The organism is Thalassotalea sp. HSM 43 (assembly GCF_004752005.1).
In the GTDB taxonomy this organism is placed as follows: Bacteria; Pseudomonadota; Gammaproteobacteria; order Enterobacterales; family Alteromonadaceae; genus Thalassotalea_A.
This window is the reverse complement of the sequence record NZ_CP038493.1, coordinates 1,268,772-1,326,442: the sequence shown is the minus strand read 5'-3', so window position 1 is coordinate 1,326,442 and position 57,671 is coordinate 1,268,772. Positions and strand designations below refer to the sequence as shown.

At 43.2% G+C, this 57,671-nt stretch carries 55 protein-coding genes (1 of these 55 only partly in view); 37 read left to right on the top strand and 18 right to left on the bottom strand.

Annotation, left to right across the window (positions count from 1 at the left end; all coding sequences use genetic code 11):
• Positions 1-44 precede the first annotated feature (44 nt).
• Positions 45-524 (top strand): YcxB family protein, encoded by a 480-nt coding sequence (locus tag E2K93_RS05545; protein WP_135438140.1) that lies wholly within the window; start codon positions 45-47, stop codon positions 522-524.
• 178 nt (positions 525-702) lie between these two features.
• Here the strand turns inward: E2K93_RS05545 and E2K93_RS05540 are convergent, their stop codons facing one another.
• The 3 genes from E2K93_RS05540 to E2K93_RS05530 all read right to left on the bottom strand — a co-directional run bounded on the left by E2K93_RS05540 (position 703) and on the right by E2K93_RS05530 (position 3,100).
• Positions 703-1,635, bottom strand: coding sequence for an SPFH domain-containing protein (locus E2K93_RS05540; protein ID WP_189637905.1), 933 nt, complete (start codon positions 1,633-1,635; stop codon positions 703-705).
• Positions 1,636-1,646: 11 nt separating this feature from the next.
• Complete coding sequence (locus E2K93_RS05535) at positions 1,647-2,561, bottom strand: SPFH domain-containing protein (protein WP_135438138.1); 915 nt, start codon at positions 2,559-2,561, stop codon at positions 1,647-1,649.
• Between the two features lie 92 nt (positions 2,562-2,653).
• Entirely contained in the window at positions 2,654-3,100 is a 447-nt protein-coding gene (locus E2K93_RS05530; RefSeq protein WP_135438137.1) for an NfeD family protein, read from the bottom strand.
• A 351-nt stretch (positions 3,101-3,451) separates the two neighbouring features.
• Here E2K93_RS05530 and E2K93_RS05525 point away from each other — a divergent pair, with 351 nt between their 5' ends.
• Entirely contained in the window at positions 3,452-4,207 is a 756-nt protein-coding gene (locus E2K93_RS05525) for a CPBP family intramembrane glutamic endopeptidase (RefSeq protein ID WP_135438136.1), read from the top strand.
• Between the two features lie 238 nt (positions 4,208-4,445).
• Here E2K93_RS05525 and E2K93_RS17665 read toward each other — a convergent pair whose 3' ends face one another.
• On the bottom strand, positions 4,446-5,153 hold the full coding sequence (locus E2K93_RS17665; RefSeq protein WP_189637860.1) for a DUF4114 domain-containing protein: 708 nt from the start codon (positions 5,151-5,153) through the stop codon (positions 4,446-4,448).
• Between the two features lie 328 nt (positions 5,154-5,481).
• On the opposite strand from E2K93_RS17665, the gene ttcA reads away from it, so the two are divergent.
• From ttcA to E2K93_RS05485, 7 genes are all read left to right on the top strand, one after another.
• On the top strand, positions 5,482-6,408 hold the full coding sequence (gene ttcA / locus E2K93_RS05515) for a tRNA 2-thiocytidine(32) synthetase TtcA (protein WP_135438135.1): 927 nt from the start codon (positions 5,482-5,484) through the stop codon (positions 6,406-6,408).
• Positions 6,409-6,500: 92 nt separating this feature from the next.
• A complete protein-coding gene (locus E2K93_RS05510) occupies positions 6,501-7,670 on the top strand; it encodes a hypothetical protein (RefSeq protein ID WP_189637859.1) in 1,170 nt (389 codons plus the stop codon).
• 131 nt (positions 7,671-7,801) lie between these two features.
• A complete protein-coding gene (locus tag E2K93_RS05505) occupies positions 7,802-8,770 on the top strand; it encodes a glutathione S-transferase family protein (protein ID WP_135440413.1) in 969 nt (322 codons plus the stop codon).
• 37 nt (positions 8,771-8,807) lie between these two features.
• Complete coding sequence (locus tag E2K93_RS05500) at positions 8,808-9,704, top strand: LysR family transcriptional regulator (RefSeq protein ID WP_228445513.1); 897 nt, start codon at positions 8,808-8,810, stop codon at positions 9,702-9,704.
• A 225-nt stretch (positions 9,705-9,929) separates the two neighbouring features.
• A complete protein-coding gene (hutC, locus tag E2K93_RS05495; RefSeq protein WP_135438133.1) occupies positions 9,930-10,625 on the top strand; it encodes a histidine utilization repressor in 696 nt (231 codons plus the stop codon).
• Between the two features lie 19 nt (positions 10,626-10,644).
• Positions 10,645-12,147, top strand: coding sequence for a histidine ammonia-lyase (gene hutH, locus E2K93_RS05490; protein ID WP_135438132.1), 1,503 nt, complete (start codon positions 10,645-10,647; stop codon positions 12,145-12,147).
• A gap of 17 nt (positions 12,148-12,164) precedes the next feature.
• Positions 12,165-14,168 (top strand): urocanate hydratase, encoded by a 2,004-nt coding sequence (locus tag E2K93_RS05485; protein ID WP_135438131.1) that lies wholly within the window; start codon positions 12,165-12,167, stop codon positions 14,166-14,168.
• 169 nt (positions 14,169-14,337) lie between these two features.
• Here E2K93_RS05485 and E2K93_RS05480 read toward each other — a convergent pair whose 3' ends face one another.
• Positions 14,338-14,574 carry a hypothetical protein gene (locus tag E2K93_RS05480; protein ID WP_135438130.1) on the bottom strand — a complete coding sequence of 79 codons (237 nt, stop codon included), beginning with the start codon at positions 14,572-14,574 and terminating at the stop codon, positions 14,338-14,340.
• A 281-nt stretch (positions 14,575-14,855) separates the two neighbouring features.
• On the opposite strand from E2K93_RS05480, the gene E2K93_RS05475 reads away from it, so the two are divergent.
• Positions 14,856-15,542, top strand: a complete 687-nt coding sequence (locus E2K93_RS05475) for a pirin family protein (RefSeq protein ID WP_135438129.1) — start codon at positions 14,856-14,858, stop codon at positions 15,540-15,542.
• An 8-nt stretch (positions 15,543-15,550) separates the two neighbouring features.
• Here E2K93_RS05475 and E2K93_RS05470 read toward each other — a convergent pair whose 3' ends face one another.
• On the bottom strand, positions 15,551-17,620 hold the full coding sequence (locus E2K93_RS05470) for a TonB-dependent receptor (protein WP_228445511.1): 2,070 nt from the start codon (positions 17,618-17,620) through the stop codon (positions 15,551-15,553).
• A 232-nt stretch (positions 17,621-17,852) separates the two neighbouring features.
• Here E2K93_RS05470 and hutI point away from each other — a divergent pair, with 232 nt between their 5' ends.
• A complete protein-coding gene (gene hutI / locus E2K93_RS05465) occupies positions 17,853-19,088 on the top strand; it encodes an imidazolonepropionase (RefSeq protein ID WP_135438127.1) in 1,236 nt (411 codons plus the stop codon).
• A 100-nt stretch (positions 19,089-19,188) separates the two neighbouring features.
• Here the strand turns inward: hutI and rraA are convergent, their stop codons facing one another.
• From rraA to rpmE, 8 genes are all read right to left on the bottom strand, one after another.
• Entirely contained in the window at positions 19,189-19,674 is a 486-nt protein-coding gene (gene rraA / locus E2K93_RS05460) for a ribonuclease E activity regulator RraA (RefSeq protein WP_135438126.1), read from the bottom strand.
• A gap of 150 nt (positions 19,675-19,824) precedes the next feature.
• A complete protein-coding gene (locus E2K93_RS05455) occupies positions 19,825-20,913 on the bottom strand; it encodes a DUF3541 domain-containing protein (RefSeq protein ID WP_189637858.1) in 1,089 nt (362 codons plus the stop codon).
• A gap of 1 nt (position 20,914) precedes the next feature.
• Positions 20,915-22,012, bottom strand: a complete 1,098-nt coding sequence (locus tag E2K93_RS05450; protein ID WP_135438124.1) for a DUF3541 domain-containing protein — start codon at positions 22,010-22,012, stop codon at positions 20,915-20,917.
• Positions 21,996-23,858, bottom strand: a complete 1,863-nt coding sequence (locus tag E2K93_RS05445; protein WP_135438123.1) for a M3 family metallopeptidase — start codon at positions 23,856-23,858, stop codon at positions 21,996-21,998. The genes E2K93_RS05450 and E2K93_RS05445 overlap by 17 nt, the downstream gene beginning before the upstream one ends.
• Positions 23,833-24,783, bottom strand: coding sequence for an alpha-L-glutamate ligase-like protein (locus E2K93_RS05440; protein WP_135438122.1), 951 nt, complete (start codon positions 24,781-24,783; stop codon positions 23,833-23,835). Before E2K93_RS05440 ends, E2K93_RS05445 begins: the two co-directional genes overlap by 26 nt.
• 17 nt (positions 24,784-24,800) lie before the next feature.
• Entirely contained in the window at positions 24,801-26,297 is a 1,497-nt protein-coding gene (locus E2K93_RS05435; RefSeq protein WP_135438121.1) for an inactive transglutaminase family protein, read from the bottom strand.
• Positions 26,298-26,300: 3 nt separating this feature from the next.
• Positions 26,301-27,014, bottom strand: a complete 714-nt coding sequence (locus E2K93_RS05430; protein ID WP_135438120.1) for an ATP-dependent zinc protease — start codon at positions 27,012-27,014, stop codon at positions 26,301-26,303.
• A gap of 303 nt (positions 27,015-27,317) precedes the next feature.
• Positions 27,318-27,530: a 50S ribosomal protein L31 gene (gene rpmE / locus E2K93_RS05425; protein WP_135438119.1), complete on the bottom strand. Its 213-nt coding sequence runs from the start codon at positions 27,528-27,530 to the stop codon at positions 27,318-27,320.
• 219 nt (positions 27,531-27,749) lie between these two features.
• On the opposite strand from rpmE, the gene priA reads away from it, so the two are divergent.
• From priA to E2K93_RS05390, 7 genes are all read left to right on the top strand, one after another.
• Entirely contained in the window at positions 27,750-29,972 is a 2,223-nt protein-coding gene (gene priA / locus E2K93_RS05420; RefSeq protein ID WP_135438118.1) for a primosomal protein N', read from the top strand.
• A gap of 138 nt (positions 29,973-30,110) precedes the next feature.
• On the top strand, positions 30,111-30,710 hold the full coding sequence (locus tag E2K93_RS05415) for an SPOR domain-containing protein (protein ID WP_135438117.1): 600 nt from the start codon (positions 30,111-30,113) through the stop codon (positions 30,708-30,710).
• 116 nt (positions 30,711-30,826) lie between these two features.
• Complete coding sequence (hslV, locus tag E2K93_RS05410; RefSeq protein WP_135438116.1) at positions 30,827-31,345, top strand: ATP-dependent protease subunit HslV; 519 nt, start codon at positions 30,827-30,829, stop codon at positions 31,343-31,345.
• 51 nt (positions 31,346-31,396) lie between these two features.
• On the top strand, positions 31,397-32,728 hold the full coding sequence (gene hslU, locus E2K93_RS05405; RefSeq protein WP_135438115.1) for an HslU--HslV peptidase ATPase subunit: 1,332 nt from the start codon (positions 31,397-31,399) through the stop codon (positions 32,726-32,728).
• A 101-nt stretch (positions 32,729-32,829) separates the two neighbouring features.
• Positions 32,830-33,192 (top strand): gamma-butyrobetaine hydroxylase-like domain-containing protein, encoded by a 363-nt coding sequence (locus tag E2K93_RS05400; protein WP_135438114.1) that lies wholly within the window; start codon positions 32,830-32,832, stop codon positions 33,190-33,192.
• A 21-nt stretch (positions 33,193-33,213) separates the two neighbouring features.
• A complete protein-coding gene (locus E2K93_RS05395; protein ID WP_135438113.1) occupies positions 33,214-33,687 on the top strand; it encodes a DUF1456 family protein in 474 nt (157 codons plus the stop codon).
• An 18-nt stretch (positions 33,688-33,705) separates the two neighbouring features.
• A complete protein-coding gene (locus E2K93_RS05390; protein ID WP_135438112.1) occupies positions 33,706-34,089 on the top strand; it encodes a YbaN family protein in 384 nt (127 codons plus the stop codon).
• Here the strand turns inward: E2K93_RS05390 and E2K93_RS05385 are convergent.
• The 3 genes from E2K93_RS05385 to E2K93_RS05375 are packed head-to-tail and all read right to left on the bottom strand — an operon-like array spanning position 34,035 to position 36,526.
• Positions 34,035-35,036, bottom strand: coding sequence for a biotin-dependent carboxyltransferase family protein (locus E2K93_RS05385; RefSeq protein WP_189637857.1), 1,002 nt, complete (start codon positions 35,034-35,036; stop codon positions 34,035-34,037). The genes E2K93_RS05390 and E2K93_RS05385 overlap by 55 nt on opposite strands.
• Positions 35,037-35,043: 7 nt before the next feature.
• Positions 35,044-35,778, bottom strand: a complete 735-nt coding sequence (locus E2K93_RS05380; protein ID WP_135438110.1) for a 5-oxoprolinase subunit B family protein — start codon at positions 35,776-35,778, stop codon at positions 35,044-35,046.
• Positions 35,771-36,526, bottom strand: a complete 756-nt coding sequence (locus E2K93_RS05375; RefSeq protein WP_135438109.1) for a 5-oxoprolinase subunit PxpA — start codon at positions 36,524-36,526, stop codon at positions 35,771-35,773. Before E2K93_RS05375 ends, E2K93_RS05380 begins: the two co-directional genes overlap by 8 nt.
• Before the next feature lie 204 nt (positions 36,527-36,730).
• Between E2K93_RS05375 and E2K93_RS05370 the strand changes: the two genes are divergently transcribed.
• The 9 genes from E2K93_RS05370 (at position 36,731) to E2K93_RS05330 (ending at position 47,253) form a co-directional block, all read left to right on the top strand.
• Positions 36,731-37,255, top strand: coding sequence for an RNA polymerase sigma factor (locus tag E2K93_RS05370; protein WP_135440411.1), 525 nt, complete (start codon positions 36,731-36,733; stop codon positions 37,253-37,255).
• Positions 37,255-37,767, top strand: a complete 513-nt coding sequence (locus E2K93_RS05365; RefSeq protein WP_135438108.1) for a hypothetical protein — start codon at positions 37,255-37,257, stop codon at positions 37,765-37,767. The genes E2K93_RS05370 and E2K93_RS05365 overlap by 1 nt, the downstream gene beginning before the upstream one ends.
• A gap of 51 nt (positions 37,768-37,818) precedes the next feature.
• Entirely contained in the window at positions 37,819-38,793 is a 975-nt protein-coding gene (locus E2K93_RS05360) for a DUF4097 family beta strand repeat-containing protein (RefSeq protein WP_135438107.1), read from the top strand.
• Between the two features lie 624 nt (positions 38,794-39,417).
• A complete protein-coding gene (locus tag E2K93_RS05355) occupies positions 39,418-41,352 on the top strand; it encodes a PrkA family serine protein kinase (RefSeq protein ID WP_135438106.1) in 1,935 nt (644 codons plus the stop codon).
• An 80-nt stretch (positions 41,353-41,432) separates the two neighbouring features.
• On the top strand, positions 41,433-42,737 hold the full coding sequence (locus E2K93_RS05350) for a YeaH/YhbH family protein (RefSeq protein ID WP_135438105.1): 1,305 nt from the start codon (positions 41,433-41,435) through the stop codon (positions 42,735-42,737).
• Positions 42,730-44,286 carry a SpoVR family protein gene (locus E2K93_RS05345; protein WP_135438104.1) on the top strand — a complete coding sequence of 519 codons (1,557 nt, stop codon included), beginning with the start codon at positions 42,730-42,732 and terminating at the stop codon, positions 44,284-44,286. Before E2K93_RS05350 ends, E2K93_RS05345 begins: the two co-directional genes overlap by 8 nt.
• Positions 44,287-44,388: 102 nt before the next feature.
• Positions 44,389-45,792: a replicative DNA helicase gene (gene dnaB, locus E2K93_RS05340; protein ID WP_135438103.1), complete on the top strand. Its 1,404-nt coding sequence runs from the start codon at positions 44,389-44,391 to the stop codon at positions 45,790-45,792.
• Between the two features lie 6 nt (positions 45,793-45,798).
• On the top strand, positions 45,799-46,884 hold the full coding sequence (gene alr, locus E2K93_RS05335; protein ID WP_135438102.1) for an alanine racemase: 1,086 nt from the start codon (positions 45,799-45,801) through the stop codon (positions 46,882-46,884).
• A 150-nt stretch (positions 46,885-47,034) separates the two neighbouring features.
• Positions 47,035-47,253 (top strand): DUF2375 family protein, encoded by a 219-nt coding sequence (locus tag E2K93_RS05330; RefSeq protein WP_135438101.1) that lies wholly within the window; start codon positions 47,035-47,037, stop codon positions 47,251-47,253.
• Between the two features lie 12 nt (positions 47,254-47,265).
• On the opposite strand, the gene E2K93_RS05325 is transcribed toward E2K93_RS05330, so the two are convergent.
• Entirely contained in the window at positions 47,266-47,700 is a 435-nt protein-coding gene (locus E2K93_RS05325) for a transcriptional repressor (protein WP_135438100.1), read from the bottom strand.
• A gap of 192 nt (positions 47,701-47,892) precedes the next feature.
• Here E2K93_RS05325 and E2K93_RS05320 point away from each other — a divergent pair, with 192 nt between their 5' ends.
• The 10 genes from E2K93_RS05320 to E2K93_RS05275 form a co-directional block, all read left to right on the top strand.
• Complete coding sequence (locus E2K93_RS05320) at positions 47,893-50,838, top strand: MGH1-like glycoside hydrolase domain-containing protein (protein ID WP_135438099.1); 2,946 nt, start codon at positions 47,893-47,895, stop codon at positions 50,836-50,838.
• 203 nt (positions 50,839-51,041) lie between these two features.
• Positions 51,042-52,025: a tRNA dihydrouridine(20/20a) synthase DusA gene (gene dusA, locus E2K93_RS05315; protein ID WP_135438098.1), complete on the top strand. Its 984-nt coding sequence runs from the start codon at positions 51,042-51,044 to the stop codon at positions 52,023-52,025.
• A 713-nt stretch (positions 52,026-52,738) separates the two neighbouring features.
• A complete protein-coding gene (locus tag E2K93_RS05310; RefSeq protein WP_135438097.1) occupies positions 52,739-53,056 on the top strand; it encodes a hypothetical protein in 318 nt (105 codons plus the stop codon).
• A gap of 12 nt (positions 53,057-53,068) precedes the next feature.
• Positions 53,069-53,731, top strand: coding sequence for a phage shock protein PspA (gene pspA, locus E2K93_RS05305; RefSeq protein ID WP_135438096.1), 663 nt, complete (start codon positions 53,069-53,071; stop codon positions 53,729-53,731).
• Positions 53,732-53,914: 183 nt separating this feature from the next.
• On the top strand, positions 53,915-54,118 hold the full coding sequence (locus E2K93_RS05300; RefSeq protein ID WP_135438095.1) for a PspC domain-containing protein: 204 nt from the start codon (positions 53,915-53,917) through the stop codon (positions 54,116-54,118).
• A gap of 21 nt (positions 54,119-54,139) precedes the next feature.
• Positions 54,140-54,484 carry a hypothetical protein gene (locus E2K93_RS05295; RefSeq protein WP_135438094.1) on the top strand — a complete coding sequence of 115 codons (345 nt, stop codon included), beginning with the start codon at positions 54,140-54,142 and terminating at the stop codon, positions 54,482-54,484.
• Between the two features lie 99 nt (positions 54,485-54,583).
• Complete coding sequence (locus E2K93_RS05290; RefSeq protein ID WP_135438093.1) at positions 54,584-55,018, top strand: copper chaperone PCu(A)C; 435 nt, start codon at positions 54,584-54,586, stop codon at positions 55,016-55,018.
• A 20-nt stretch (positions 55,019-55,038) separates the two neighbouring features.
• Positions 55,039-56,031 (top strand): DUF2333 family protein, encoded by a 993-nt coding sequence (locus E2K93_RS05285; RefSeq protein WP_135438092.1) that lies wholly within the window; start codon positions 55,039-55,041, stop codon positions 56,029-56,031.
• A 7-nt stretch (positions 56,032-56,038) separates the two neighbouring features.
• Entirely contained in the window at positions 56,039-56,758 is a 720-nt protein-coding gene (locus E2K93_RS05280) for a TIGR04219 family outer membrane beta-barrel protein (protein WP_135438091.1), read from the top strand.
• Positions 56,759-57,000: 242 nt separating this feature from the next.
• A protein-coding gene (locus tag E2K93_RS05275) for an assimilatory sulfite reductase (NADPH) flavoprotein subunit (RefSeq protein ID WP_135438090.1) crosses the window boundary here: on the top strand, positions 57,001-57,671 show its start. It continues 1,150 nt past the right edge of the window; the window shows 671 of its 1,821 coding nt (coding positions 1-671); its start codon is at positions 57,001-57,003; its stop codon lies off the right edge, out of view.

The following is a 57,671-nucleotide window of genomic DNA, read 5'->3' as shown; positions in this document are numbered from 1 at the left end:
TTATGTAGGTATGATCAGCACACCATAATTCAACATCATTGACTATGAAATTCGAACACACATTTACCTTAGATAAGGCACATTACCAAGAATGCTTTGAGCAATCCGATCATTTACGTCAGCAAGGTCCGAAACGATACATCAAAGCGGTGTTTTTGTTTGCGCTTGGTTTTTTTATCTCTGCCGCGAATATTGAAAAACTCAGTGGCCATTTAGGTTACTTTTTTTACGTTCTTGGATTGGTTGAAATACTTAGTGTGCGTTTTGCCAAAGGCTGGTGGGTAACCCGTCAAATGTTTTCTAAAGCGGCTGGCAATGAGGTGGCATTGACGATAGATCAAGAAGGCATTCACACCAAGTCGGATTTTGTCGATAACTTGCTAACCTGGTCTGATATTTCGGCATCAGAAGTAACCGATAAAGGTCTGATATTGCTGTTGAAAGTGGGTGGCACCAGCTATTTGTCGCGTTCAGTGTTAAGCGAGCAAAGCTATCAGTTTATTGTCGATAAAACGACACCATAGATTTTCAAAAGAGAAAAAAAAGGCACCCAAACTGGGTGCCAAAAATATAGGAAGGTTGAGACATAACTTGATAAGTTATGGTTACCAGATTAACAAGCTTTTAACCTTAAATGTGTAACCGAAATGTAATTTAAGATAACAAGTTGTAGTCTCGCCTTATTTCGTTTTGATGCGCTTATTATTTAGCCGTGGTATTTAACCCCATTGTGGTCATCCACTGCTGATAATCAAGCAAGTTCGCCGGCAACACCACTTTGCGATTTTCTTTACCTAAACCTTTCATTTGTTTTAGGTATTGCTCGCTTAAGCGCATCTCTAATGCCTTCTTACCACCTTCTTGGTCGATAACTAACGCAACTTTCTTAATCGAGTCTGCGGTTGCATGTGCTAAGGCTAAAATTTCCGAGGCTTTACCTTCTGCGGCATTAATGCGGCGCTGTTTTTCACCTTGCGAGATGTTAATGGTTTCGAGCTTGATACCCTCAGAACGATTGATACGACTTTGTTTCTCACCTTCACTTTTCGCTAATATGGCGCGACGCTCTCGCTCGGCGTTAACTTGCATTTCCATTGCGTTTCGCACCGTTTGTGGTGGCGCAATGTTCTTGATCTCATAACGGTGAACTCGAATGCCCCATGACTCACCAGCGGCGTCCAGCACTTCAACAACTTTGGCACTGATTAAGTCGCGTTCTTCAAAGGTTCGGTCTAATTCGAGCGTACCAATTACTGAACGAGTGGTTGTTTGCGCAAGTTGCATCGCGGCAAATCGGTAATCGGTAATGCCATAGCTGGCTTTAACCGGGTCCATAACCGAAATGTAAATAACACCATCAACTTCAACGTTTACCTCATCTTTAGAGAAACATTCCTGTGGTGGTACATCAATGGTCTCTTCTTTTAGATCTTGAATGTAAGCAACACGATCGATAAAAGGAAATAATGCATGGAAGCCAGCTTCCAGCGTTTTATGATAATTACCCAACCGTTCGACGACGTAAGCCGATTTTGTCGGTACCAGACGAATGGATTGAAACAATTTAACGATGAAGACCAAAAATATCAGTCCCCAAATAACGAACACAGCTAAATCTGTTACTGGTAGCTCCATTGGATTTTCCATTATTTACCTCCTTTAGCGGTTGCCGTAACCTTGTCCATACCTTCGAAGAAACCTTCTAGTTTGGCAATATCACCGGGCAGAATAGACACATCGGCTTTATCCAGAACTTTACCGGTTTGTTCGATAAATTCTTGCATCAAGCGCATTTTAATGGCGTCTTCACCACATGGTTGATTGGCGGCATCTGCTATCATGCTCATACCTTTTGCAGTCGCGTCAGCAATAATTTCAATTTCTTTTGCTTGACCTTCGGCTTCATTAATTTGTTTTTGCTTATCACCTTCAGATAGATTGATCGCTTCTTGGCGTTCACCTTCTGATAAATTGATGATCGAATCACGTTCCGCATTCGCTAGAGTGATTTCAGCACGTTTTCTACGTTCTGCTTCCATTTGTTTCTCTAGGGTGTGGATCACATTGGCTGAAGGCGTGATATTGCGAACTTCATAGCGAAGCACTTTAATGCCCCATGGATCCGATGCTTTATCAATTTCGCGAACAATGATTTCATTTAGCGCATCACGCTCTGAAAAGGTCTGTCCCAAATTTAACTTACCAATTTCACTACGCATCGTGGTTTGTGCAAGATTGACGCTCGCCCGTTTGTAATCTTCGATACCATAGCTGGCTTTAGCCCCATCCATGACCTTGATATAGACCAAGCCATCGACATCGATTTGAATGTTATCTTTAGAAATACAGCTTTGAGCTGGGATGTCTAAGACTTGTTCGCGGGTTTCGTGACGATAGGCGACCTTGTCAAAAAATGGGATTAAAAAGTGCAGGCCAGGCTGCATTACCGCACGAAATTTACCGAGTCTTTCGACCACACAAACTTCACGCATTTCCACTATCAACACCAACTTAAAGATGATGAATAATATGGCCAATAAGACCAGAGTTAATATAAACACATGACTCTCCTTAGTGAGACCTACTTTTGCTAAGCAAAAGTTGAGGCCTGTACAACGTTTATTACTTATGGAAGTGAGGGTAGTGGTGAGGTTTAACGCTCAACCACATATGAGATGTTTTCGCGACAGACAATTTTGGCGGTTTCTCCCGCTTTTATTTCGCTGCCGTCGCCCAAAGCGGACCACTCGGTACCCTGAAATTCGATTCGACCCTTTTTATTGCCCGGGCCTATTGTTGCGATGACACGCACTTGCTTTCCGTATACATCTAATTCTTCATCGGTATTATCGACGCGGCTATCTCCACCAACCATAGATTGACCTAGGTTGCGAAACAGCAATAACAGGACGATTGATAAAATAAACCAAAGGGTAAATGCATGCATCCAATTGTCTATAATGCCAAACTGTAATGTCGCTGCTACGACAAGCGCAGAGGTGCCCAAAAATACCACAATTCCGCCAGGAATCACTAATTCTGCTATGACCAGTAAAACACCTATGCAGGCCCAAGCGGTTACATCATTTGCATACTCCACAACCTACCTCCTTTATTGGAAATTCAACGAGAGAAATTTCCTCTGGTTGTTAACAAAGTGTTAAGTAATATAACAGCTTTTTGCAAAAAATGCGACATATTATGTCAAGATTCGTCGTTTTTCAGATGAGCAAATGAGTCAAGCCCAGAGAAAATAACGGCTGCCGAGATGTTAAACTTATTTGTATATTGTCTAGATGTTGTGGTTAATTACCTGACGGTCATTTGATATGGGTATGTGTAGGTAAAACCTTGAATTTTTTTGTAACAAAGCCATTCAATCGCTGTCAAAAAGGGCAATTATTTACTAGTTTTAAAGAAGATAATAAAAAACATCTAAGAGGTGCAAACAGTGCATGATGACCGAAACAAACTCAATCCACCGAGTGATCATCCTACGCCACCGGTGAACCCTGAGAATAGTGGTTATTATCCGCTAGGATCTGCAGTGTTTTGGATCTTTTCGCTGTATCTACCAACCATCCTTTTGAGCATTGGCTTTGCCGTTTACGCCGATATAAACCCAAATATTATTGACCCGAGAGTGTGGTTCTTCGATGGTGATACCACATCGCTATTCACCATACTTATGGCGTTTGTGACCTTACCTATGTTGTACCTTGGTAGTTTTCGAGAGCCATATCGACAAGCGTTTTTTGCCCTACATAAACCGTTTAATGTCATTGAGTTTCGACCATACTTTTTGGCGACTTGTGTGTACATTATTGCCAGTGTGGTTATTCATACACTGGTCAATACACCAACACCGGCTTTTATGGTTGATATCCTAAATACCACGGATTATATCTGGTTGAGTTTTTTGGCGATTTGCATTGTCGCACCGATATTTGAAGAGCTGGTATTTCGCGGCTTTATTTATGCCAAATTGGCGTCCACTCGATTACGACATTCCGGTTCTATACTGGTAACTGCCGTACTGTTTACCTTTGTTCATAGCCAATACAGTGGCTTAGTATTGGTCGATTTGTTTATCTTAGCTATGTTATTGTCAATCACGCGCTACAAGACAGGGAATGTTTATTATTGTATCGCCATTCATGCGCTCAATAATATGATGTCGATGCTGTTGTTATATACTTCAAGTTAATGGCTTTATAAAAAAAACAGCCCGAGCCAATTGCTCGAGCTATTGCCTTCTCTTTGTCTAGAAAGTCTTTGTCTGAAACACCTTAGTCTTCAATATCGGTGCCTGAATTATCATCACTAAACGATTCGAGCTATTTCGCTACTAGCCAAAGGCAACACTCGAACTGCTTGTGACAATTTCTGACTGGCTAATTTGCGCCAATGCCTTTTACTAGCGTCACTGTCACAATTAGCTATGGTTACTTATGCAATGATTTTCTGCTGTATACAAACAACAGTAAACCAAGGCCCATCAAAAACAACGTTTCTGGTTCAGGCACTTCCGCTGGTGGGTTAATGGGCGGTTGCACAGGCGGCTGCACAGGCGGCTGCACTGGTGGTTGCACAGGCGGCTGCACGGGTGGTTGCACGGGTGGTTGTACAGGCGGTTGCACTGGCGGTTGTACAGGCGGTTGCACTGGCGGTTGTGTCGGTGGGATAACATCGGTATTGGAGAATAAAAATTGCAGATCGTCGTAATCAAAATCAAACCCGCCAAAGCGGTCTTCAAAACCTACATATGTTTTACCACTTTCATGCATGGCATCGACAAATGTGTGCAAAATATTATCAGGGTTTAATGACGGATCATTGCCGCTGTAGTATCGGTAATCATTTTTAATTTCAAGAATGTAAAACAGCAGGATATCGCCTGCGTCGAATTCGCCAATGGTGATTAGGTCACCAACTTCATTTACTTTATTGTTGAATAAGAACAAGTCATCGCCATCTTCAACATAGAGAAACAACAGGTTGGTTAGCGATGCCGTATGGCTTAATACCTCAAGTACGACCTCGCCATCTTCTTCAACAACGATTTCGCCACCTAAAATTAAGGTCGAGTGCGCCTGTTGAGTTATAAACAGGGAACTCAAAATAAAGAGAAAATTGCGTATCCACCTTTTCATGTTTCGTCCTTTATCGGCCTTAAAGTCTTTCTTGAAGCCATGTATAGCTTGGTTTTAAAGACGCAAACTATATGCCATTACTATTGCAAGATTTATACCGCTAAATATCATTATGATTTTTCTACTCTTTTTATTGGCGTGTTTTTGAGGTGTAAAAATTTCTGACAGAAGACCGATAAAATGAGCGATTTCAGTCTGTTTTTTTCGCCTTAAAGCCTTTTAAATCGGGCTTTACGGTGATTGTGTGTACAATTTTTAATACCCTTTATTGTCGAATTTCAGTATAATCCGCGCCGATTTACTTTTATCCCTATCATTTGAGGTCAAGATGCAAGACGCTATCAGCAAAAAACAGGATTTCAATTTTATTAAATTGGAAAAACGTATACGCCGTGAGGTGGGTAAAGCCATAGCTGACTTTAATATGATAGAAGATGGCGACAAGATTATGGTCTGTTTATCCGGTGGTAAAGACAGTTATACCATGCTTGATTTGTTGTTACATATGCAGCGTGTGGCGCCAATTTCGTTTGACATTGTTGCCGTTAATCTTGATCAAAAGCAACCTGGCTTTCCAGAGCATGTATTGCCAAAGTATTTGTCATCAATCAATGTTGAGCACATGATTGTTAACGAAGACACTTACTCCATCGTTAAAGAAAAGATCCCCGAAGGCAAAACCACCTGTTCATTATGCTCGCGTTTACGTCGCGGTATTCTTTATAAAACGGCGAAAAAAATTGGTGCAACAAAAATTGCCTTAGGGCACCATCGTGACGATATATTAGAAACACTATTATTGAATATGTTTTATGGTGGTAAGTTAAAGAGTATGCCACCTAAATTGGTTACAGATAATGGTGAGCATATCGTCATTCGACCTTTGGCCTATTGTCGCGAAAAAGATATTATTCGCTACGCCGATGAAAAAAATTACCCAATCATTCCCTGCAACCTCTGTGGCTCACAAGAAAATTTGCAGCGTAAAATTATCAAAGAAATGCTTAATGGATGGGATAAACAATACCCTGGACGTATTGAAACCATGTTTAAAGCCGTCACCGATGTTGTGCCTTCACATTTAGCCGATACCAAGCTATATGACTTTGCTGGATTGCAAGCGACAGGAACGCCATTTGCTGACGGTGATATTGGTTTTGACAGCCCTGATATTCCCAAGCAGCCACTCATTGTTGATGAAGATGATAAACAGCAGCAGCAAATGAATCAGCTGAACATTGTTAATCTAAGCTAATCATTGCTGACAATTGCAACTCTCTGAAACAGCGCTTTTTAAGCGCTGTTTTTTTTGCTTTAATAAAGTAAATTCTCAACAAGATGATGCCCATGCGCCATTTCAATAAACACCTGATGCTTGCTTGTAGCTTTTGCTTGTCATCATTGAGCTATGCTCAGTCACCGACTTATATCAGTTACGAAGAGGCTAAAATAGCTCAAGCTGTAAAAGAGTTGCCGTTAATCGCGGATAAATACCAGCGTCAAGTAGCCCGATTTAGTGCCGAATTAACCTCGTTGAAAGATGCCAGTAAAGTAACTAGTTTGGTCATCGAGCACGCCAGTAAGCTATGGTATATCGCCCGTAATGATGTGCAACGAGAGCAAAGCTTTGATGGCAGAAGTTTGTACTGGGGGCGATTGCAATTGAGCAAGGCCCTAAAAGTATCGGCATTGTTTCATCAGCTGACCCCAGTCCAACAACAACAACTTTTGTGGCAACTTGAACTCGCGAGCCGTGGTAATGAGGACATCGATTTTCAACAAAATACCGACAAAAAAATTGTCATCACCGGCTTCGACCCGTTTTTCTTACATCGCAACATTGGCCAAGCCAATCCATCAGGGATTGCCGCGTTAAGTCTTGATGGCATGATAATCGAACACCAAGGTCAAACCGCCGAAATTCAAGCATTAATGATCCCGGTGCGTTTTGCTGATTTTGACCAGGGCATGATTGAAAGCATGTTAACGCAACATTTTAAAAATCCAGATGTCGATATGATCGTAACCATCTCTATGGGGCGAGAACACTTTGATTTAGAGCGCTTTCCTGGGTTAAGGCGCAGTGCGGAGGCACCGGGCAATCGAGGATTCTATACCGGCGCTAACAGTAAAGCTCCTTTAAAGCCTTTATTGCATGATGAGCCTTTACAAGGCCCTGAATTTGTTGAATTCAGCTTACCTGTTAAGGCAATGCAGCAGGCGCAAGGAGCTTATCAGGTGATTGATAATGGTAAGGTAGAAACCTTAGAAAAGGGTAAGTTTGCCGCAAAGACCTTGGCTGAGCTAGCGCAACAAACATCGGTCAATGGCTCTGGTGGTGGTTACTTGTCGAACGAAATATCATATCGCAGTATTTTGTTGCGCGACAAATATCGACGCGACTTCCCGGTAGGGCACATTCATACGCCGCGAATTTCCAGCTATGAACAACCGCAAGTTAAAGCCATTGTCGAGCAAATCAAAGCAATGCTGCAGTACAGCATTAGCGAAATTTAATCACTCGCAAGCATTTTATAAACGCCATTCATTCGTTATATTAGAATGAATGGCGCTTATATTTGAAATTTTAATCTTTCCAGTCGAACGCCATACTGTCCTTAATGAACAACATATCGTTAGGAAATATTATGGGCTTATTGGTTGATGGTGTCTGGCACGACACCTGGTATGAAACAAAAGAAAATAAAGGTGAATTTAAGCGTGAAGCGGCACAGTTGCGAAACTGGATAACCGCGGATGGCAAAGCCGGCATCACCGGCGACAGCGGATTTAAAGCTGAAAAAGGGCGCTATCATTTGTACGTTTCTTTAGCTTGTCCATGGGCGCATCGCACTCTTATCTTCCGTCAACTAAAAGGCTTGCAGGATTATATTGACGTCTCGGTAGTTAGCCCCGACATGCTTGATAACGGTTGGTCATTCGATACTCAGACAGGTTCTAGCGGTGATGCGTTATATCAGCTTGATTTTATGCATCAGCTTTATACAAAAAGCAAAACCAATTATTCGGGACGTGTCACCGTTCCGGTGTTGTGGGATAAACACAGCCAGCGTATCGTTTCCAATGAGTCATCGGAAATTATTCGCATGTTTAATAGCGCCTTTAATCATTTAACGGGCAACAAAGACGATTATTACCCTCAGCCGTTACGCGACGAAATCGATGAAATAAACGATTTTGTCTACGATGCGATTAACAATGGTGTGTACCGCGCTGGGTTTGCCACAAGCCAGCAGGCGTATCAACAAGCCTATGATAAATTATTTGCTGCATTAGATGTGATTGAGCAGCGATTAGCTAAGCAACGCTATTTAGTTGGCGACACATTAACCGAAGCCGATTGGCGTTTATTTACCACATTAATTCGTTTTGATAGTGTCTATGTAGGCCATTTTAAATGCAATAAACAAACCATTGAAGAGTATGACAATATCAGTAATTATCTGCGTGAGTTATACCAATTTAGCAGTGTCAGTGAAACCGTCGATTTCTATCATATTAAACGACATTATTACTTCTCTCACACCATGATAAATCCGACGCAAGTGGTGCCAGCAGGCCCAGAAATTGATTGCTTAGCAACGCATAACCGCTAACTAAGTAGCGCTTAATAGAATGACAAATGAGTATAAAATGGATCAATTACTACGAATTACATTAGAGCAATGGCGTATGTTTCGCGCCGTGGTGAAACATGGCGGATTTAATCAAGCAGCAGCACATATACACAAAAGCCAGTCGAGTATTCACAGTGCGGTAAGTAAAATCGAAGATTCATTGAGCCTTAAATTATTTGTTGTTGAAGGTCGTAAAACGGTGTTAACCCCGGCCGGCGAAAAACTGCTGCAACGAGCCGATTATTTGCTGCAAGAAGCGGCAAAATTGGAGGCAGTAGGTATGACTTTAGCGCAAGGTGAAGAAACCACCTTGCGTGTTGCGGTAGAGGAAATCTTCCCTGCGGCGGTATTATATCAAGTGCTAGAGAACGTATCGGCTCAATTTCCACAGCTTAATATTGAAGTGAGGGAGTCGATTCTTGGCGGGGCACGAGAATTACTCGAGAATGACGAGGTCGATTTAGCGATTTCACCTTTTAGCCTTGATGGTGGCTTTAGTGAGCAAATCACTCGCATTGTTTTTCAAATTGTCGCCAATCCTAATCATGCCTTGCATCAAGTCAGCAGACCGTTAACGATTGAGGATCTAAAGGCACACCGACAAATCGTGGTTCGCGATTCAGCGCTTAACACCAACACGGACGCCGGTTGGCTAGGTGCGGAGCAGCGTTGGACCGTTAGCCATATGCGCACCTCAATTGACATCATAAAAAGTGGTTTAGGTTATGCGTGGCTTCCCCATAGTTCCATCGCTAATGAGTTGAAATCTGGCGAATTAAAGCCATTGAATATGAGCTTTGAAAATCATCGTGAAGCACCTTTGTATGTCATATTTAAAGATGGTGATCGCTTAGGGCCGGCAACAAAAACCTTTTTAGGCGAGCTACGATACCTATGCGAGGATGAGCAATAATCCTAATCTGACGCGGTAAAACGCTCGCAAAACCCTGCTTTATAATCCATAACCCTTCATCTAGGTTAACCGCGTCTTTGTCTAAGGCGCTGCTCAATCTGCAGCGCAAATACCGCCCCGTTTTACTGTAAATATTTGCAAGCGCTACTCTTGTATATACAAGGGTTTTGTGACAGACTACGGCCTCTAAGATTGTATATACAAGTAAATGTGATGAATGAATCCATGCCAAAATTTGTTGTCATCAAACAACACATTTTTAATAACATTGAGCTAGGTCTGTGGCCTGAAAATCATAAAGTTCCTTCAGAAAATGAGTTGTCAGAGCAATTTAATGTCAGTCGCATGACGGCACGCCGCGCCTTGCAAGAGCTTACCGATGAGAATGTCTTATTCCGTACTAAAGGCATCGGCACCTTCGTTGCCAGCTTTAAATCGCAATCTTCGTTGTTAGAAATTAAAAATATCGCCGATGAAATTCGTGAACGTGGCCACAGTTACAAGGCGAAAACCATTCAAATAAAACAGACATCTTTGCCACAGGCATTAGCACCATTATTTGGGCTTAAGCAGGGCGCAAAGATTTTTTATAGTGAGATTTTGCATCTTGAAAATGATCAGCCGATTCAACTAGAACAACGTTATATCAATTCGTTAATCGCGCCGGATTATTTAGATCAAGATTTTAGTGAGCTCACGCCACACGAATACTTGTCAAATGTTGCACCGTTAACCGAAGCAACTCACGAAATAGAAGCTATTATTGCTTCAAAGCAAATTAATCAGTTGTTGGCGATTACTAGCCAGCAACCTTGTTTACAGGTAAAACGCCGAACCTGGTCATCTCAGGGTGTAGTAAGTTTTGCCATATTGACCGCTCCAGGTGATAAATATCGCCTCGGTGGGCATTTAACATTTTAAGAATATGTAGGAGATTACTGTGACGTTTAAATATGGTGTTGATCGTTTAGATCTAGATACTGTGAACGGCATAGCCGATGGGCGTATTAAAGCCGAGCTTAGCCAAGAAGCGTTGGATAAAATTAACCAAAGCCGACGAAATGTTGAGGTTATGGCAAGTTCTAACGAAGCTGTTTACGGTATCAATACCGGTTTTGGCCCTTTATGTGATACGCAAATTTCACCTGAAGAAACCCATTTACTGCAAAAGAATTTATTGATCACCCATGCCGTTGGCGTAGGTGAACCAATTGCCAAAGACATTTCAAAGCTTATGTTGATCACCAAAGTCCATGCCTTAAGTCAGGGATTTTCTGGTATCCGTTTAGAGGTTGTTGAGCGCATGCTTACCTTTATTGAGCTTGATCTAATACCGGTTGTACCAGAGCAAGGCTCTGTTGGTGCGTCAGGTGATTTGGCACCATTGTCGCACTTGTTTTTGCCTCTATTAGGCGAAGGTGAGTTTTGGCAAGATGGCAAAGTCGTAGCGGCCTCGCAATTATTGCAAGAGCACGGCTTAGAGCCAATAGAATTACATGCTAAAGAAGGTTTGGCATTGATTAACGGTACGCAATTTATCTTATCCCATGCGATTACCGCGTTAACCAAAATGGGTTACTTGTTAAATCTTGCTGATTTAGCCGGAGCAATGAGTATCGAAGGTATGCAAGGTAGCGAATCGCCATTTAGAGATGAGTTACACCAAACCCGTGCCTTTAAAGGTAACTTAGAAGTTGCAGCGCGTATGCGTGGTTTCTTTAAAGACTCGCAAAATATGGCTGATCATGAAGAATGTGATCGTGTTCAAGATCCTTATTCATTGCGTTGTATCCCACAAGTTCACGGTGCCTCGCGTAACGCTTATTACCACTTAAAAGAGTTATCAGAAATCGAAATGAACTCAGTGACCGATAACCCAATTGTTATCAGCAGTGAGGAAGCCATTTCAGGTGGTAGCTTCCACGGCCAACCATTGGCTATGGTATTAGACTATGCGTCGATTGCGGCGGCTGAATTGGGTAATATTTCTGACCGACGTTGTTACTTATTGTTGGAAGGCCTACACGGTTTGCCTCGTCTATTAACCACCTCTGGTGGTTTAAACTCAGGAATGATGATTCCGCAATACGCAACGGCAGCGTTAGTAACAGAAAACAAATCATTGTGTTTCCCACCATCGGCAGACAGTGTGCCAACGTCTATGGGTCAAGAAGACCACGTTTCTATGGGCAGCATTTCAGGTCGAAAACTCAACCAAATTCTAGGCAATTTGGATAAGATTTTTGCGATAGAGTTAATGTATGCGGCGCAAGCGCTCGAATTTAGACGACCAAATCGTTGTTCTGATTTGATTGAAGAAAACTTTGCTTTGATCCGAAGCAAAGTTGCCAAGCTTGAAGAAGATAGACTATTGAAGCCAGACATCGATGCGATGATTGAGCTGGTTAAATCACGAGCATTTAACGTTAGCGTTGAACACTAAACAAGGGGCTTAGAATAATGACTGATTTTCAACAACAGATTACCCAAGGCATTCCTACTGAGTTGCCTGCAGCTAAGCCTTATCCGGTTGATGCAAACCGTGCACCTAAGCGTAAAGACATTCTTAGCGCCGAAGAAAAGCAACTAGCGGTACGTAATGCTTTGCGTTACTTCCCAAAACAATGGCACCAAGAATTGGCACAAGAATTTGCCCAAGAGTTGAAAGACTTTGGTCGCATTTATATGTACCGTTTTAAGCCAAACTATGAGTTAAAGGCGCGTTCGGTAACGGATTATCCAGCTAAGTGTGAACAAGCCGCGGCGATCATGCTTATGGTTGATAACAACTTAGACCCAGCGGTTGCACAACATCCAGAAGAACTTATTACTTATGGTGGTAACGGAGCTGTATTCCAAAACTGGGCGCAATATCTGTTAGCTATGAAGTACTTGAGTGAAATGGAAAGTGATCAAACATTGCACATATACTCAGGGCACCCGATGGGTTTGTTCCCCTCTTCACCAGATGCTCCGCGTGTGGTTGTTACCAATGGCATGATGATCCCAAACTATTCACAACCTGACGATTGGGAAAAGTTTAACGCATTAGGTGTGACCCAATATGGCCAAATGACGGCTGGCTCGTTTATGTACATTGGTCCGCAAGGCATCGTCCACGGTACCACAATTACGGTAATGAACGCATTTCGTAAAGTATTAGAACAAGGTCAAAGCCCACAAGGTAAAATTTTCCTAACCGCGGGTTTAGGCGGTATGAGTGGTGCGCAACCTAAAGCCGGTAATATTGCCAACTGTATTACCGTATGTGCTGAAGTAAACCCGAAGGCTGCGACGAAACGTCATCAGCAAGGCTGGGTAGACGAGCTTATTGATAATATGGATGACCTTGTTAGCCGCGTGCAACAAGCACAAGCCAATCAAGAAGTTGTCTCTATTGCCTATATCGGTAACATCGTTGATGTTTGGGAAAGCTTTTATGAGCACGACATTTTCGTTCACTTAGGCTCAGATCAAACGTCATTGCATAACCCTTGGTCAGGCGGCTATTACCCAGTAGACATCAGCTATGAAGAATCTAATCGTTTAATTCGTGAAGAGCCAGAGCTATTCAAAGTTAAAGTGCAAGAAACCTTGAAACGTCATGCCGATGCCGTTAACAAGCACACCGCACGTGGTACCTACTTCTTTGATTACGGTAATGCCTTCTTACTAGAAGCGTCACGTGCCGGCGGCGACGTGATGGCTGAAAACGGTATTGATTTTAAATACCCGTCTTATGTACAAGATATTCTTGGCCCGATGTGCTTTGACTATGGTTTTGGTCCATTCCGTTGGGTATGTGCCTCAGGCAAGCCTGAAGACTTAGACAAAACCGATGAGATTGCTGCACAAGTGCTAAGCAAAATCATGGAGCAATCTCCTGAAGAAATTCAGCAGCAAATGCAAGATAACATCACTTGGATCAAAGACGCCAAGCAAAACAAACTGGTGGTTGGCTCTCAGGCTCGCATTCTGTACGCAGATGCACAAGGTCGTATGGAAATAGCTAAAGCCTTTAATGACGCCATTAATCGTGGTGACATTGGTCCGGTTGTTTTAGGCCGTGATCACCATGATGTTAGCGGTACTGATTCACCGTTTCGTGAGACCTCAAATATTTATGATGGCAGTCGCTTTACTGCGGACATGGCGATTCATAATGTTATTGGTGACAGTTTCCGCGGTGCCACGTGGGTATCTATCCATAATGGTGGCGGTGTCGGTTGGGGCGAAGTGACCAACGGTGGTTTTGGTATGTTGCTTGACGGTAGCGCTGACTCTGAGCGTCGATTGAAGTCAATGTTGTTGTTTGATGTAAACAACGGTATTGCTAGACGCAGCTGGGCGCGCAATGAAGAAGCCAATTTTGCCATTAAACGCGAAATGGCGAGAACGCCGAAACTAAAAGTGACTTTAGCGAATCTTGTTGATGACGATATCTTAGACGATTTATCGTTCTAAAACATTAGCTGAGCTGTGCCATGGCTGCGCTGTAATTGGCGTAGATATGGCATAGCTCAAATGTTTAATACCATTGCCTACCGTCTGAGCATTGTCTCGACATTCTCTCACTTCATTACCATATTGCAGCCACATTGCGACCACATCGTTAGCATTCTAAGCTGACACATCATAAAAGTGCCAGCAGCATGGCGATACCAATCAATACACTAATATAGATAAACAATTTACCAAGCTCGCTATTGGCTTTGTGCTTTTGCTCATAATCTAACAGCATTTGCTCAACTTCTCGGTCTGATAAACCATGGCAGTGATGACAATTTTCTTGTTTTTTTGGAAACGACAATCCACAGCGTTGACATCGCTGACTAGGTCGCATTTTTATTGGTACGCGGATTGGGGACATACTTGTCTGGCCTATGTTCGCTAAGAACTCTTAATATCTAACAATAAATCATCGGCTTAGATGTTGATTGTGTCTATTGCATATGAGCGATAAATGCTATCGATAGATTGGTGCATGGTAAGCTCAAAACTATCCAACAATGGCTAACGGGTCAATGAATTGTTGCTCCGTATTGTTTACTTCGTTTGATAAAATCGAACAACAAGCGCCAATATTACTAATTTTATTCGCCTGCATAGCTTATTACACTGTATCTATTCAATCCGATACGGGAGTAAGTTATGAAATATGTTCGCCGCAATAATGAGCGAGGACAGGTCGATATCGGCTGGTTGCAATCCAAGCACAGTTTTTCATTTGGTCACTATTATGATCCTGCGCATATGGGGCTGTCGGTATTGAGAGTGATAAATGATGATGTTGTCGCACCGGGCGCTGGTTTTGGTGCGCATGGTCACCGTGATATGGAAATCATCTCCTATGTACTTTCCGGTAGCCTTGAGCATCAAGATAGCACAGGTAACCGCTACCAAATCGAGGCAGGGGAGGTGCAACGCATGAGTGCAGGCAGTGGCATTATGCATTCTGAATACAATGCCTCTCAAGATGAGCCGGTCAACTTTTTGCAAATCTGGATAAAACCTCAACATAAAGGGTGCACGCCATCATATGAGCAGAAAAAGATTGTCCAAAATGGCGCGCTGACGCCTTTGGTTACCCCTAACGGTAGCGGTGATTCTTTAACCCTAGATCAAGATGTGCAGTTATCTCGATTGCAGCTAGAGCAGGGCGATAGCTTTGAGCTGGGCGACAAACAATATCAGCTGTATTTACACGTGTATGCTGGTGAGATTGATGTCGCAGGACAGCGCTTTGTTGCCGGTGATGGCTTTGCTATTGACCGTGGTGAACTGTATACCTTGCAGGCCCAAAGCGAAGTTCAGGCCTTGCATTTTCTGTTACCCTAAACGCTTATCTAAAATTGGTAGCGCAGGTCCAGGTATACGCGACGTTGTTGTCCGGGGAAATATCGATCCCCGGCAAAGCCACTAAAGTCTGCACGAGCGGCGTATTGTTCATCTAACAAATTAGCAACTCTTAATTGCAGGTTAAATTCTGGGCTAAATTGATATTTACCGGAAAGATCAAACAGCTGATGGCCATCATAACGGTGTTCATTTTCAGCGTCGGTGTAATATTGATCAACAAATCGATACTGAATTTGTGAGCTAAGTTGGTCATTTACTTGCCAAGCTAAACCTGCCGTATGCAATTGCTTTGGTGCCGAGTCCATATCGTTACCGGCAATGTCGGCAAACTGATCGCTGTTACCATGGGTATAGGTGTGGCGACTGTAACTACTGTGTTGAAAGTAGCGTAACCACGAGGTTATTTGCCAGTTTAGATCCAGCTCAAGCCCTTTATGACGTGAACCAGCACCATTGACGTTAAAGGCATCGCTGTCGCGAATAATAATGTCTTCTTTTTCGCTATAGTAGCCCGCTAGCTTTAAGTTGATAGATGGGGTGATCATCGCATAACCCAGCTCTATGCTATCGGTTTGTTCAGAGTCTAAGTCGGCACTTTGTTGATCCCGTTGTAAACGGTACAGTTCGGTCGCTTGTGGGGCTCTAAAGCCATGACCAGCATTAACATAAAGCTGTGATTGGTTATCGATTTGGTATTGAGCACCTAACTGATATGACGGATTGTTAAACGAGTCTTCACGACTTTGCGGCCTGCTATAACGGCAACCGCCAAAACCACATGGCTCGCCATTTTCATCGGTGCGACCGCTTATCATAAGATTATCGTAGTCATAGTGTTGATAATCGATACGAGCGCCAAACTGCCAACTTAGCTTGTCAGTATGTTGCCAAACACCACGAACAAAGGCACCACCATAACTTGCATCCACCTCATAATCGTACTGTTTACCAACCGGGATCGTCTCTTGCAAAAACTCTGAGCCTTGTGTTGGTTGCTCTTGAAATTGCAATAGGCTGGCTTGGGTAAATTCACTATCGATACCGAATAACCATTGCAGCGCAGCTGTTTGGCGCAAATGGTACTGAGATTTAAGACCGACACTTTGCTGACGATTTTTTTCCACCGGCTGCCCAGGCAAAAAGTGCATTAAGAATTCCATATCAGCGTGGCGCAAATAGGGGGTAATACTCAGCTGATCACCATTTTGCATTTGCTGTTCAATATGCATCGATGCGCGCAAAGAGTAAGCGTCTCGATACGCTTCTGGGTTTGGGTTTGATTCGGCGATATCATCATCTTTATAGGCATCTTTACCAACAATATACCCCGCTGTTTGCTGTGCTAAGTGACTGGCACTGATGCTCGTGGTGTAACTGGTGTTTGCCGCATCATGTTGATGCTTGAGTTGAAATTGTTGCTGTTCAAAACCAGAATCATCACGCCAGCCTTTATCATCGGTAAGTGATAATTGGCTTCTGATGTTCGACTTAGCACTATTGCCATCAAAGCTTGCCCGATAAAGCTCGTCACTGCTGATACTGGTGCGAACCTCTAACATATCGTCATCGAGTACCTCTGGGGTGATGACATTGATAACACCGTTTTGCGCGTTAGAGCCGAACACTGAACTCCATGGCCCCTTGAATACCTCAATGTAACTGGCTTGATTGAACGGCGTTTCAAACAACTCATTGATATTACAAAAGCCAGCGGCACGAATTGGCACACTATCAACCAAGGTTAATAAACTGCCACAGGCGCCGGCACCGGTTAGTACAGGTGAGCGCAATGACGGCAGGTATTCGACACCACTACCACGATGAATGTCACTGCCACTGATACGTACCATGACTTGTTCAATATGCTCGGCATTGATGTCATTCAATGTTTGCTTATTTAAGGTGCTTATCAGTGTGTCAGCACCATTTTTGTTGTCGACAACGATACGCTCCATGGCACTGGAGCTCTCTTGTTCTGATACGGCTGCCGCCACTGAAAAAGGCACACTGGTGCTTACAATTAGGCTAATGAGTGAAACAGGTTTGGGTAAAGGCATAGAAATTATTTTGCTTGTTTTTATCGCTGACATACTAACACTTGTTAAATGAAAGTTAACAGTAAAACTAAACAATAAAACGGAATATCTAAGATGCTATCTGTTGCATTGTCGCTCGTACACATTGCTTGGCAAAATGCTGTCTGCTTTTAACGCTTTATATTTGCTCCAAAACAGCTTGCACCGTACAATAGCGGGCAATTACAGATATCAATATTTGAAAGGATTACTCATGCAATCAGTATTGTCTCACTCTTGGCAAACGGTGTTTATCAACGCCAATATTGCGACCATGACCCAAGCGGCTACGTCTTACGGCACCCTTGAGAATGCGGCGTTGGCAATAGCGGATGGTAAGATCGCTTGGTTAGGTCATATGAGTGTGTTACCGACATTAAGTGATGCCGTAGAGGTCGTTGATGTGCACGGCATGTGGTTAACACCTGGGCTAATAGATTGTCATACCCATATTGTATACGGCGGCAATCGTGCCAATGAATTTGAAATGCGTTTACAAGGTGCGAGCTACGAAGAGATCGCCGAAAGTGGCGGCGGTATTGTGTCTACGGTTAAAGCAACTCGCGCGGCCAGTGAAGATGAACTCTATGCCAGTGCATTTAAGCGCTTGAATGCGTTACATAATGAAGGGGTTACTAGCCTAGAAATAAAATCTGGTTACGGTCTTGATTTAGATACTGAATTAAAAATGCTTAGAGTTGCCAAACGATTGGGCCAAGCCTTACCGGTGAGCATTGAGAAAACCTTTTTAGGGGCGCATGCATTACCTACGGAATATCAAGGTGATAGCGATGGTTATATTGACTTAGTATGCAATACCATGATCCCAGAGGTAGCAAAACAAGGGCTCGCTGATGCCGTTGATGTCTTTTGTGAAGGAATTGGCTTTAACATCGAGCAAACCGAAGCAGTATTTACAGCCGCCAGTGAACATGGCATTCGTGTCAAGGTACATGCAGAGCAGTTATCTGATTTAGGCGGCAGCGAATTGGCGGCGCGTTATAACGCATTATCAAGTGATCATTTGGAGTATTTGTCCGAGTCTGGTGCAAAAGCCATGAGCGGTGCGGGTATGGTTGCAGTGTTATTGCCGGGCGCGTTCTATTTTTTACGTGAAACCAAATTACCGCCTTTACAGACCCTGCGTGATAATAACGTGCGTATGGCGATTGCCAGTGATGCAAACCCTGGTTCATCGCCGATTAACTCGATTCAATTAATGCTCAATATGGCATGTACCTTGTTTCGTATGACACCAAACGAGGCGCTAGCTGGGGTGACCTGTAATGCAGCTCGTGCATTGGGCATTGATGATAAAGTTGGTGAGTTAGCCATTGGTATGGATGCGGATATTGCTATGTGGGATATTAAGCAACCGGCGGAGCTTTGTTATCAATATGGTGTTAACCCATTAGCTGCACTGTATAAAGGTGGCCAAAAGGTATCTTAACTCTCTGATTTTACATTGTATATTGCATAAAAAAGGGCTGGCGTTATTTACGCTAGCCCTTTTTTTAATCTATTAATACCCAGCGATGTTAATTATGCTGTTATTCAATATCAAGTGGGTCTTGGGATAATATGATACCGGTGTTATCTGCGTAGATATGATCGTCCGGTAAAATCGTAACGCTGGCGAAATTGACCGCGACGTCGACCTCACCAACATTGGTGTCATCGGCACCGACAGGAATCGAAATCATGGCTTGAATACCCATGTCGATATCTTCTAACTGGTCGACTTCGCGCACGCTGCCGTAACAAACAATGCCTTCCCAACCGTTTTTCTCAGCCGTTTCTGCTATGTATGAGTCAATCAACGCACGGCGAGTGGAACCGCCACCATCAATAACCAGTACTTTACCGCTGCCATCTTGTTCAACCATGTCACTGATCAAGCCATTTGACTCAAAGCATTTAATGGTCACCACAACACCGCCAAAAGAACTACGTCCACCGTAGTTACTTAGCATAGGTTCGAGTACGTCAATTGAGTCACCATAAAGGTTGCATAACTCAGATGTATTGTATTGCATTTTGGGCTCCAAAATTCCTTTATTAAGGTTTTTCTTGGGAATCTGACTACTAGTATAACGGTTGTTCGATAACGAACAAGTGAAAGTTTTTTAACTGCAATGCTGCTTTGATGAGGCGATGTTAAAAGCGGCCGTTTGGCCGCTTTTTATTTACTGTTGATAGACCAAAGGTAAACTGGCTTTCATCTTTTTGTCTTCGAGTAAGAATGGCCCTTGATGTAATTTCTTTGGCCAGTTCAACAAGGCATATGCTAATACATTACGATGCTCACCATAGCTAAGGCTATCGCTGCCACTGATGGATAGCACCATATTTTTTTCCGGATCAACGGCGTCATTAATCTCACGCTGCATTGCCGCCAACGTTGGGTGGTCGTTTAAGCCTGCCAATAGATAGCACAAGCCAATCTCGGCTTGAATGTCTTCTTTTGATTTCTCTTCTATGCGCTGTTGGCGCTTTTCAAAATAGTCGAGAATCCACGCATGCTTTTCTTTGGATACCATTTGCTGGTAATAATTACTGTCTGCTAGGACGATATGGGTAAGGCCGTAGAGCTTGTTGTTGAATTGATTCTTACTTAATTGGTCATCTTTATCGTCTGGATAGGCGTTCTCAAAAGCCGAACGTAAATCTCCTGTCCAATCGACCACGCCGATGTATTTTAACCAATAAACGTAATTAGCGACTTGCGCCGCATAGGCATGAATAAAATCCGCAGACATCATAAAGTCATGCAAATCTGCGTGCTTTAGATAATTGACAAACTGTTCATGCGCTGGGTGTTTTAAACCATATTCATTGAGCTTTGCCATTTGATAAATTAAATACAAGGCAAAGCGTTTATCACCGGTTCCTTGCAGTGTCTTTTTACGCAACTTGCTGCGACGAGTATTAGATAAGCGATCAATCATTTTTTGCGCTTGCTGCTCACGCCACTTGCTGTTGCTAAGATTATCGGCGTACATATTTAGGCGATCGGTAATTTGATATACCTCAGCACCTGATTGTTGCGCATAATACGCCTCGCCGGTTAGGCGGTACATTCTTACTGCGTAATGATTTTGAGCATACGTCGCTAGGCGCACATAATTGCTGTCGTAGTTGTTGCGAATACGCTCTGCGGTGAGTTTGTATTGTTCTGCAAGATCTTGTTCAGCACGATCCTCAGAACGTGACGGACTCGCCACAGCAAAAAATAATGTCGCGGCTAATACAGAACAGGTGAAAAAACGTTTCATCTTAATGTTCTCCGTCATGTTCGTCTTCGATTTCAAAATTGTGCGCCGGTATGTATCTCTGCACACCATGAATTTGGTGGAAGAAAGGTCCCTCAGTTAATTCTTCTGGCCAGGTGTATAGCATATAAGCAAGCACATTACGGTGTTCGCCACTGGCAAGGTCTATTTTTCCAGAGACACTTGGTATCATGCCCGCTTGTTCATTAAATGCCTCAACTAAAGAGTCTTTTGCTTTACCGACCATAGGGTGTGACTTTTCTTTCATCAGCAAGTAACTGATACCAACTTCCGCCATAATATCGTCGGTCGAGTCTTTCATAATACGTTGTTCATTTTTGCTAAAATAGTTAAGGATCCAGCCAAATTCATCTTTACTGACGTACTGTTGATAATAGCTTGATGCGGCGAAGATAAAGTGAGTTAAGCCATACAGTTTATTGCGAAAATGCCAACGCGATAATTCGTGGTCTTCGGCATCTGGGTAGGCGGCAATAAAGGCCTCTTTGTATTGTTTGCTGTAGTCTGCAATACCTAGCTGTTTTAACCAATAGACGTAATTTGCCAATTGCGCAGCCCAAGCTCTAATCATGGTTTTATCCGTAAGGCCCGGCAGAAAGTCGTAGTTTTTTAGGGTGCTAGTGACTTGCTCTGGCAAAGCCACGCCAAATTCGTCCAACCTTGCCGCATAACGCAGTAGCTCGTCGGCATAGAAAATAAATTCAGGGTAATTTTCTAGCGCTTTGCGGCGGGCTTTACCACGGGTTCCTTTGCTCATCGCATCGGTTAATCTCTTCGCACTTTGTTCAATATAACCTGGGTTATCAAGGTACGGCAGGATGGCGTGCATGCGGTCGTTAACGACATAGTAATCGTATAACGCCGATGCGAGGTATTTATTGTCGCCCGTCATTCGATAAAGACGAATTCCATAGTGTCCTTGAGTACGCGGCGGTAACTGAAATAGGTTGCTTTCAAAGGTATATTTTATTTTACTGGCAACATCGTCATAACTTAGTTTGTCGGTCTGTTCGGCGCAGGCGACTAGACTGACAAGACTTAGTGATAATCCGCACAATAGTGAGTTAAAGATCTTTTTCATTTGCCACCCATAAAATGATGTCTTGCAGTGTTACCGGCTTTTTATACAGTTTAGAAATCATTTCTGTCATTTTGATACTGCTACCTTGTTCAAACAAAAAATGCAGGTAATCTTCGCCAGTGTATCGTTTAGCCATATAGTCTTCGAGTAAGCGTCGAGCAATGGCTTCTGACCAAATATAGCTGTAATATCGCGGCCCATAAGTCCCTAAATGAGAAAAACTATATTGGTTTGATGCGCCCTTAGGATAAGGGTGGCCGAGATAAATTTGTGAGAGTTTAGCGTTTATCTGTTCAATGTTGGCTGCGGTCACAGGTTGTGAGTAAAAGGCCAAACCTTGTGCTGCTTTAAATAATCTCAGTCTAAATTTGGTGCCGGTATCAGGCTTCTCGGTTGTGGCAACTACTTTACCAAACATGCGTTTTTGCATTGCCGGATCAAAACTTAACCATTCAAACCACTTGGCAGGCATCTCAACAAGATCTCGCTCAATACTGATACCGGCAACAACATGGTATGGCTGAATTGAGACTAAGTTGTGCAACAGATGACCAAATTCGTGAAAAAACGATTTCAGGTGGGTTTGTTGCCATTCATCTTCTGGAAGGTTGAGGATTAATGCGCTGACGGGCATTTGCACATCAGTGATACCGCGGCGCATCGCCCGATGTCGATTGTTGGGGTATTTTTTCTTGCGTGGATACAAATCAAGATAAAACTTACCGATGTCTTTACCTTGCTCACCCGCCTGTTTTAGCATGTAAACTGAGACGCTTTTATGCCAAGCCGGTTCGTCCAGTTTTCTTACCTGCAGGCCAAACTCGGTTTCGAGTAAGGTAAATAAACCTTGATGAGCTTGTTCTGGGGTTAAACTTTCGTTGACGTCGTTAGTTTTTTCGAGTTCTTCTTGTTGCTCTTGGAGATAGTAAAAGTTCCAAGGCGCTGGCGCTTCAGGCTCTTTTTTTACAATACCTTTTAAAAACGCCTCTACATCTTTGGGCGACTCGATCATGGTTGATTGCAACTGCAATTGTGCGTAATTATCAAAACCGAGGGCTTTGCCACTTTGATCGCGCAAACTTAACATGTCGAATAAATGCTCTTGATTGGTCTTGCTATGTCGTCCCTGATATTGGGCGTAGGCCATTTTACGGCACTGTTCATCAGGTAATCGTCTGATAAATGTGGCATAGGTTGAACCTTCAATTTGGGCATCAATTCGGTCATTTTTGACGTATCGTTTTTTGTACTTATCTTCCAAACCATTGGCACAATTTGGTGGCAGCTTAAATTTTTCTTTTACTTTATCTTTTGTGCCTTTACGAAAAAGCACGGACGCTTCTTTGCCTTGCGCTTTTAAACTCGCAAAATCTTCATTACCAAGCAATTTATTGCGATATCGATATTTTTTTAACACCCGTATTTGCAAAGGCGTTTTTGCGTATGGTTCAGCATTATCAAGCACTGAGGTAACGGTTTGACTGCCGAGAAAGGCATCAATATTGACCGCTGCGGACAGCTGACATTGTTCTGCGGCTTTAATTAACTTGCTATCTGATAACACGTTAGCGTACAAAAAACTTTCGAATAATAGGTTGTATGCGGGGGTCAATATTTGTTCGAGTTGTTGGATGTTGCCGTCAAAACTGTCTTTTGCGGTAATGGCTACCGGTTGGTTTAACTTATCGTGCAGTTCAACACAACGCATTGCAATATCTTCACCAAATGTTACTGGCTGTTGTTTTTTTGATGCAGCAAAAGTCGTTGCACTAAACGCAGATGTAAAGATCAATAAAGTCGTAACCAAATGAATGGTTAGGTTAGTCACTAAAGTGGGTTTTGGCATATTCGACTCGCTCTTCAACGCTTTTGGGGCGACGATGGTCAAGAGCCTCAAGTTGTCTCAAACGAGGCAGCATACCCATGCCGTTTGCTATTTGAATGGCCAGACCAGGGCGAGCGTTGAGCTCGAGCACCATAGGCCCTTTTTCTTTATCTAAAACGATATCTGCACCTAGGTAGCGCAACCCCGACATTTCAAAACAGCCAGCAGAAAGCTCTAATAAGCGATCCCAGTTATGTATTTCAATATCGGCGAAAATTTTACCGGTATCAGGGTGAGCTTTTATCGGCCTGTCGTATTGCACCGCACGTTTGGCTTTACCTGTGGCTATATTGATGCCAACGCCAACCGCACCTTGGTGTAAATTTGCTTTGCCGTCACTGGCGTGTGTCGCCAAACGTAACATTGACATCATCGGGTAGCCTTGAAAGACGATTACCCTAAGATCAGGCACACCTTCATGGCTTAATCCGGCAAAAATAGGGTCGAACTGAATCAAGGCTTCTACTACGGCTACATCCGCTGCACCACCTAAACTGAATAGGCCGGCGAGAATATTACTGCAATGTCTGATTACTTCGTCTTTGGGAACGTATTCACCGCTGGCTTTCATATAGCCTTTTTCATCGGTCTTGAGAATAACCAATATGCCCTTGCCACCACTGCCTTTGGCCGGTTTTATGCAAAAGCCACTGTGTTGGTCCAGTAATTTAAATACCTGATTGACTTCATATTGGAAGCGCACAACACCAATTAGATCCGGTACCGCAATGTCATGCTCTAGCGCCAAATGCTTGGTTTTGAGCTTGTCATCGACATTTGGATACAAAGCGCGATCGTTGTAGCGGCCAATGTAGGAAAAGTTACGTTGGTTCATGCCCATAATGCCGCGGTCGCGCAATTTAAATGGGTTGGCAAAATCAAACATAATCTGCTCCCTTTGCCTTAATCTTCAGCCATAGGCTTAAAACGACGCAATTCTAACAGTCGGTAACCAGTGTATTGGCCCATCATTAAAATCAATGCCATGACGATGGCGTGAGCACCTAAAAAGTTAAATGCCCAGTGACGTATCATATGGTTGTCCATTAAGAGGTAGGCCACTATAGCGACGATCATCGAACCGGAACCTTGAATCAGCACTTCTTTGCCGCCTTCTTCTTCCCACAGGATACTCATCCGCTCAATGGTCCAAGCCATTATAATCATTGGGAAAAAGGTGATGGTCAGGGCTTCTGTAAGGCCCATGCGAAAGGCAAATACAGTAAACACGGTAATGATACCAATAACGACGATGACCACGGCTGATATCCTCGACACCAGCAGCAAATTCAAATGCGACAGATACGATCGAATGACTAAGCCGGCCGATACGATTAATAAGAAACCAACGACGCCGTTAAGCAATTCGGTTTGTATAAACGAGGTGGCGATTAATATCGGCATAAAGGTACCGCTACATTTTAGGCCGATTATGACCCGTAAAAACACCACAACTAGCGCACCTACTGGAAGCAACAATATTCCTTTAAACAGGTTTTGCTCTTCGAGTGGTAATTGATATAAACCAAAATCAAAAAAGTCGCCTTGTTTGGCCGAGTTGTTAGCCTCTATAACCGCGCTGGTGGTGGTTTTACTGATTGAGAATCTTACTTTAGAATTGCGACCGCCTTCTAAGTCTAACAGTGATGGTACGCCTTGCTGCCACACTAAGACAGGCAACTCGTCGTCGATTGATTTTGATTCAATGTCGAGTAATTGCCAATTATCATTAATGTATAGTTGCACCAATGGAATCAGACTTTGGTTGCGGCGACCATCTTCAAGGGTTAAACCGCGTACCCGCTGAGAAGGGATATCCGCCATTAACATTAACTGGGTAAATATTTTGGTTTTTGAATATTGTGATTTTAAAATGGCAACGTCTTGATCATCGGAGTTTAGCGCTTTACGAGCTTGTATAACCAGCGATGATTGACTGCCTGATTTACCGTAAATACTGTCAAATAAGGTATCTAATGAGCTTTGCATCGGCTCATCAAACGGAACTGGTTCTGGGGTTGTCATTGGTGCAGGCATAGGATCAGGTGCAACCGCAAGTTTGACCGACGCTTGATAATACAGCAGTTGCTTGCCTTCGGCCTCGCGCTTACTCCATGTGACTGAAGGGTTGTCTTCGTCACGATCTATGTTCATGCCGTAACCTGGTGATGCGGTAAACTCATCGACCAGTTCAAAGTTATTATCTTTTGGCAGTGTCAGTGTCGCCGTTACCGGATCGCCAGAACCGGTAAATTGAATACTCGCTTCAATTTGCCATATATCAACTTGTTCACCCGGGGTTAATGGTACCCCCATTTTTGCATGGCGATGATAAATGCTCGAAAGGCCCGCAATAAATAAAAACGCGATAAAAATTAAAAACGGTTTACTTGATGTCACTGATTATTCTCCACCTTGTAAGAATTTGGCACTAACATCGACCATGGCAATATCTTGTAAAAATTCTCGGCCAAGCAACACCTGGTATTCGAGGTGATCTCGATCAGCGAGTGAAAAATCGGCGCTGAAATCTTTGTCTCCGAGTTTGAAACGCATTTTAATCACTGGACGGCGATTAACGTCACTACTGGTTTGTTGAATAATGCGGATGATGCGATCTATTGGGTATTCATAGGTGTGAGCATTTTCATCTTTGTTTAGGCTAAATCGCACCCATTTTTTGCCGTCACGTTCAAATCGTTTTTCGTTATAAACACCCAGCGACGATGTTACTGCACCTGTGTCTATACGAGCCGAATATTTCAGTTTTTCTTTGGTAAAAAACACGCTTTCAATACCACCAATGATCATTTTGTCAGAGGCAACCACGGCGTCGTCCTTGCTTTCTTCACTGCAATTTTCAACATAAACTATTTCTTTTTCTGGGGATTTTTGATCAACCTTTTGTGCCTCCAAAGCCACCACAAGTTCATCAACCAGTGCTTGATTATCTTGTTGGCATTGGGCGTCAATTTGCGTGGTCAGGTTTTTTTCCATGCTATCGAGTTTGTTGTTTACTTGCTGTAAATGTTGAGCCGAATCTTCGCTCTGATCTGATGTTGCGACACATCCGCTGATAGCCAGTACTGCAAATATCGAAGTTAAGTGCTTGAACATATTGATTTTCTAGTAGTTGTTTTACGAAAGTGTACTATAAATTTTAAGACAAATTTCAGATTTTGTTACTTTTTAATAGTTTTAATATATTGCAGCTTAGATAAAGTGGACATCACGCGAATAAAAATGAAAAGATTTACTCGGCGCAAATAATAGAACGTGCTTTAGAAAGAGTTGTTGAGATTTTGCGGGCAATAGTTTGCACAGTGCTGTGCAGATAACGGAGATTAAAAAGTTATCGCTTTAGATAGCAAAAAAGGCGCCTGAGCGCCTTTTTTTAAAACCTTTCGGTCGAAGTAATAATTACTTCTTACCAAGCATTGCGAAACGCTTGTTGAATTTGTCAACACGACCACCAGTCTCAGCAGCTTTTTGCTTACCAGTGTAGAACGGGTGACACTCTGAACATACGTCTAGGTACAAATCTTTACCTACCGTTGAACGAGTTTCGATAACGTTGCCACAAGAACAAGTTGCCTTGATAGCTACGTAATTAGGGTGAATACCTTCTTTCATGGGATAACCTCTGTTTAGGCCGTATCGCCATCTGATCCTGTGCCAGACACCATACGAGTTACAATTTAAGGGTGCGCATGATACGTGATACAAGGCTAATGTTCAACTAAATTCTACGCAAATAAGTTATTTTTTGTACTTTTATTTTCGCTTGGCAAATGTCAGCATACTGGTCACAATATTAGACAGCTAATTTTACCAACAAAAAACGATACTGCTTTGCCTAATAAGGATATTTTCATCGATGTCGCTCTGCCCGTGCCGATGCGACAATCATTTACCTATCAATATGATTCAGCGCTGTCTGAACAAGCTCTTCTGCCTGGTAGTCGCGTCTTGGTGCCATTTGCTAATCGTAACCTGATTGGCGTGGTTTTGGCCGTCGATACCGATTGTCAATACGATGCCGATAAAATTAAATCGATCAGCGGTATATTGCCAAGTCAGGGCAACTTAAACGAAGAGCAAGTGGCGTTTTTAAGCTTAATCAGTCGTTATTATCATCATCCAGTTGGTGAAGTGTTTGCCACCGCATTGCCTGTGTTATTAAGGCAAGTGGCGCCACAAGATCTCGAACCTACACCATGCTGGCGGAGAAATCCGTTGTTGAGTGAGCAACAATTTGCTGATCAAAAAGCCAAAATTAAGGCCAGCGCCCATCAACAATTGGCGCTATTAGCATTTTTTACCGGCGATAAGGAATTAACCTGGCCAGAAATTCGTATGGCTGGTTTTAGCAAAGCACAATTGAATGCTCTGTTGAAAAAAGAGTTATTAGAAGAAGATGTGATAACCAATGAGGTTTATACCTTCCATCAACAGCAGTTGAGGGAAAGTAATAAGCCGCGTTTATCGGTAGAGCAATCCTTGGTTATCAGCGCCATTGCCAATGAACTAGAGTCTTATTCGTGTCATCTGGTTGATGGCATCACCGGTAGTGGTAAAACTGAAGTCTATTTGCAATTGATTGAAAAGGTACTGCAACAAAACAAACAAGTGTTGGTATTGGTGCCAGAAATCGGTTTAACGCCACAAACCTTAAGCCGTTTTGAAAAGCGCTTCGCCGTGCCTGTCGCCTTGCATCATTCCGCGTTAAGTGACAAAGAGCGGTTACAAACATGGCTGCACAGCAAATCCGGTAGTGCGGCGATTATCATTGCCACTCGTTCGGGTGTGTTTACGCCGATGCTTAATCCTGGACTTATCGTTATTGATGAAGAACATGATGGCTCCTTTAAGCAGCAAGATGGCTTTCGCTATCACGCCAGAGATATTGCCATTCTCAGAGCGCGACAATTAAACATTCCTATTGTATTGGGCAGTGCAACACCGGCGCTAGAGACCTTACATAATGCCAAGTCAGGCAAATACCACTACCACCAATTAACAGAGCGTGCCGGTAACAGTCAGCTGGCGGATATTGAATTGATTGATATGGCCAGAGAGCTCTCTGAATTCGGCATGTCAGGGACGCTTAAGTTGGCGATTGAACAAACCTTAGCGAAAGATGAGCAAGTGTTGTTATTTCTCAATCGACGCGGTTTTGCACCGGCGATGACCTGCCAAGAATGTAACTGGATTTGTGATTGTCAGCGCTGTAACAAGCCTTATACATTGCATCAAAATCAAGGCCTATTGGTGTGTCATCATTGTGGTAGTCAAAAACGTGTCATCAAGCAATGCCAACAATGCGGTAGCATTCGTTTAAAGACCATGGGCCAAGGCACTGAGCAACTTGAGCAGCGCCTTAATGAATTATTTCCCGAGTATTCATCGGTACGTATTGACCGCGACAGCACTCGTAAAAAGGGCCAATTAGCAAAATTGCTGCAACAGATTAATGACAATGAGCATCAGATATTGGTGGGCACACAAATGCTCGCTAAAGGGCATCACTTTGCCAATGTGACCTTGGTCGCGGTGCTCGATGTCGATGGTGCACTATACAGTTATGATTTTCGTGCGCCGGAACATATGGCACAACTGTTGGTGCAAGTGTCTGGCCGTGCAGGACGTGAAAGTAAAAAAGGTAAGGTGTACGTGCAAACGCAATTTCCTGAACATCCTTTATTACAAGATTTGGTCAATAATGGCTATGGTCATTTCGCGCAATTTGCCCTAACCGAACGACAACAAGCGTTTATGCCGCCCTATAGTTTTCAGGCATTATTTCGCGCTGAAGCCAATGCGTCGCACTTACCACAGCAATTTTTAAGGGATATTAGTGCCATAGAGTTGGGGGATTGTATGCTCAGTGGTCCGGTTCCGCCACCGATGGAAAAAAAGGCCGGTAAGTTTCGTTTTCATTTGTTAGTGCAATCGGCAAATCGAGCTGCGCTGCACAATGCCGTGAAACAACTCACCGATAATATTCAGCAACACCCATTGAAAAACAAGGTTCGTTGGTCAATCGACATCGACCCACAAGAACTCACTTGGTAAATCCTCCCTGTAATATGGCACTGTAACGAATAAATACCGTGCCTCGAGCGCAATAAAAGGGCTGTATTTTGTGCACGACTGAGTTAAACTTATTTTGTAACGACAATAATAATCTTCTCAATTAAAAGTGAACGCGCTATGGCTCATAAAGACTATGTGACTCGGAATCCGAGAGCCAAGAAAAAACAACGTAATCCCTATAAAGGCAAAAAAAATAGCAAGCAGGCTAAAACACAAGGTAATGCTAAGGTATACCTTGGCTTAATTGTTGTGGTCATTGTTGGCTTTGGCTATGGCTTGAAGTTATTAAAAGATAACGCCCCTGAAGTTGATACCGCGCAAACCACCTCAACAGCAAACGATGTTGCTCAATCCTCGTCAGCGCCTGTTGAAGACGTGGCAGATCAAATTGCCCCGGTGCCACAAGAACGCTTTGAATATCCTGAAGAACTTACCAACAAAAACGTTGAAGTAGACGAGTCCATTTACGATGTAAAACAAAAAGGCCCGTATCAAATGCAATGTGGTTCGTTTCGCAGCAAATCACAAGCTGACCAGCTAAAAGCGACCATTGCCTTTGCTGGATATGCTAGTGAAGTTCGCCGCACACAAGGTAAGAATGGCGTTTGGTACAAAGTGGTACTAGGACCGTTTGAACGCAAACGTATGGCTGAAAAGGCCAAACATACCTTGAAAAGCAATAAGGTTAATTACTGCCAAATTTGGCTTTGGACTTGAAAACACCGCCAGTCATTCCCACATTAATCTACAAGTAGATATTTCCTACCGACGTTCTATCCACAAGACCCTCTGTGTTTGGATATAACTTCGGTTTTTATTTGTAGAGGTTCGATGTGACAACCATAGTTTCTGTACGCCGCAATGGCAAAGTATGTATCGGCGGTGATGGTCAGGTAAGTCTGGGCAATACCGTGATGAAAGGTAATGCTCGTAAAGTTCGCCGTCTCCATAATGATAAAGTATTAGCTGGCTTTGCCGGTGGTACTGCCGATGCTTTCACGCTATTTGAGCGTATGGAAAGCAAGCTTGATATGCATCAGGGGCACTTAACGAAAGCAGCGGTAGAATTAGCCAAAGACTGGCGTAGTGACCGAGCCTTGCGTCGCCTAGAGGCGATGTTGGTTGTCGCGGATGAAACCGCCTCGTTAATCATTACCGGTAACGGCGACGTGGTGCAACCAGAAAACGATCTGATTGCCATAGGCTCTGGCGGTAACTACGCCCAAGCTGCTGCTACTGCACTGTTGGAAAATACCGAGTTGTCTGCTCGCGACATCGTTGAAAAGTCGCTTACCATCGCTGGTAACATCTGTGTCTTCACCAACCTGACTCAAACCATTGACGAAATTTAATATCTAAGCCTGGTTTGTCGCTGTAACCGGGTGTTTAAATAGGAAAAAAATATGTCGAATATGACTCCTCGTGAAATTGTTCATGAACTGGATAGCCACATTATTGGCCAAAACGATGCTAAAAAAGCCGTCGCCATAGCCTTGCGTAATCGCTGGCGCAGAATGCAATTAAGTGACGAATTACGTGCTGAAGTAACGCCTAAAAATATTTTGATGATAGGCCCTACCGGTGTTGGTAAAACCGAGATTGCTCGCCGTTTAGCCAAGCTTGCTAATGCACCATTTATCAAAGTCGAAGCAACTAAATTTACCGAAGTCGGTTATGTGGGTAAGGAAGTTGAAACCATCATTCGTGATTTAACGGATATGGGCGTAAAACTAACCAAAGAAGTTGAAATGGAACGCGTTAAGTTTAAAGCGGAAGAAGCCGCTGAAGAGCGTATTCTCGATATTTTATTGCCTAACCCAAGAAATACGTTTGGTGAGACCGAACAGGCCGACAATGCGTCAACTCGTCAAGTATTCCGTAAAAAATTACGCGAAGGCAAGTTGGACGATAAAGAAGTTGAAATCGATGTTGCGCAACCGCAGGTTGGCATGGAAATCATGGCGCCTCCTGGCATGGAAGAGATGACCAACCAGCTGCAAAGCATGTTCCAAAACATGTCATCGGATAAAACCAAAAAACGCAAAATGAAAATCAAGGAAGCGTTAAAAGCGGTACAGGAAGAAGAAGCCAGTAAGCTGGTTAACAGCGAAGACTTGAAAGAAAAAGCACTCGAAGCGGTTGAGCAAAATGGCATTGTCTTCATTGATGAGATTGACAAGATTTGTAAGCGCAGTGACGCCGCCGGTGGTCCTGATGTATCTCGTGAGGGTGTGCAACGTGATCTATTGCCATTGGTTGAAGGGTCTACCGTCACCACCAAACACGGTATGGTGAAAACCGATCACATCTTGTTTATTGCCTCTGGTGCATTCCAAATGGCTAAACCAAGTGATTTGATCCCTGAATTGCAAGGTCGACTGCCTATTCGTGTTGAATTAAGAGCATTGACCGTTGAGGACTTTATTCGTATTTTAACCGAACCAAATGCCTCACTAACAGAGCAATATATCGCCTTGTTAGCAACCGAAGGAGTGCATGTTGAATTCACTCAAGATGGTATTGAAGCGGTTGCCAAAGCGGCTTGGCAAGTAAACGAAACCACCGAAAATATTGGTGCTCGTCGCTTGCACACTGTAATGGAACGCTTAATTGAAGAACTATCATTTCAAGCGGATGCTAAGTCTGGACAAACCATTAGCATCGACAAAGACTACGTTGAATCAAAACTGACCGTTTTGGTTAAAGACGAAGATTTAAGTCGCTTTATCCTGTAGCGTGCGAGTCAAATAACTGAAATAAAGAGCAATATCTCTCGGGTATTGCTCTTTTTTTTGTATAATAGCGACATAGAGTTGTGTTTATTAAGTAGGTGAATGTGATAACGCAGATGCAATTGAATCACCAAGACCATGAGTTAGTCTTGCATTTCGACGATAATTTTCAGCAAAGCTTGAGCTATGAGTTCTTGCGCGTTTATTCGCCTAGTGAACAAACCTCGGCGCAAGGTAAGGCGAAGTCACCTGTCAGCCATAAAAAAATGGTTAAACTAATGGCCATTGAGCCGGTCGGTAAGCATGGCTTTCGACTTGCGTTTGATGATCAACACAGCGCCATTTATCCACACCTATTGTTAAAAGAATATGCCCACAATCGCAACCGATTATGGCATGAATATGTGCAAGCATTAGAGATTACGGGTCATAGCCGAGAGGCAATGATCGACATTAAGCAAGTTTAACCTGAGTTAGTACCCACTATTATGACCAATAACGATATTCTGCGCCGTCTACGCTACATCTTCAGTTACAGTGACGCCGAAATGCTGGCTATTTTTGCTGAAGCTGATGCTAAAATCGAATTACCAAGTTTGCATCATTGGCTGCGTAAGGATGATGATCCGAAACTGGTAAACCTTACCGATACCATGCTGGCAATATTCCTTAATGGCTTAATCAATAAAAATCGTGGTAAACGTGAAGGCGAACAACCTAAACCAGAAAAGAAACTGAGCAATAATATTACCTTGCGCAAGTTGAAGATTGCTTTAAATCTCAATGATGCTGACATGATAGAGTTATTGTCATTGGCGGGCATTCGCGTTGGTAAGTCTGAAATCAGCGCGTTTTTTAGAAAGGTGGATCATAAACACTATCGCCAGTGTAAAGATCAGTTCTTACGTAACTTCCTCAAAGGCATGCAAATCAAATATCACGACAACAATCCTTGGCGTTAATGTGCGAGACCGTTGTCGATGAAACGCTTTTTATATCTGTCTGTCGGTTTTGGTTTTGTCGGTTTAGCCTTGCTCGGGGTGTTTTTGCCGGTATTACCAACAACGCCTTTTTTGTTGGTGGCCGCCGCATGTTTTGCTAAGTCGTCACGCCGTTGGCACAACTGGTTACTGAACAATAAACTGTTTGGACCTATTATTCACAACTGGCAAACCAATCGTTGTATCCCAAAAAAAGCCAAACGCCTGGCCGTGATATCTATTCTGTTATTTGGTGGTTTTTCGGTGTTTTTTGCGGTGCCTAATCTCTACGGTAAACTTGCCACCGCGGCGCTGCTATCTATCGGTCTTTATGTGGTGCTGTCGATTCGTACCTGCCCTGACGCCTCAGCAAAGAAAAATTGATACATTAATTTCGTTTGCACACTGGCATGCTCCAGTGATACCGGCTGAAACCGCACTTTTTGTCCTGGCCGCATCTGTGCTAATTGCCAAGCGCTTTGACGGCTAAGGCTGCCGATCACTGGGTAACCCCCAATGGTTTGCGCATCTTTCATCAGCACTATAGGTTGGCCGTCTGCTGGTAATTGAATGGCACCAAAACAGGTTGGCCGTGAAATGACGTTATTCGATTCTATCTGTACCGGCTTACCTTTAAGACGATAGCCCATGCGATTGGACGCTGGATCGATGTCATAGTGTTGCTGGTGAAAACTGTCGCTAATATTTTGTGCTTGTTTTTGCAGCAGCAAACTGGGTAAGTATTGCAGTGTCGCCATTGCTGGGTAGTCTGATTGATAGGCTTTGGGCACGTTAAAACATCGCGATGGCTGCTCGAACGCATTGACTGATAACTGACTGCCTGGCTGCAATGGTTTGCCATCTAAGCCACCTATGCTCTCACCAGGGTTTGTCGCATAGGCATTATGGCAAGGCTTAAGTTGCATTTCACCGGCAAATGCCAAGTAGCTCCTCAAGCCTTGTTGCGGTAATTGTAAGGTGAGTATTTCATCTTTGTTGATCAGTGTTGACGTCCAGTTTGCAACCCTTTGCTTTGGCGTAGACAAATGCCCTGACATGTGCGGGCTATCGAGCTGTTTAAAGGCATTACAATCGGCGCCGGTAAGAGCAATAACACACTCTTCGGAAAACTTTATCTGTACTTGGCCAAGGGTTATTTCCAACATTGGCGTATTGATTGGGTTATTGAGTAACTTATTTGCCCATAAGAACGCGTGTTCATCGATGGCACCACTGCCACTAAAACCTAAATGCTGCACCTGAGCGCGGCCTAAATCCTGAATTAAGGTGTAGGCGCCGGCTTTGACGATGTCTAGATTGATGCGATTCATATTGTGCTTACCATGCATCGTTGTTTGTCATAACAGAGCCGCCTTGCTGCACAAACTGTTGCTCACTGATGGCGTTAAACTTCACTTGATCACCGGCTTGCAATACCGGCGTAGGTGACAGCTCATCTGCTGTTATTAGCGACATCGCAGTTTGACCAAGAATAAGCCATCCGCCAGGTGATGCTTTGGGGTATATAGCGGTTTGCTGCTCTGCTATCGCTACCGCACCTTTTGGAATGCTGGTGCGTGGCGTGCTGTGCCGAGGTAATATGAGCTGTTGGTCAATAATGCCCATATACGCAAAGCCTGGCATAAAGCCATTGGCAAAGACTTGATACGTCGGCGCAGTATGACGTGCAATAATGTCTTGCAAGGTAAGCTGACATTGCTGCTCCATATAGGCAAGATCCCAACCCGCATCGTATCCATAATAGACATCAATGTGATGCAGTTTACTCTGGACTTTGTTGGCTTCTGATGGCAATTCAATGCTTTTTTTGATGTGCCTGACCATGTCTTCAAGCAGCGCTGTATTGGCTGTGGTTGGCGGCTGTAAGTGCACTATCATGCTGCTATAAGAACAGACGATATCGACTATGATGTCAGTAAACTTGTTAGCGATTGCCTGTTTGCAACGATGAATGCATTGATTTAACTGTGGGTCGATAATCTCTGCCCAGCAAAATAAGATTGCCGTTTCACTTAATGCTTGAAAGCTTTTCAACGGGTAATGGTTAGCCATCCTCGTTTAATTCCTCAAGCACGGTACGAATCGTGGTTACGATATCAGCAGCATTTGGGTTATCGCCATGCAAACATAAGGTGTCTGCTTTAATGGTAATGATCTCGCTGTTGACGGTGGTCATTTCCTGATGAGCAATCAGTTGATGCACACGTTTTTTCACTTTGATGCGATCGGTAATTAAGGCGTTGTCGTACTGCCGAGATTGCAATCGTCCATCACTGAGTAAGCCTCTGTCTGCAAATGCTTCATAAATCAGTTCAATATTATATTGTTTGGCAATATCCCGCTGCTCGCTATTATCCACCAAAGCTTGAATCATCAGCTTTTGCTGAGGCGTTCGTTGGCGATTGGTTTTTGCCACTGCCGCACACACCGAACTAAATATATCAGAGTCTTTCATCATATCGTTGTATAACGCACCATGGGGCTTTACATAGCTAACTTTAGCGTCTTGCTTTGTTGCCGCACTGTGCAATGCGTCGATTTGCTCAACCAGGCTATTGACTAACGCGTCTTTAGGTAGCGTTAATGACACTCGGCCAAAATTAGCACGGTCAGGGTAACTTGGGTGAGCACCAATAATAACCTGTTCATTCTTCGCCATGGCAATAGTATCTGCCATCGTTTGCGCATCACCGGCATGACCACCGCACGCTATGTTTGCCATATCGATATAGGGCATAATGTGCGCGTCAGGGTTTTCTTCATTATTGGCGTGTTCGCCAAGATCACAATTTACTTTCATACCGTTCGCCTAAAACTTTGCTATCAAACTTTTATTTTTAGCTAAGTGATTGATATATTAAACATCCATGTTTAATTCTAGAATATTTTTATATTCTCTTTAAACCTTTTTAAAAAGTTGTACGTCATAGTTAATAACAACAGCCAAGGATAAAGGAAAATTTAACAAGTGTCCGCGGATAACACGGTTATAGATGCTCAGCAAATGTTTGCGCAAAAGCAGGAAGGCGAATGGATCGCAGCTGCCACCTTGGGTGATCGACAAGCGTTTGCCAAATTATATGAATTGCATATAGGTAAAGTGTATGCATTGTGTCTGAGAATGCTGACAAATCGTGAGCAAGCCGAAGATGTTGCCCAAGAAGTGTTTGTACAAGTCTGGCAAAAAATCGGCAGTTTTAAAGGCGATGCAAAGTTTTCCACTTGGTTGCATTCAGTGGCAACCAATACGGTTTTGACACATATGCGCAAACAAAAATCCTGGGTGCAAAAAGTATTCAGTATTGAAGAACAAGTAAACACCGAGCCAGCAGGAAACGAAATACAAGACCTGTCGGATATTGATAAAGCGATATTGCGCTTACCCGAAAAAGCTCGACTAGTGTTTGTTTTGTTTGCGGTAGAAGGTTATCGGCATGAAGAAATAGCCACCATGTTGAACATGGCGGTGGGGTCCAGCAAATCTCATTTTCATCGTGCCAGAAATTTATTGAAGGAGTGGTTATCCTGATGAGAAAAACTATGACAGATCAAGAGCTTCAACAGCAGATCGAGACGCTAGATAAAGACATTCAGCCACAAAGAGACTTATGGGCTGGTATCGAACACGCGATTGAACACAGATCACAGCAAGAGCAGCCAAAAAGCCGTGCGACATTCACGCCATATGCATGGGCCGCCTCAGTTGTATTCGCCGTTTTGTTGACTTGGCAACTATTACCGACTCAACAAGTGCAAGCACCGGTTGAAGTAGCAGCTGTCGACCCTGTGAGCTTGCTTCAAGAGCAATATCAAGAGCAACGAAACAGTATGCTGGTGAGTTTTGGTGAGCCGGATTTAACCCAGCTACCAGACAATATTAAACAACAATTTGATGAGCTTGATTCGGCACAAGAGTCATTATTGAAGGCGTTACAGGAAGATCCTAATAATAAGGATTTGCTTAACCTGTTGAAGTGGACACAGCAACAAGAACTGAGCTTGCTTGACCAATTGTATAGCCCTAAATGGCAATCTATTTAATTGATGAAGCGTGTAAGCCGATCAATTAAAACGAAAAGAAGAGAAAGAATTATGAAATATGCTCGCAATATAAAACATTACCTAGCGGCACTGATTGGTTGCTTTGCGCTGATAACATCGGCTCACGCTGAAAACCAAAGCGTTGATGAACGAAAAGCTGTTGCTGCGGATGCTCGCGTTAAAATTGATAACCTGCGTGGTAAAGTAACCATTATTGGTACCGATGATGATGAAGTATGGGTTAAAGGTCGACTGGATGAAAAGGCTACCGATTTTGTCTTTACTGTTGACGGCAAGCGCGTCACCATCGTTGTTAAAATGCCAAAACAAATGAACAGCAGTTTTTGGGATAACCAAGCCAAAGAAACCGATTTGGTGATCAATCTACCTAAGACCGCTGATGTTAGCTTTAAAGGGGTTTCCAGTGATGTTGTGGTATCAAATATTCATAATGACACTAGCATCAAAACCGTTAGCGGCTCTATCGATGCGAAAAACCTTAGTAAAGACATCGAACTGGAAAGTGTCAGCGGTAACGTAGATACCAATAACCTTGATGGCCATATTCGCTTATCGACGGTAAGTGGTGACATCAACGACAAAAATTCCAAAGGTATACTTAATTATCATGCCGTCAGTGGTGATATTGATGCACAAAGTGTGTCTTCTGAAGTTACCGCCAGTGTGGTATCTGGCGAGCTTGATATTGAATTAGAACAAGTCAAAGATGCCAACTTGTCCAGTGTTAGTGGTAATGTTGATGCCAAAGTTGAGCTTTCTGATAACGGCTTACTGCGCCTGTCGACTGTCAGCGGTAAGGTGGAGTTAGCCATGCAAAAAGGTGTTAATGCCGATATTACCGTCAACTCAAATGCCGGTGGTCGTATTATCAATAAAGTCAGTGACGATGAAGTGGATAAAGCCAAATATGGCCCAAGTTCTAAGTTGGAAACCCGACTGGGCAACGGCAGTGCGTTAGTTAAAGCGTCAACGGTGAGTGGTAATGTTGTTGTCGCCTATCAATAAGGCTTTTTAGCAACGATTTTAGGTAGCAGAAAAACAGCGTGTCACTGGTGTGATGCGCTGTTTTTTTATGTCTAATTTGTGGCCAAATACAAAAGCCAAATACAAAAGCCAAGACAAAAGCCAAGACAAAAGCCAAGACAAAAGCCAAGACAAAAGCCAAGACAAAAGCTAAGCAGCAGCTAAGTTAATCGACTGTGGTTAAAGCGAGCTGCTAATTGAATGCTGGATTATCGTTGAAAATGATGAGGGTTCGTCGCAAATAGATACTCGTATCGAGTTTTTAAACGCTTTTTCGGGCATATCACTCTTTTTGGGCCGCCTGTTTTGACGAAATGGTAGTCTGTTTTTTAATCGTTTTTGAGCAATCCAATTGCCGCGATTTTTCGTATATCTCTTCAGTATAGACAAACTTGCCAAGTGCTGCATTTGTGCCATGGTTAAATTAGCAGGTGAATGAAATGTTTAGGCTTTTTTGACACAAAGTGACTGTTTATTCACCCCGTTTGGAACCGCGATAAGAAGAATTTGGTTACAAATAAAAGCAGTGATTTTGGCAATTATTTGCAAACTTACTTGGATTTCCCGGTCTAATTATTATAAGAGACTATCGCAGTTGGAGGCGTTATGAGCATTTTTGAACATTACCAAAGCCGTTATGAACAGGCTCGCCAAGAAGAGATGAGTCTGCAACAGTTTTTAGACGTTTGCCGTGACGACAAAATGGCCTATGCCAATGCTGCGGAACGTTTACTGGCAGCCATAGGTGACCCGCAAATGATAGACACGGCTGCGGACCCTGTTATGAGTCGTATTTTCTCAAACCGAGTTATCGCTCGGTATCCAGCATTTTCCGAATTCTTTGGTATGGAAGAGGCTATTGAACAGATCGTCTCATATTTGCGCCATGCCAGCCAAGGCTTGGAAGAGAAGAAACAAGTCTTGTATCTTTTGGGACCTGTCGGGGGCGGTAAATCGTCTTTGGCGGAAAAGCTCAAAGGTCTGATGCAACAAGAGCCAATTTACGTACTTTCTGCTAACGGTGAATTGTCACCGGTGAATGACCATCCATTTTGTTTATTTGACGCTGATTCCGATGGCAAAATCTTAACCGAAGAATACAAAGTCCCGGCGCGTTACCTTAATACCATCATGTCGCCTTGGGCGGCGAAACGATTACAAGAATTTGGTGGCGATATTTCCAAATTTAAAGTGGTTAAGTTACACCCCTCAATTCTGGCGCAAATTGCGGTTGCCAAAACCGAACCTGGTGATGACAACAACCAAGATATCTCATCATTGGTCGGTAAGGTTGATATCCGCCGACTTGAACATTTTGCGCAAAACGATCCCGATGCTTATGGCTACTCTGGTGCTCTGTGTAGAGCCAACCAAGGCATTATGGAATTTGTTGAAATGTTTAAAGCGCCAATCAAGGTATTGCATCCGTTACTAACGGCAACTCAAGAAGGGAATTACAACCCAACGGAAGGCTTATCAGCACTGCCGTTTGACGGCATCATTCTAGCCCATTCCAATGAATCTGAATGGCAGAGTTTCCGCAACAATAAAAACAATGAGGCATTTCTCGATAGAGTTTACATCGTCAAAGTGCCGTACTGTTTACGTGTTAGCGAAGAAGTGAAAATTTACCAGAAATTGTTGTCCAATAGCGAATTAAACCACGCCAAATGCGCACCAAACACTTTAGATATTTTGTCACAGTTCAGCGTCTTGTCGCGCTTAATTGAACCTGATAACTCAAGCATTTATTCGAAAATGCGGGTCTATAACGGTGAAAGCCTTAAAGACACCGATCCTAAGGCCAAATCATTTCAGGAATACCGCGATTTTGCTGGCGTTGATGAGGGCATGAACGGTCTATCGACGCGATTTGCCTTTAAGATTTTGTCTCGTGTTTTTAATTTTGAACACGGTGAGGTTGCGGCTAATCCGGTGCACTTATTTTATGTGCTTGAACAACAAATTGAGCGCGAACAATTACCAAAAGAAAGTAACGACAAGTACTTGGAATTCATCAAAGGGTATTTGATTCCGCAATACATTGAATTTATCGGTAAAGAAATTCAAACGGCGTATCTCGAGTCGTACTCAGAATACGGTCAGAATATCTTTGATCGATACGTTGTGTATGCGGATTTTTGGATTCAAGACCAAGAGTATCGCGATTCTGATACCGGGCAAATCCTCGATCGCAGTGCCTTAAATGACGAGTTGGAAAAAATTGAAAAACCAGCGGGTATTTCCAACCCCAAAGACTTCCGTAATGAGATCGTTAATTTTGTGCTGCGGGCGAAAGCCAATAACAACGGCCAAAATCCGCTTTGGACCAGTTATGAAAAACTGCGTACCGTGATTGAGAAAAAGATGTTCTCAAATACCGAAGACTTGTTACCGGTGATTTCATTTAACACCAAAACCTCATCAGACGACCAGAAGAAGCATGATCAGTTTGTTGAGCGCATGGTCGAGAAAGGCTATACCCACAAACAGGTTCGCCTATTGTGCGAATGGTACCTTCGGGTGAGAAAAGCTTCATAGAGCCACACTTCAAATAAGGAAGTGAGCCCTGCCCAAATGGAGCAGGGCGAGTCAAGGTAAACAATTTGCAGGGAGGTACTATGGCAAATTTTATCGACAGACGTTTGAACGGAAAAAACAAATCTATGGTCAATCGCCAGAGATTTGTACGCCGCTATAAACGTCAAATTAAGGACTCTTTGGCCAAATCAATTACCGATCGTCAGGTCACCGACCACAAGTCAGAGCAAAATGTCACCATTCCCGATAAAGACTTAAAAGAGCCGTTGTTTCAGCGCGGTAAAGGTGGGCGCCGAGACATGGTATTACCGGGCAATGATCAATTTAATAGCGGTGATAAAGTGCCTAAACCACCACGTGGCAGTGGCCAAGGTCAAGGGCAGGGTAATGCCTCAAACAGTGGCAATGGTGAAGATGAATTTAGCTTTTCTATCTCCGCAGATGAATACATCGACTTACTGTTTGAAGATTTGGAATTACCGAATCTGGTCAAGAACGAGCAAAACCAATTAGAGGAAACCAAAACCGTTCGCAGCGGCTATTGTAGTGATGGCGTGCCTGCCAATTTAGACATCGTACGCTCGCTGGAAAAATCGATGGCGCGCAAGATTGCCATGACCTCATCTACCCGCAGCGAACTTAGAGGCTGTGAACAAGCGCATGAAGAATTAGTCGCGTTGCAAGCCTTACAGTTTGATAATCAACGACAACAACAAATTGAACAACTCGAGCAACAGATTGTTGATCTCAAAGCGAAAATCAGCAGAGTGCCTTTTATCGATACCTTTGATTTACGCTTTCGCAATTACCAGCAGCAATCCGTGCCTAGCTCGAAAGCGGTGATGTTTTGTTTGATGGATGTTTCTGGCTCGATGACCCAGCAAACGAAAGATATGGCAAAGCGTTTCTATATTATGCTGTATCTATTTTTGTCACGTAACTATGAAAAGATTGATGTGGTGTACATTACCCATCACACCACCGCCAAAGAAGTCAGTGAGCAGGAGTTTTTTTACTCCAGAGAGACTGGCGGCACCATCGTCTCGTCGGCATTATCATTGATGGATGAAATCATCAAAGACCGTTACCCACCGGGGCAATGGAACATTTACGGTGCCCAGGCCAGTGATGGTGATAACTGGCAAGACGATACCCCGAAATGCATGCAGTTATTGGAAAATAATTTGTTGCCAGTATGCCGCTACTTTACCTACATAGAAATCAATAAACTGGTCCCCAAAGCGATGTGGCAACACTATCAAAAGCTTGCCTTAGAAAATCGCCACTTTACCATGCGACAAATTAAGCAAGTAACCGATATCTACCCAGTATTTCGAGAGCTGTTTAAAAAACAAGACAACAAAACCGAGGTGGCTTATGGCTAATAAAGCAAGCAGTAATGAGCACGGTAAAGACTGGTTAGATGATGGTCCCGACTGGAGTTTTGATAACTTAAAAACTTACCAGAACCATATAGAACGCGTTGCTGATTCATACGGCCTTGATTATTATCCGAATCAAATTGAAATGATCACCTCTGAACAAATGATGGACGCCTATGCCAGCATCGGTATGCCCATTGGTTATCATCACTGGAGTTACGGTAAGAAATTTATTCAGACCCAGCAAAACTACAGTCGCGGTCATATGGGCTTGGCCTATGAAATCGTCATCAATTCTAATCCATGTATCGCCTATTTGATGGAAGAAAACACCATGATCATGCAGGCGTTGGTGATGGCGCACGCGTGCTATGGTCACAATTCGTTCTTTAAAGGCAATTATCTGTTTCGTACCTGGACCGATGCCGATTCTATTATTGATTACTTGTTGTTTGCGAAACATTACATTCAAGACTGCGAGCAAAAATACGGTATTGAAGCGGTCGAAGATACCCTAGATGCCTGTCATGCGTTAATGAATCTTGGCGTTGATCGTTTTAAGCGCCCACAAAAGCTGTCGGTTGCGCAAGAAAGAGAACAGCAAATTGCCCGTGAAAAGTTTGTCCAATCACACCTCGATGATTTATGGCAACGCGTTGATAAACAAGTTAAATCTGACAAGGTACCAAAATCTCACAATTTCCCTGAACACCCACAGGAAAACATCCTTTATTTTATCGAAAAGAACGCGCCTAAATTGCACACTTGGCAACGAGAAATCGTCCGTATTGTGCGCAAAATAGCGCAGTACTTTTACCCGCAGCGACAAACTCAGGTTATGAATGAAGGCTGGGCTTGTTTTTGGCATTACACCTTAATTAATCACCTTTATGATGAAGGCCTGTTGAGCGATAACTTTATGATGGAATTTATTCACCATCATTCTAATGTGATTACCCAACTGCCATATAATCATCCGGCATTTTCTGGCATCAACCCTTATGCTTTGGGCTTCAAGATGTTTATGGATATTCGCCGTATCTGTGAGCAGCCAACAGAGGAAGACAAACATTGGTTCCCTGATATTGCCGGTAAAGACTGGTTGGAAACCATCAAATTTGCGATGCAGAATTTTAAAGATGAAAGTTTTATCAGCCAGTTTTTATCACCACGTTTGATGCGCGAAATGAAGTTATTTCAATTGCACGATGACGAGCGCAACAATTACATGGATGTTGTCGCGATTCATAATGAGCAAGGTTATAAAAAAGTGAGAAGCGCTCTGTCGAAACAATATGATTTGAGCCAGTTAGAAGCCAATGTGCAAATTATCAATGCAGATATCAATGGCGATCGTTCACTGACACTCGAATATATCCCGGTAGATGATGCGCCTTTGCATCAAAATCACCACGAAGTGCTTAAACACCTGCACCACCTATGGCAATTTGATGTCAAATTAGTGCAAAAAGAAAAGCTGGGTGAAGACTACCTCACTTTAGCGCAGTGCCCACCAACAAAGGACAAGGAATCTGACGCTAGCGGCATTTAATCACACTAAATATATTATTTTTAACTTCAAATTTGGCCTCAGATCGCTTAAATTGGACAGCTACCTTTGTAAAAACTTCAGCTGTACAGGATTTGAACACCCATGGCGCAAAAACAGGCATTCAAACAGCCCAAAGATAAGCAAGTCGAGCTTTTAAAAGTTGCCCCTCATTCTATGGAGGCTGAGCAATCCGTTTTGGGCGGACTGCTGCTTGATAATAACGCCTGGGATAATGTTTCTGAGCGGGTTGTTGCCGAAGATTTTTATTCTCGTGGCCATCGTATTATTTATCAAAGTATCGGTGACTTAATCGAGAAGGGTAATCCAGTCGATTTGATTACCTTGTCAGAAGATCTCGAGAATCAGAAAAAGATCGATGACGTAGGCGGTTTTGTTTATCTCGCAGAGATGATGAAGAACACCCCTAGTGCAGCCAATATTCTTGCCTATGCAGACATCGTTCGTGAGCGTGCCGTTACTCGTGAATTAATTAGTGTTGCCAATGAAATCGCCGATGCCAGTTATGACACCAGTGGCAGAAGCAGTGCCGAGTTATTGGATTTTGCCGAGGGTAAAGTATTTGCTATTGCCGAGCAACGCGCCAATAAATCCGAAGGCCCTGAAAGCGTGCACACCATTATGGAAAAAACGGTCGATAAGATTGAAAAGCTTTATGGCCAACCGCACGATGGTGTTACTGGGGTATCAACAGGCTTTACCGATCTTGATAAAATGACCGCGGGTATGCAGCCATCGGATTTGATTATCGTCGCAGCACGTCCATCAATGGGTAAAACCACATTTGCCATGAACTTGGTTGAAAGCGCGGCAATGATGCAAGACAAACCTGCATTGGTATTTTCACTGGAAATGCCGTCAGATCAAATCATGATGCGTATGTTGGCATCACTGGGACGCATCGACCAAACCAAAATTCGTACCGGCCAGCTTAATGATGAAGATTGGGCTCGATTGTCATCAACCATGGGCTTGTTGGTTGAAAAAGGTAAACTCTTCGTTGATGATGCCGCGGGTTTGACACCAACAGAAGTGCGCTCTCGTGCGCGTCGTGTTGCTCGTGATAATGGTGGTTTATCCATGATCATGATTGATTACTTGCAACTGATGCGAGTACCACAATTTAGCGATAACCGTACCTTGGAAATCGCCGAAATTTCCCGTTCATTAAAAGCCTTAGCGAAAGAGCTAAATATTCCTGTTGTCGCGCTATCACAGCTTAACCGTTCACTAGAGCAACGTTCGGATAAACGCCCAGTTAACTCCGATTTGCGTGAATCCGGTTCAATCGAGCAGGATGCCGATTTGATCATGTTTATTTATCGTGATGAGGTATATAACGATGATTCGGCAGACAAGGGCACCGCGGAAATCATCATAGGTAAGCAACGTAATGGCCCAATCGGTCGTGTGCGGGTAACCTTCCAAGGTCAATTTTCTCGATTTGATAATTTCGCCGGCCCTGGCGGCATTATGGATGAAGATTAATCATTGATGTTCAAGCTTCAACAAACAGCCACTGCCAGTATTGATCGTGATGCCTTGTTGCACAACTATCAGGTTATTCAAGAAATCGCACCACAAAGCCGTGTATTAGCGGTTTTAAAAGCCAATGCCTACGGCCATGGCCTAGTGCGTATTGCCAAGGCGTTACCCCATGCTGATGCCTTTGGCGTTGCCAGAATCGATGAAGCATTAGAATTACGACAAGGTGGTGTGGTCAAACCCATCGTCTTACTCGAAGGCTTTTTTGCTAGCGAGCACCTACCGATTATTGCCGCCAACAATTTGCAAACCATTGTCCACAATCGTCAACAACTTGAAGCGTTGCAGCAAGCGCAATTGCAGGAGCCGATTCAGGTTTGGTTAAAAGTTGATACGGGCATGCACCGACTTGGTATCGAACCGCAAGAATTTGCCGAGATATACCAAGCCTTGCAGCAATGTCCAAATGTGCAAAAAAATATTCGTCTAATGAGCCACCTTGCCTGTGCCGATGATTTAAACAATCAACAAACCTTGCAGCAACAGCGCTTATTTGAACAACTCACCGGTCATATCAATTGTGAGAAAACCTTAGCCAACTCAGCGGCAATTTGTGCTTGGCCAGAATGTCATTATCAATGGGTTCGCCCTGGTTTGATGTTATATGGTATCGACCCACGTATTAGTGAGCAGGCACATCAAATTGACTTGCAACCGGTAATGACTTTGCATTCAAGCCTGATTGCCATTCGTCATGTTAAAGCTGGAGAAAGCATAGGTTATGGCGCTGCTTGGCAAGTAGAAAAAGACACGTGTATTGGTGTGGTGGCAATCGGTTACGGTGATGGTTATCCGCGTCACGCTGCAAATGGCACGCCGGTATTGGTTAATGGCCGAGAAGTGCCATTAGTAGGTCGCGTATCGATGGATATGATCACCGTTGATTTAGGCTGCAATGCCGAAGACCAAATTGGTGATTATGTTGAGTTATGGGGCAAAAATCTGAATGTTAATCGTGTCGCTCATCATGCAACAACCATCGCTTACGAGTTATTGTGTAATATTTCCCGTCGCGTCAAAATTGACGTTCTTTAATACGACTCCTGCATCGTCATCCAGTCTGACCCTTTAATTTTGAGCAATCAGCGGTTTTTGACTATAGTTACTTAATCCATTACCTCAAAAGGACTTGTTGTCCTTTTTGCTTTCCCGGTAATTGCTAATAATTATCAAAAGGATACACTTATGGAAAGTGGTACTAATGCAGTAACTGTTTTGTATTATGAACAAGATGACATGGTGTCTTTATGTTCCGATGTTTTAACCAATGTGCGCATCGAAGCTGACAAACGGGTCATTTTTCCAGAATCATTTCGTGACAACAAAATCATTATCGCCGTGCTCGATGGCAATTGCCATGTGCGAAATTCTTTAGGCGATCGACCTATTTACGCCAGTTCCTGATAGACAGCTAGCTTATTGACAGTGTTTGCACGTGCCATGAGCTTCAACCACCTGTTTACTGATGGTAAAGCCACTGGCGTCAGCCATTGCTCTGAGTGCTAAATCTAGATTATTGGATTGGATTTCTTCGACCCGACTGCAGTTGTCGCAAATTAACAATTGCACTGGGTGGTTGCATTCGCTGAAATGATCACACATCAAAAACGCATTGATTGATTCTATTTTGTGGACAAAACCTTGGCTGGCTAAAAAGTCCAAAGCTCGATAAACCGTTGCAGGTTTGGCACCGGGATCAATTTGCTGTAATTGTTCCAATAAATCATATGCGCCAATTGCGCCATCATTTTTTGCCAGTAAGACAAATACCTGCTCACGAGTCGGGGTTAGGCGAGCTCCATTCTTTTTGCAATATTCTCTTGCCTGTTCAAGTAGTTGTGTAGAATCCATATACATCTTTAGACTGGGTTAACTGTTCCTAGTGTAACATACCTTGGTCTTGATGCCAGTACCGCCAATAGGGGATTAACCGCTAAGATACATATGTATAAAATTGTTACCCTAAGGTCATTCTTTGTCGCTTTTCATTTGCCTTGAACTATAATTTCCGCCAATTGTTCTCGCTGTAAAAATGAGTAGTAAATGCGTAGATTATCAATCACTTTAGTGATTTTGGCCGCCGCCCTTGGCATGGCCGCTTGTCAGGGACCTATCAACAAAGGCACGATACAGACTATCGATGTCGAACAGAGCCGTGTTTTGCCAGCCTATTATATCCGTGGTGGCTTCAATAATTGGAGTACAGACGCTAAGTTTGAGCAGACAAAGAATGGTCTATATCAGGTTGAGGTTGCCGTTGGATTAGGTATTCATGAATACAAAATTGCCAGCGCCGATTGGCAAACCCAATTGATGATCGCTAATCGACGACATGCGGTCGTCGACTTAAATCGCGAAGATAATTTACAGCGCCATTATCCATTAGCGATAAACCAAACTGAATCAGCGGATTTGTTGTTGGTCGAGAAAGCCGGCGTGTATCGTTTTACCTTGGATACCCGTCAATCTTATCGCCCAATCGTTACCATTAATCGCGTGAAAGACCTTGTGCTGGAAAGTGATCTGCAACATTTTAGCGATAAGCAATCACTGACGTTTCAAAGCTATGATAAACAATCTCGCCATGTGGTGATTTCAGCACAACAAAGTCAAAGCGGATTGCGCTCCTATGTTCACTCTACCGACCAATCGCTGCGTGACCCGGTACCACAAATTAATGGCTTTAAAGAAGACGCCAAGCAGCCTTATATTCGCACCGGCTCTATCGCGTTTGACGGTTTATTTGCTTTGGCGATTGACGAGATGAAAAAACTGTCGGTGAGCGACATTAATGATGGCAGCTATAACTTTGGTCAATCGATTAAATGCGATTGTTTTAAGACCGGGCAAAAATGGGACTATGTTTGGACGCGTGACCTGTCTTATGCGGCGCATTTGTCATTGGCGTTGCTTGACCCTGAACGGGTAAAAAATTCATTGGAATATAAGTTGTCACCGTATCGCCAAGGCGTACAAAAACCTGAATTCGCCAAAGGCGATAGCTCTGGTTTACAAATTATCCAAGATACTGGCAGTGGTGGTAGTTGGCCAATCAGTACCGACCGAGTAACGTGGGCATTTGGTGCACAAGCGGCATTGCAAAGTTTAGACGAGGATAGTCAAAGCGCTTTTGCAAAAACTGCGTTAAACGCACTAATTAACACCTTAGAAAATGATCGTATTGTTGCCTTTGACGCGCAAACGGGGCTGTATATGGGAGAGCAATCTTTCCTTGATTGGCGTGAGCAAAGCTACGCTGACTGGGTCAAGGATGACTTAAGCTATATGGCCACGTCGATCTCTGTGTCAACCAATGCGGCGCATTACCAAGCGCTTGTTTTGGCCAGTCAGTTGGCCGAAAAAGACGGACAGAACGATTTAGCCAAGCGTTATCGTTCTTGGGCTGAGCAATTGAAACAGGCGATAAACGATAAGCTATGGCTTGAAGAATACGGTATGTATTCAAGCTTGACCGCCGGTCACTTTGATAAAACAGCAATGCCAAAATTTGATTGGTTAGGTCAATCGCTGGCGATTATTACCGGTATCGCCAGTGGACAACAGAGCCAGCAAATTCTTGCCAACTATCCACATGGGCCTATGGGCGCACCCGTTATATTTCCACAGCAACCGGATATTCGTATTTATCACAACCGCGCAATCTGGCCGTTTGTTACCGCATATGGCGTTAACGCCGCGATAAAAGGCGATAATGCGGCAGTCGTGGACGCTGGCTACAATACCTTAATTCGTGGCGCGGCACTGAATCTATCGAATATGGAAAACCTTGAGTGGCTCACCGGACAGGCGATTTATTTGCAACGCGAAGATGTCAGTAAATCTGGACCTGTGATCAATTCAAAGTATCAACTATGGTCTGTTGCCGGTTATTTATCTATGGTGATTCACAATGTATTTGGCGTGCAGCAGGAGCAACAGCAGCTGCAATTTAAGCCTTACCTTACCGCACAACTGGTTGAGCAATATTTTGCTGACAGCCAACAATTAACCTTGTTTAATCTGCAATGGCAACAACGTACGCTCAATGTCACCATGGAATTACCGCAGCAACGCGCTAACGATGGAGTCTATCAATTAGAGTCTATCGAGTTAAATGGCAAGCCCGTGGCGAACAATATCAGCACACAGCAGTTGCTAGATAGCGACAATGAAGTGCGCATTCGATTAGCGACTGCTAAGAAAAATACTGCATCTGCGACGTATGTAGAAGCGCTACCTACCTTGCTTGATAACAAGGTGTTTGCGCCTAAAGAGCCGGTCATTGGCCTGCGCACCTATGTCGATAATGTCAGCCTATTTTTAGATGACAGACAGCAAGATGGTATTGCTTTTAATATCATCAAAAATGGTGTTGTTGTTGCCAAAGGCTTGCGGGAATCGAGCTGGCAAGACCCACAACCAATGCGCTGGCAATCGTGTTACAGCGCACAGGCGGTATTCGTCGACTCCGGGCTTGTTTCCCATAATGCCAAGGTACAATGTGTACAACCTGGTATAACCATCGATGTCGATGATAGCCGAGTGCAATCGAGCATAGCCTATAGCCGTAAAGACTATACTGCGTTCATTAAAGACTTTGGCGATGTCGATGACCAATTGTTGTTTGGCGACATTGCCGTCGAACAGGCAGGTCACTATGCGCTGCAACTAAGCTATCGCAATGAAAATAATAAAACCAATACGGGTATTACTGCTGGAGTAAAATGGCTGCAAATAGAAGACGAGCAGGGCAATGTCATTCAATCGGGTGTCATCCAAATGCCGCACATCAGCGCGTCGAGCAAGCCGGTATACTCCACTCCGGTTTCGGTTGAATTAGGCAAAGGCAATTACCAAGTGAGGATCTCTGATTTTTACAATATGAGTTATTTGCAAAATAACCAAACCTATACCCAGGCGGGTGGTATAGATGGAAGCCGCAATCAGGTCGATGTTTATCATTTGCGTTTACTGCCTGTGCCGAAGTAATTGCGGCCTATATATGCATGTCTGACGTTATCAGGCATGCATTATGGTTGATTGCCGCTACTTAGTGATGCGTAATTACCGAGTATTGCTCGTGTGTTGCTGTGCTAACGGTTTATAATAATGCCGTTAGCGCGGACAAGGGTTTTGTTTCTCTATCGCTATACTTTATAATCCGCGGCAGAATTTTTTAATGGCTCATATGAATGTCTGAATTTACCGAACAATTATCCGTTGCACCTATGCTCGACTGGACGGATCGTCACTGTCGTTACTTTTTACGTCAGTTATCCAAACATACGGTGTTATATACCGAGATGGTGACGACAGGAGCCATTTTATTTGGTAAAGGCGATTATTTAAGCTACAACCAGCAAGAGCACCCTGTTGTGTTGCAACTTGGTGGTAGTGATCCCAAAGCGATGACAGAATGCGCCAAGGTGGCTGAGCAATATGGCTATGATGCCATTAATATCAATGTAGGTTGTCCTTCCGATAGGGTTCAAAACGGTCGATTTGGTGCGTGTTTAATGGCCGAGCCTGAATTGGTGGCCGAATGCGTTAGCTCGATGCAAAATGCGGTGAAGGTGCCAGTTACGGTAAAGTCGCGTATTGGCATCGATGATATGGACAGTTATGAGTTTTTACATCGCTTTATTGATTTGGTCAGTAAAGCCGGCTGTGAGCATTTTATTGTGCATGCTCGTAAGGCTTGGTTAAGTGGGCTTAGTCCGAAACAAAACCGTGATATACCGCCGTTAGACTATTCTCGTGTCTATGATATTAAGCAGGATTTTCAACACTTGGCCATTTCAATTAATGGTGGCATCAAAACATTAGCAGAAAGTAACCAACATTTGCAGCATATAGATGGTGTGATGATTGGCCGCGAAGTGTATCAAAACCCGTATATGCTGAGTCTTGCGGATCAACAGGTGTTTGCTAAAGACTATGCGCAAATATCACGTGAGCAAGTGATTGAGCAAATGTGTGCCTATATTGATGAAGCGATAAAGCATGGCCCAAGAGTGTGGCATATCGTGCGCCATATGCTTGGCTTATGTAATGGTTTACCTGGCGCACGTAAATATCGTCGTTTCCTCAGTGAAAATGCAGGTAAAGAAGGCGCAGATTCTAGTGTGTTAAGGCAAGCCTTTGCGTTAACCGGTGTAGCGCAAGACGTTACCTAGCCAAACCTGGTCTAGAAAAAACAGTCTGGAGAAGCCATGCCGAGCTTTTTCGTTAGATAACATACCGATTTATCATTATAAAATCCTGATTTGCGGTTTATTTGCCGAAATCAGGATTTTTTTAACATTTTTTTAAACCTTTTTCTTATTTGTCGCGACTAATAACCATATTCAATAACTTTATATACGAGAAAAAGGTGTAAAAATGGTTGGCATGACACACTTGTTTTTTATTTTATTATTACCTGGGGCATTAACCGTACTGTGCTCACTAGCATTAGCTGTGACAGAAAAACTTTAAGCCCAAGACACACTTGTAAATATATACTTTTCAATACGTTACATATCATTTTTAGTACATTCGTACTTTTTAAATCAACTTTATTCCAGCGTTAAATCGACCTTAAACCGGCAATGGCATGCAGCTATGTGCATGGCTTTCTTTAGCCTATTTATATTTGTTTTTATTTTTTGGTCAAAATTACTAACCGGTTAGTCAAAAACACTAACTGTAGCATTGTTAATCAATTGTTAATTTGTCGTGTTAAAAATTTAAAATATATAAAAACCCCTTAAAAACAGGTACTTATAAAATTTTTAAAAACTTGGCACAAGCTTTGTATTAGTTATTACAAACGCGGCCAATAACGATAATAAAACGCACTTAACACACTTAATAATTATCAGTACCCGCAAGGGTGTAGGAGAAGACGATGAAAAACTTAACAAGTAAAGCAGCAGTATTTGCAAGCGTTTTAGGATTGGCCGCGATGGCACCAGGTGCAGCAAATGCAGAGCAAGTATCACTAGAAACCTATTTACAGTATGTAGTGGCACAACAATCAGAATCAGTATTCAATGCCGTAGCGCAAGAAGTAGCATACAACATCGAAGAAACCGTTGCTAACTTCAATATCGATTCAGTATTCAGTACCGAAAAAGGTACACCGTCAGTGACTATTTCAGAAACGACGGCTCGTGTTGAGTCATCATCAAGTCAGCTTTCTGATGAAGCAGCAGAAAATAAATAACAGGAGTACATCATGGGCATGTTTTCAAGAATAACAGACATTATCAACGCCAACATTAACGCCCTTTTGGATAAGGCGGAGAATCCAGAAAAAATGATTCGCCTTATTATCCAAGAAATGGAAGAAACATTGGTTGAGGTGAGATCAGAAGCTGCAAAGCACATTGCCGAGAAAAAGCATTTATCACGCAACTTGCGAAATGTGCAAAACAAGGAAAGTGAATGGCAGCAAAAAGCGGAAATCGCTGTTGCAAAAGGACGTGAAGACTTGGCTCGAGGTGCACTGATTGAAAAGCAAAAAGTTGCTACCGATCTAGAGAATCTGCAACAGCAAGTACAACACATTGATGAGGTACTAGAGAAGATTCAAGACGACAGTAATCGCTTGCAAGAAAAGTTGACTGAAGCGAAGCAACGTCAACAAGCGTTTAACCAACGTCAGCAAAGTGCAGAAGTACGTCTTCAGGCTAAAAAAGTCCTGGATAGCAGCAATATTGATAGCGCCATCGCTAAATTTGAGAGTTATCAGCAAAAAGTAGATGAGCTAGAAGCACAGGTTGAATCGTATGACTTTGTAGCAAGTAAGAGCCTATCGCAGCAAATCGCTGAGTTAGAGCAAGACGACGAAGTTGAACAACAACTTGAAATGATGAAAAAGAAGGTGGCTAACGGGTAACACCGTGCCCCTTTCACGAAACGCTAAGGAGCAGAACAATGTTTGGTTTATCACTGGTGATGACACTGTGGATGGTACCAGTAATTAGTTTCTTTGTTGGTGCTGGAGTATTTGGTTTAGCCAAGTCCTGGCACTAACCACAGATTGTCCGCAATCTATATTATTTGAATTTTGGAGAAAGTCATGAGTAGTTACAGCAAATACAATACGTTACGGAAAGATATGGTTAATAAGAAAGTCTGCGGTGTATGCGCAGGTGTCGCTCGCTATTTTGACCTACCGGTATTTGGTGTGCGTGCAGCGACCGTTGTTTTAGGCCTTATGATGCCAACAACGAGCGTCATTGCTTATTTGGTTGCCGCATTGGTTATGCCAAGTCGTTATTAAACGAGTTAGCAAGGCAAGAACATGAGTTTCTTAAAAGCGTTATTATTGGCCATTGTTGCCACCCTAGTAATCACTTGGGCATTAGGTGTTTCACTAATTGAATTGTTTAATGTCAGTTTGTATGTAGAACAACAGCAAATAGAATCCTGGACCGCGGTCAGTGTTGCGGCTCTAATAGCGGTTATTGTTGCCATTGTGACAGCCGCGATTCTGGTCAGCGTTTTCGGTTTTGTTATTTTTGTGCTGTTGTCTTTATTTGTCGCACTTGCGGCGCTCGGCATAGGCCTGTTTTGGCCTGTACTTCTGGTCGCCTTAGCGATTCATTTGTTAACCCGCGAGCGCAATGTGGCAGGACAGCAAACGTAACCGGTGTAGATAAATATGTGGTGTAAGGTATTTGCCCATTGTCGACCCGATAAAAATGAGCGATGATTAACCTAAGTTATTGCAATATATTGATATAGAATGAAAAAAATACTTAGCTTAGCATTCGCTCTTTTCACTTTTGACATCGCTGCACACCATCTGATTATTGAGCAACCTTACGCCAAGGAAACCATTCCTGGCAGCAAAGTTAACTCAGCATATATGGTCATCAATAATCACTCTGACAAATCGCTAAAACTGTTATCTGTCACCTCACCGATAAGTGATCGCATTGAATTACATGAACACACCTTTGTCGATCAAATGATGAAAATGCAGCAAGTCGATGCCATTACCATCGAAGCAGGGGATTATGTTGCCTTACAGCCTCACGGCTATCATTTGATGATCTTTAAACCAAAACAAGCACTTAAAGCCGGAAAAGAAATCGAACTGAGCTTATACTTTGATGATGGATCAACTGCTACTATTAAAGTACCCGTAGTTGGTTTATCTAAAAAATCTAACCCGTAAATGAACAATAAGGATTCGTTATGGCGCTAAATATTTCCGCCAAGTCGGCCTCGATCACTGCATCTGTCGTGGTTTTTCTATTTTATTTGTTGGGAGTATTCTGGAGTTTTGAGCCAGAGACTTTTGATATACGTGAAGCCGCGATTGCAGATGCAAAAGTTGACAATGTAAAGCCTGTGGTCGGTTATACCACGACAACGGCGATCATAAAAATTGCTGAGACCATTTTGAACAAACCAGGTGGTTATCTTGCGAATGACATTACGCCACCATCTGTGATGTTGGATAACATCCCAGCCTGGGAATTTGGCGCTTTGGAAATGGTACGTGATATATCACTGATTATGCGCCAATCGTTTTCTCGCTCGCAATCACAATCGTTAGAAAACAAGTTTCTAAAACGTGCGCAACCAAAATTCAATATCGATCATACCAATTGGGCTATTCCATCAGCGGAAGGCGAGTATGAGTCTGCCATTCAAGATTTATATTCTTACCGTAAAGACCTAGCGGATCCTTTGGTTCAGGACGCACAGTTTTATGCGCGTGCTGATAATTTACGCGATTATATTCGCGAAGTTGAAAAGCGATTAGGTAGCTACTCGCAACGATTAAGTGCCAGTGTTGGACGTAACCAATTAAATACGGATTTAGCCGGTGATAAAGTTGCGCAGCAGTCCACATTTACCGCGTCTGCTGTTATAGTAAAGACCAGTTGGTGGAAAATCGATGATGTCTTTTATGAATCACGGGGTGCTTGTTGGGCGCTATTGCATATGCTCCAAGCCATTGAAGTTGATTTTGCCGACGTGTTAGAAAATAAAAATGCTGCCGTAAGTGTAAGCCAAATAATAAGAGAGCTTGAAGCAACTCAACAAACCGTCTGGAGTCCAATGATTCTCAATGGTAGTGGTTTTGGTTTCGTTGCCAACCATTCGTTGGTAATGGCGAACTATATTTCCCGCGCCAATGCGGCATTGATTGACTTGCGAGAGCTGTTAAGTCAAGGATAAAAACAAAATGAAAAAAAGCGCTGCGTTAATTAGTTCGCTAATGATGTTAACCAGCCCAAACGCCAATGCCGATGCCATTGGCGTTTACATTGGTGCTCAAGTTTGGGATATGGCTGCTGAAGGCAGCTACGATGATAGTAAAGTTCAGCAAGAATTTAATTTCGACGATGATACGCAAAATCGTTTTTATATTGAATTTGAACATCCACTACCATTTATTCCAAATATCAAAATCGCTCATTCTGAGCTGATGACCACCGGTGTTGAAATAAACCCTGCCGCTGATTCATTGCAAGGCAGCAGTGAATTAGACTTATCTTATACCGACTATACCTTGTATTATGAACTGTTTGACAACGGCCTGTTTTCGTTCGATTTTGGTTTGACTGGTAAAGACTTTGAAGGTGAATTTATCACCCTTGATCGTTCTGGCCTAGACGTTGATAACGTTGATGAAATCATTCCTATGTTGTACTTGTCTGCAGAAGTCGAATTGCCACTAACTGGTTTAGGTGTATTCGCTGAAGGTAATATTTTAGCGCTTGACGATCACACTGCAGCGGACTATCAAGCCGGTATTTCTTACGCGCTTATCGACAACATGATTGTCGATGTCGATATTCAACTTGGTTATCGTTGGGCTCAAGTTGAGTTAGAAGATTTAGAAGGAATATATTCTGATCTGGACTTTGACGGTGCATTTGCAGGTGTCGAAGTACACTTCTAAATAGCGTTAATGATTAATAACGATTACTAAAAACCTGAATTAGACATTGATAATTCAGGTTTTTTTATGTTTTTCAGCGATGAAAATAGATTGTATGTAATAGGGTATAAGATAAACCCTTTCGATCTATCAGTGTAGTATTCGATTTTGGAATAAAAAATCGTTATCCATTCTTTTATGTTTTAACCAAAGCTGATTATTCTTTGCTCATGTTAATTAACTGTAATTTGTGAGCAAACACCATGTTGGTTAAAGCCAATAACGCCGCTAATGAAAGCGGCGCCAGCCTTAGCAGTGCCCAATTGGAGCAGCTGCAACAGGTGATCGGTCAATATACACCACTGCAACTCGCTTGGGCGAGTGGCTATCTTGCGGCCAAAAGCGAAACCTCGCCGCAAGCAGCACCCTCTGCGCAATTAAATCCTGCACCTGTACTGACCATTTTATATGGTTCTCAAACCGGCAATGCCAAAGGCGTCGCCGAACAAGTGAAAGCCGCGGCTGAACAATCGGGTCTAGCGGTCAACTTATACAACATGGCTGACTATAAGGTTAAAAACCTTAAGACAGAACGTCACGTCATTATTGTTGCCAGTACCAATGGTGAAGGCGAGCCACCAGATGATGCGATGGCCCTGCACGAGTTCTTAGCCTCTAAACGTGCTCCGAAATTAAACGACCTGCAATACGCTGTGTTGGCTTTAGGTGACTCAAGTTACGAGTACTTTTGTCAAACAGGTAAAGATTTTGACCAACGACTCGCGGCATTAGGTGGTAAGCCATTATTCGAACGTGTCGATTGCGATGTCGATTATCAGCCTGACGCTGACACTTGGCGCGACAAGGTGGTCGATAAGCTGGCAGAGCAGTTTAAGGCTGAACAGCAAAACTCAAACACAGGTGCAGACGTGGT

What these genes read in the sequence shown, in the direction of transcription:
- E2K93_RS05540 (WP_189637905.1), bottom strand. Translation starts at nt 1,635, where the DNA reads ATGGAGCTACCAGTAACAGATTTAGCTGTGTTCGTTATTTGGGGACTG.
- E2K93_RS05350 (WP_135438105.1), top strand. Translation starts at nt 41,433, where the DNA reads ATGGCAAATTTTATCGACAGACGTTTGAACGGAAAAAACAAATCTATG.
- ttcA (WP_135438135.1), top strand. Translation starts at nt 5,482, where the DNA reads ATGCAAGACGCTATCAGCAAAAAACAGGATTTCAATTTTATTAAATTG.
- E2K93_RS05290 (WP_135438093.1), top strand. Translation starts at nt 54,584, where the DNA reads ATGAAAAAAATACTTAGCTTAGCATTCGCTCTTTTCACTTTTGACATC.
- E2K93_RS05365 (WP_135438108.1), top strand. Translation starts at nt 37,255, where the DNA reads ATGAGAAAAACTATGACAGATCAAGAGCTTCAACAGCAGATCGAGACG.
- alr (WP_135438102.1), top strand. Translation starts at nt 45,799, where the DNA reads ATGTTCAAGCTTCAACAAACAGCCACTGCCAGTATTGATCGTGATGCC.
- rpmE (WP_135438119.1), bottom strand. Translation starts at nt 27,530, where the DNA reads ATGAAAGAAGGTATTCACCCTAATTACGTAGCTATCAAGGCAACTTGT.
- E2K93_RS05455 (WP_189637858.1), bottom strand. Translation starts at nt 20,913, where the DNA reads ATGAAACGTTTTTTCACCTGTTCTGTATTAGCCGCGACATTATTTTTT.
- E2K93_RS05395 (WP_135438113.1), top strand. Translation starts at nt 33,214, where the DNA reads ATGACCAATAACGATATTCTGCGCCGTCTACGCTACATCTTCAGTTAC.
- E2K93_RS05430 (WP_135438120.1), bottom strand. Translation starts at nt 27,014, where the DNA reads ATGTTCAAGCACTTAACTTCGATATTTGCAGTACTGGCTATCAGCGGA.
- E2K93_RS05450 (WP_135438124.1), bottom strand. Translation starts at nt 22,012, where the DNA reads ATGAAAAAGATCTTTAACTCACTATTGTGCGGATTATCACTAAGTCTT.
- E2K93_RS05500 (WP_228445513.1), top strand. Translation starts at nt 8,808, where the DNA reads ATGGATCAATTACTACGAATTACATTAGAGCAATGGCGTATGTTTCGC.
- E2K93_RS05310 (WP_135438097.1), top strand. Translation starts at nt 52,739, where the DNA reads ATGAAAAACTTAACAAGTAAAGCAGCAGTATTTGCAAGCGTTTTAGGA.
- hslU (WP_135438115.1), top strand. Translation starts at nt 31,397, where the DNA reads ATGTCGAATATGACTCCTCGTGAAATTGTTCATGAACTGGATAGCCAC.
- E2K93_RS05360 (WP_135438107.1), top strand. Translation starts at nt 37,819, where the DNA reads ATGAAATATGCTCGCAATATAAAACATTACCTAGCGGCACTGATTGGT.
- E2K93_RS05285 (WP_135438092.1), top strand. Translation starts at nt 55,039, where the DNA reads ATGGCGCTAAATATTTCCGCCAAGTCGGCCTCGATCACTGCATCTGTC.
- dnaB (WP_135438103.1), top strand. Translation starts at nt 44,389, where the DNA reads ATGGCGCAAAAACAGGCATTCAAACAGCCCAAAGATAAGCAAGTCGAG.
- E2K93_RS05355 (WP_135438106.1), top strand. Translation starts at nt 39,418, where the DNA reads ATGAGCATTTTTGAACATTACCAAAGCCGTTATGAACAGGCTCGCCAA.
- E2K93_RS05415 (WP_135438117.1), top strand. Translation starts at nt 30,111, where the DNA reads ATGGCTCATAAAGACTATGTGACTCGGAATCCGAGAGCCAAGAAAAAA.
- E2K93_RS05345 (WP_135438104.1), top strand. Translation starts at nt 42,730, where the DNA reads ATGGCTAATAAAGCAAGCAGTAATGAGCACGGTAAAGACTGGTTAGAT.
- E2K93_RS05510 (WP_189637859.1), top strand. Translation starts at nt 6,501, where the DNA reads ATGCGCCATTTCAATAAACACCTGATGCTTGCTTGTAGCTTTTGCTTG.
- E2K93_RS05475 (WP_135438129.1), top strand. Translation starts at nt 14,856, where the DNA reads ATGAAATATGTTCGCCGCAATAATGAGCGAGGACAGGTCGATATCGGC.
- E2K93_RS05390 (WP_135438112.1), top strand. Translation starts at nt 33,706, where the DNA reads ATGAAACGCTTTTTATATCTGTCTGTCGGTTTTGGTTTTGTCGGTTTA.
- E2K93_RS05330 (WP_135438101.1), top strand. Translation starts at nt 47,035, where the DNA reads ATGGAAAGTGGTACTAATGCAGTAACTGTTTTGTATTATGAACAAGAT.
- dusA (WP_135438098.1), top strand. Translation starts at nt 51,042, where the DNA reads ATGTCTGAATTTACCGAACAATTATCCGTTGCACCTATGCTCGACTGG.
- E2K93_RS05470 (WP_228445511.1), bottom strand. Translation starts at nt 17,620, where the DNA reads ATGCCTTTACCCAAACCTGTTTCACTCATTAGCCTAATTGTAAGCACC.
- E2K93_RS05370 (WP_135440411.1), top strand. Translation starts at nt 36,731, where the DNA reads ATGTTTGCGCAAAAGCAGGAAGGCGAATGGATCGCAGCTGCCACCTTG.
- E2K93_RS05505 (WP_135440413.1), top strand. Translation starts at nt 7,802, where the DNA reads ATGGGCTTATTGGTTGATGGTGTCTGGCACGACACCTGGTATGAAACA.
- E2K93_RS05325 (WP_135438100.1), bottom strand. Translation starts at nt 47,700, where the DNA reads ATGGATTCTACACAACTACTTGAACAGGCAAGAGAATATTGCAAAAAG.
- E2K93_RS05440 (WP_135438122.1), bottom strand. Translation starts at nt 24,783, where the DNA reads ATGTTTGATTTTGCCAACCCATTTAAATTGCGCGACCGCGGCATTATG.
- E2K93_RS05385 (WP_189637857.1), bottom strand. Translation starts at nt 35,036, where the DNA reads ATGAATCGCATCAATCTAGACATCGTCAAAGCCGGCGCCTACACCTTA.
- E2K93_RS05295 (WP_135438094.1), top strand. Translation starts at nt 54,140, where the DNA reads ATGAGTTTCTTAAAAGCGTTATTATTGGCCATTGTTGCCACCCTAGTA.
- E2K93_RS05300 (WP_135438095.1), top strand. Translation starts at nt 53,915, where the DNA reads ATGAGTAGTTACAGCAAATACAATACGTTACGGAAAGATATGGTTAAT.
- E2K93_RS05485 (WP_135438131.1), top strand. Translation starts at nt 12,165, where the DNA reads ATGACTGATTTTCAACAACAGATTACCCAAGGCATTCCTACTGAGTTG.
- E2K93_RS05480 (WP_135438130.1), bottom strand. Translation starts at nt 14,574, where the DNA reads ATGTCCCCAATCCGCGTACCAATAAAAATGCGACCTAGTCAGCGATGT.
- E2K93_RS05280 (WP_135438091.1), top strand. Translation starts at nt 56,039, where the DNA reads ATGAAAAAAAGCGCTGCGTTAATTAGTTCGCTAATGATGTTAACCAGC.
- E2K93_RS05380 (WP_135438110.1), bottom strand. Translation starts at nt 35,778, where the DNA reads ATGGCTAACCATTACCCGTTGAAAAGCTTTCAAGCATTAAGTGAAACG.
- E2K93_RS05445 (WP_135438123.1), bottom strand. Translation starts at nt 23,858, where the DNA reads ATGCCAAAACCCACTTTAGTGACTAACCTAACCATTCATTTGGTTACG.
- hutI (WP_135438127.1), top strand. Translation starts at nt 17,853, where the DNA reads ATGCAATCAGTATTGTCTCACTCTTGGCAAACGGTGTTTATCAACGCC.
- E2K93_RS05545 (WP_135438140.1), top strand. Translation starts at nt 45, where the DNA reads ATGAAATTCGAACACACATTTACCTTAGATAAGGCACATTACCAAGAA.
- E2K93_RS05320 (WP_135438099.1), top strand. Translation starts at nt 47,893, where the DNA reads ATGCGTAGATTATCAATCACTTTAGTGATTTTGGCCGCCGCCCTTGGC.
- E2K93_RS05375 (WP_135438109.1), bottom strand. Translation starts at nt 36,526, where the DNA reads ATGAAAGTAAATTGTGATCTTGGCGAACACGCCAATAATGAAGAAAAC.
- E2K93_RS17665 (WP_189637860.1), bottom strand. Translation starts at nt 5,153, where the DNA reads ATGAAAAGGTGGATACGCAATTTTCTCTTTATTTTGAGTTCCCTGTTT.
- hutC (WP_135438133.1), top strand. Translation starts at nt 9,930, where the DNA reads ATGCCAAAATTTGTTGTCATCAAACAACACATTTTTAATAACATTGAG.
- pspA (WP_135438096.1), top strand. Translation starts at nt 53,069, where the DNA reads ATGGGCATGTTTTCAAGAATAACAGACATTATCAACGCCAACATTAAC.
- rraA (WP_135438126.1), bottom strand. Translation starts at nt 19,674, where the DNA reads ATGCAATACAATACATCTGAGTTATGCAACCTTTATGGTGACTCAATT.